Source organism: Pseudomonas syringae pv. cilantro, assembly GCF_001293775.1.
Lineage (GTDB): Bacteria > Pseudomonadota > Gammaproteobacteria > Pseudomonadales > Pseudomonadaceae > Aquipseudomonas > Aquipseudomonas syringae_P.
In genome coordinates this window covers 214,385-256,149 of the sequence record NZ_LGLN01000081.1, presented here as the reverse complement: position 1 = coordinate 256,149, position 41,765 = coordinate 214,385, and the positions used below count along the sequence as shown (strand labels likewise).

Sequence of the window (41,765 nt, the reverse complement as noted above, 5' to 3'; positions counted from 1 at the left end):
CACAAGGGATTATGCGATAGTTGAAACGTGCTTCTACCCGGAGGGCGTGGGAGCGCCGCCCCGGTCGCTCCTACGGCCTTCGGCCATAATCACAAAGCGGACTTGTGCAAAATCTTGGGCGCGGAACCTGAGTGCTGCATCAATTCAACACACCATCCAGAATCGCGTAAACAATCCCCGAACCCACGGTGATCAGTACGACGTCGGTGCCCAGGCGGCGCCATTCGTAGCCGTCGTAACGTGGCAGGTATTGCAGTGAACGGCTGTCCAGGCGTTTGCCGTAGCCGCGTGGCAGCGGTTTGCCTTTGACGATGTGTACGCTCGGTGGCAGGGGCTGGCCCCGACCGATGACGTCGCGGTGCTGCTGGAAAGTCTCGCGTACCGGGCCGAAATCCTGCGGCGGACGATTGCCGCCTCGGTTGTCCTGATGAGCCTGTTTGCCTGGGCCGTTACCTTTGTCATTACCTTGGCCACGCTCATTGCCGCGCTCGTTGTGCCCGCCACGGTTGTCGTCCGGGCCTTCACCGCGCTGATCAGGTGGTGCAGCTTGCAGCAGCGGGCTGGCGCTGATCATCAGGATACCCAGCCCGGTGATAAAACGGTTTGGCAGTTTCATGGGTGCTTCCTCGGCTTTACTCAATGCAGCAAAAAGGGGCTCATGACGCTGGTCATGAACCCCTTGTGTCTTGCTACATAGAACTGCTGCCAGCGCGTTGATTCCTCTGTATCAGAAACTTTACCCTCAACTGACGCGCGCGTTACGTACGCCTTCGGCCAAGGCGGCGCACAGCGTCAACACGCCATCGATTGCCTGATCCGGCGACTCGGCCGTCGCGATTTTGTCGACGAACGCCGAGCCCACCACAACACCATCTGCCAGGCGGGCAATGGCGGCTGCCTGCTCGGGTGTGCGGATACCGAAACCGACGCTGATCGGCAGGCTGGTGTGTCGACGCAAGCGTGCGATGGCTTCGGTGACATGCTCGGTGGTTGCCGAACCCGCACCGGTCACCCCGGCAACCGACACGTAATAGACGAACCCGGAACTGCGCTCCAGCACACGCGGCAGACGCGCGTCGTCTGTTGTCGGCGTAGTCAGGCGGATGAAGTCGATGCCGGACGCCTGTGCAGGCGTCGCCAGTTCGGCGTCATGCTCGGGTGGCAGGTCAACGATGATCAGGCCATCGACGCCTGCTTCCTTGGCCTGCGCCACGAACGCTTCAACGCCAAAACGGTGGATCGGGTTGTAGTAACCCATCAGCACAATCGGTGTGGTCTGATCGTCGACCCGAAACTCGCTGACCATCTGCAGCGTCTTCTGCAACGTCTGGCCAGCATCCAGAGCGCGCAGCGTGGCCAGTTGAATCGCCACGCCATCCGCCATCGGATCGGTAAACGGCATGCCCAGCTCGATCACGTCAGCACCTGCAGCGGGCAGACCTTTGAGCACTTTCAGCGAGGTGTCGTAGCCAGGGTCGCCAGCGGTGATGAAAGTCACCAGCGCCGCGCGGCCTTCGGTTTTCAGCTGGGCGAAACGTTGTTCGAGACGGCTCATACCAGCTTCTCCTGAGTTTTGTCGGCGGCTGCCATGTGGTTCATGACGGTTTGCATGTCTTTGTCGCCGCGCCCGGACAGGCACACGACCATCAAGTGATCGTCGCGCAGGTTGGTCGCGCGCTTCATGGCCTCGGCCAGTGCGTGAGCGGTTTCCAGGGCCGGGATGATGCCTTCCAGCAAGCAGCACTGATGGAACGCGTCCAGCGCTTCTTCATCGGTGATGCTGACATATTCGACGCGCTTCACTTCGTGCAGGAAGGCGTGCTCCGGGCCGATGCCCGGGTAGTCCAGACCGGCAGAAATCGAGTGCGCATCGGTAATCTGCCCGTCGCCATCTTGCAGCAGGTAAGTGCGGTTACCGTGCAGCACACCTGGTACGCCGCCGTTCAGGCTGGCCGCGTGCTTGTCGGTATTCACGCCATGGCCGCCGGCTTCGACGCCGATGATTTCTACGCTGGCGTCATCGAGGAACGGATGGAACAGGCCCATCGCGTTGGAGCCACCACCGACGCAGGCGACCAGGCTGTCCGGCAGGCGGCCTTCCTTCTCCTGCATCTGCTCTTTGGTTTCCTTGCCGATGATGGCTTGGAAATCACGCACCATCGCCGGATACGGGTGTGGGCCGGCCACGGTGCCGATCAGGTAGAAGGTGTCATCGACGTTGGTCACCCAGTCGCGCAGCGCTTCGTTCATCGCGTCTTTCAGGGTGCCGGTGCCGGAAGTGACCGGCACGATTTCAGCGCCCAGCAGCTTCATGCGGAACACGTTGGCCTGTTGGCGTTCGATGTCGGTCGCGCCCATGTAGATCACGCAAGGCAGGCCGAAACGCGCTGCCACGGTTGCAGTGGCAACGCCGTGCATGCCCGCGCCGGTTTCCGCGATCAGGCGTTTTTTGCCCATGCGCTTGGCCAGCAGCACCTGGCCGATGCAGTTGTTGATCTTGTGCGCGCCAGTGTGATTGAGCTCTTCACGCTTGAAGTAGATCTTCGCACCGCCACAGAACTCAGTCAGGCGCTCGGCGAAGTACAGCGGGTTGGGACGGCCGATGTAATCGCGCTGGAAGTAGGCCATTTCCTTGATGAACTCAGGATCAACCTTGGCCGCTTCGTACTCGCGGTTGAGGTCCAGCACCAGCGGCATAAGGGTTTCAGCCACGTAGCGGCCGCCGAATGAGCCGAACAGGCCGTTGGCGTCGGGGCCGCTGCGCAAGTTTGTCTGAGTCATGAAGTGCTCCAGTTGCAGTATTAAGCGAATGGATTGAGCCGGATCGGCAATGGGTCCACTTTAACCAGCGCATGCCCGAATGAAAACCGATAAGATCGCCACAAACTGTCAGGAAAACTCACAGATCATGAGCCGCGACCTCCCTCCCCTCAATGCGTTGCGCGCCTTCGAAAGCACCGCCCGGCTCGGCAGCGTCAGTCTGGCCGCCGAGCAGTTGAGCGTGACGCACGGCGCAGTCAGCCGCCAATTGAAGGTGCTTGAAGAGCACTTGGGCATCAGCCTGTTCAGCAAGGACGGGCGTGGCCTGAAACTCACAGATGCAGGCATTCGGCTCCGTGATGTCAGCGGCGAAGCGTTCGACCGGCTGCGCAGCGTTTGTGTCGAACTAAGCAAGGGCAGTGCCGATGCGCCCTTCGTGCTGGGCTGTTCCGGCAGCCTGTTGGCGCGCTGGTTCATTCCGCGTCTGAGCCGCCTGAATGCCGATCTACCGGACTTGCGCCTGCACCTGTCGGCGGGCGAAGGCGATCTTGATCCACGGCGTCCGGGGCTGGACGCCTTGCTGGTATTCGCCGAGCCGCCATGGCCTGCCGACATGCAAGTCTTCGAACTGGTCAGCGAGCGAATCGGGCCGGTTTTAAGCCCTCGTTTCGAACGATTTGAACGCCTGCGCCATGCGCCCGCCACGTCCCTGCTGACAGAACCCTTGTTGCAGACCACCTCGCGCCCGCAAGCCTGGCCAAGCTGGGCGCAGCAGAACGGCATCGACGCGCAGGCGTTGCACTACGGGCAGGGTTTCGAGCATTTGTATTATTTGCTGGAAGCGGCTGTGGCCGGCCTGGGGATTGCGATTGCACCGGAGCCACTGGTCGTCGATGACCTGAAGGCTGGACGCCTGGCTGCGCCATGGGGTTTCAGCGAAACCCCGGCGCAGCTTGCGTTGTGGGTACCCAGACGTGCGGCCGATGGTCGGGCGCAACAATTGGCTCAGTGGTTGAAAAATGAGCTTAAGCAGCCTGGGAACCCGATCAGAATCTGATCAGTTGCCGCGCTTGAACAGCATGTAGGCTGCGATCAGGCCAATGGCACCTACGGCAACGCCGGCGGTGGTCCATGGGTGTTCCTGAGCGTAGTCACGGGTAGCCAGCGCGTTTTCGCGGGTTTTTTCTTTGACGTCTTCGTAAACATCGCTCAGCAGGCTGCGCGAGTGGCTCAGCGCGCTTTCAGCGTTGGCTTTGAGATTTTTCAGGGTCTTGCGCGACTCGTCGGTAGCATCCGCTTTCAAGCCTTCGAGCGACTTCAAGAGGCTCTCGATCTCAGCTTCCATGCTCTGCAACGAGGCCTTACGTAGTGAAGTAGTAGCCATGGTGTTTCTCCTGCAATTGAGTGAGCGTGTGTTGTTTCGGACTCCGGGCTTTTTGGAAAGTGCGATGCGATTTGTACAAAGAGCTGAACTTTTGCGCGCGTTCCCCTGACAGAAGCAGGGAGCGCGCTCTATATCGCGTCTTTTTCAGACCCTCCAGGAGAACTGCCATGACCGATCACCACACGTACAAAAAAGTTGAAATCGTCGGCTCTTCCACCACCACCATCGAAGATGCCATCAACAATGCGTTGGCCGAAGCCAGCAAAAGCCTCAGCCATATGGAATGGTTTGAAGTGACCGAAACCCGTGGCCACATCGAAGACGGCAAAGTTGCGCACTTCCAGGTCACCCTGAAAGTCGGCTTCCGCATTACCAACAGCTGACACCGCTGAACCTTTCGGCTGGCCGATTGCCATAACCTGCGCTATATACCACGTGACCCGTCAACGGGCGGTATGAGCGCGGGGATGTTCAATGGGCGCCTGTTCCGATGGCGTCTGTATCTGGCCGGACGAGAGGGATTACCCATGAAGAAGTTTTTGTTGGCTGTAGGCTTGTTGAGCATTGCAGGCACTGCCCTCGCGGCAGGCAAGCCATGCGACGAGCTGAAAAGTGAACTCGACGCCAAGCTCCAGGCGAAGGGCGTAACGTCCTACACGCTGGAGGTGGTTGAAAAAGGCAGCGCGGCCGGCAAACAAGTCGTCGGCACCTGCGAAGGCGGCACCAAGGAAATCGTTTACCAGCGCGGTTGATTACCGTTGGGCCTGAATCTGACTCAGGTCAGGCCGCCGGTTAATCCCGTTTGCAGGCTTCACGAACAGAATCGCCCCGGACTGTCATCCAGTCCGGGGCGATTCTGTTTCTGGTCGCGCACTTTTTTCCGAATCGGAAAATTGCTTAGCCGTGTGCGACCTGCGCCAGGATTTCGTAGGAGCGCAGCCTGTCTTCATGCTTGTACATGTCGCAGGTGAAGATCAGCTCATCGGCATCGGTCTGCTCAAGCAACACGTCCAGTTTGGCGCGGATCTTCTCCGGACCGCCCACCATCGCCAGCCCCAGAAAGCTTGCCACTGCTTCACGTTCGTGCGGCAGCCACAGGCCATCCATGGAGTCGACCGGCGGCCGCTGCATGAGGCTGTGCCCACGCATCAACGCCAGAATGCGCTGGTAGACCGAGGTCGCCAGGTATTCGGCCTGCTCGTCGGTGTCAGCCGCAGACAGCGGGACGCCGAGCATCACGTAAGGCTTGTCGAGCACTGCCGAGGGTTGGAAATGATTGCGATAGACGCGAATCGCCTCGTGCATGTAGCGCGGTGCAAAATGCGAGGCGAAGGCATACGGCAGCCCACGCATGCCCGCTAACTGAGCACTGAACAGGCTAGAGCCCAGCAGCCAGATCGGCACATTGGTGCCCGAACCTGGTACGGCGATCACTTTTTGATCAGGCGTGCGCGGACCCAGGTACTCCATCAGCTCGGTGACATCATCCGGGAAATCCTCGGCGCTGCCAGAGCGTTCGCGGCGCAGCGCGCGGGCGGTCATCTGATCGGAGCCCGGTGCACGGCCTAGACCCAGATCGATGCGATCAGGATAAAGGCTCGCCAGCGTGCCGAACTGCTCGGCCACCACCAGCGGCGCGTGATTGGGCAGCATGATCCCGCCAGCCCCGACGCGAATGGTCGACGTACCACCGGCCAGGTAGGCCAGCAGTACCGCCGTTGCCGAACTGGCGATACCGTCCATGTTGTGGTGTTCCGCCACCCAGAAGCGGTTGTAACCCAGCTTTTCAACATGCTGGGCCAGGTTCAGGGAATTACGCAGTGATTCGGCGGGACCCTTGTCATGGCGCACGGGCACCAGATCAAGCGTAGAAATTTTTACATCTTCCAGACGTTTCATAGGCCGGGGGTAGCTCCTCGAATTGAGATGGGCTGGCTGCTGGAGCTGCCCACGATGAAACAGCAGTGCGGGCGCAAGTCGGGCTTTTCAATGGCAGTCGGGTAAAAACCTACTTAAACGGTAGGTCTTTCCGACGGTTGAACTTTCCAGAGCCCGCTATCCTCAGAACCTTGTAACGAGTAATGATCCACATTCATTCCAAAAGGAGCGACCATGAGCATCGTCAAGAAAGCATCTGCCCACTGGGAAGGTGATCTGAAAAGCGGTATCGGCAGCATCTCCACGGAAACCGGCGTGTTGCGCGAAGCACCTTACGGCTTCAAGGCACGTTTTGAAGGCGGCAAGGGCACTAACCCCGAAGAATTGATCGGCGCAGCCCACGCGGGCTGTTTCTCGATGGCACTGTCGATGATTCTGGGCGACGCAGGCCTCAAAGCTGACAGCATCGATACCAGTGCTGAGGTTTCGCTGGATAAGGTCGAAGGCGGTTTCGCTATCAGCGCTGTACACCTGATTCTCAAGGCCAAAGTGCCTGGCGCGACACAGGAACAGTTCGACGAGCTGACCAAGAAGGCAAAAGAAGGCTGCCCTGTTTCGAAAGTGTTGAACGCCAAGATCACGCTGGACGCGACATTGTTGAGCTGATCCTTGCAGGAGCGCCTTGTGCGCTCCTGTATCTACTGTATAAAGCTGGCTTGCTTCACCGGTCATGCGTCTATCGGCGCGTGGTTTGAGTTTGATCAGGAGTCGAGCATGAAACGTTTTATTCTGGCAGTGACCTGTACCGTACTGGCGACCAGCGCGCTGGCAGCTCCGAAATCCTGTGAAGAACTCAAGGATGAAATCGAAGCCAAGATCCAGGCCAACAACGTTACGTCCTACACGCTGGAAATCGTTGCCAACGAAGAAGCCACCGATCCCAATATGGTCGTCGGCACCTGCGATAACGGCACGAAAAAAATCATCTACCAGCGTAATGATCGCTGATCAGATGCAGTGCACGCCGCCCTCTTCCTCCTCTTCGGCCACTACGTTGCGTTTCTCATCGTAAAGCCAGGCATCGACACTGTTGGCCAGTGAGCGCACCTCCAGCATGTAACGCTGCCCTGCGGCGAAGTGCTCGTAACGAACACTGACGTAGCAGGTGATTTCGGTGTATTCATCGCCGATCATTCCCATTCCGCCCGACCGGTATTCGTAGTCATACCGCACCTGCAACTCGTGACGGCCCGGCGTCACCTGAAAATAGCGCCCGTCGTAGGTGTTTTCGCCATCGAGCTTGTCGGCCATGATCAACTGGCCGGTGAGTGTGCGCATGTCGATCCACGCCATGTTCGGATCAACCGCAGGCAGCGGGCCGGCGCACCCGGCGAGGGTTGCGAGGGTGAATGCGATTGTTAAAGTGAGAAAACGGCTTGGCACCTGAGTCTGTACCTCTGCTTAAAAAGGTTTAGTGGCGACTGTTGACATGACCTGTTGTTGGCCATTCATCCAATCTGCAGAAACGATGCAACGTGTTTCAGTCAGGCGTTGAATAACGGCAAAATCGCTTTTCAGGTTTCGTGAAAAGATCGGCTCATGATGAGCAATTCGATTTCGAAGCAACCGGATTTGCTCAAGATCAGCTGCGATCTTTGCTCGGTGTGCAGATACAGTGAAGCATTTTTCCAGGTTTAGAAAAAAACGGTGTAAGTAAGGTGCCCAGAGACGGCCCTCAAACCGTTTCGTGAACATTTTTTCCCTAAATACAAATTTCAGCTCCGCGATAACAGACCCGGTTGTGGAACATTTTTGTCTGGCTCTTGCAAGCTCTTGCTTTGGCTTGAAAGTCGGGCCTGTGACATCCGGCAAGCTCTGCTCGAAACCAAGGCTCCACGGCCATCGAGGGCCGTATACCGAAGCAATTGCGTCGGCAACGCCGTTACGGACAATGACCTCACACAGGTGCAAAGGTGTAAGAAATGCTCCAGAGGCGAGGGCGTTCCAGGCATATAACGTTACGGCCTCATCGAGTCCCCGGCCCACAGCAAGCGCTGCATTTTCATAGGTTGAAATCCGGGCAGAAGAAATGGACAGTCTGATTGCCTTTGCAACTTCTAGAGTCGACATTGAATTTCCTTATAGTCAGCTCACTTGCCGAGGGCCTAGCTGGCTTATGCCTCCCCCCACGGACAGATGATATAGCAATACCCAAAGCTCACCCATACGGTGGGCTTTTTGTTGTGTGCGGTAATGAGCGCAGCCCTCGCTGAGGGGCGGAATATGCGGTGTGGAAGCTCTTTTCCGCAGAGCCCCAGTCAATGGCCTGGTCCCATGGTGTGCTCCGAAGTACCTCATAAACTGGAATTCAGCTTTCGCGAGCCTCTGACGGATCGCGATTGGCGATCCGCCTTGGCTCACCAAAGCGCTACCACTCACCCATTACCAAACATCTGCCACAACGACGCCCCCACTCCGGTAATGCTTTCCCCGGCGATCAGCCCCGCTGCCGCAGTAATCGCGAAACGTTCGGTGAGGCTGGCCCAGCGACAGCTCACTAGCCACGTGATCACTGCGCCAAGGGCCATCATCAACGACACCGACGCCGGCAAGACAAACGCCAGGCCCAGCGCAGCGGCGCTTGGCAAGTAACGGGCGCGACGGGCGGGCAGCGTGCTGTCGAGTACCCCAAGCAACAGGCCCGTCAGGCCTGCAATAAAGATGGCCCAACGGATGCTCGCTGACAACGAGTCCAGCCCGTGGGTCAGGGTTTGCGCCACGGCCTTCCAGGTGGCGACCGCCGGGGCGGGCCACTCCTCGGTGAGCAACATGCTTTGCGGGTCTGGAATCAGCGCCATATAAGCCAGCACCCCGACGATACTGCCGACGAAAATCCCCAGCGTCTGCGCGACCAACTGCTTGCGTGGCGTGGCCCCGATTGCCTTGCCCACCTTGAAATCGTTCATCAGATCGGTGCATTGCCCGGCCGACCCGCCCGCCGTGTTGGCACTCATCAGATTGATCGTCACCTGCCCGGGCGCGACGATTCCAAAGCTCAATTGCGACAACTGCCCGATTGCGCCAATCGGCGGGATACCCGTGGCGCCGACCACCCGCGCAGCCACCGCCGCCAGGCAAATCGCCAGAGGAATGGTCAGCAACGCCATCCACAGATTGATGCCGAACAACAGCGTCTGCAGGCTCACCACCAGAATGATCGACAACAGCAGACCGAGTGCCGGCCCTGCTTTAGGCACAGCCCAGATCGTCCCGCTGTTCGCTTTGGTGGACCTGTGCAATCCCCATAGACGAATCGCGAGCGACGCCAGCGTCGAGCAGACCATCAAACTCACGCCCGGCCACAACAGCCACTCCACCAGCGCCGCGAACTGCGGGCCGCTGCCCCCTGCGGGTAACGTCACCAGCCCTTGCGCCAATAACCACGGTGCCAAACCGCCCCACGCCAGTAACGCACCGAGCAACAGCGTTACGCCCACACGAATGCCGATGATCGCACCGAACCCCACCAACAACAGCGAAGGGTCAGCGGTAAACGTCAGCCGCTCCAGCTGCGCACTCGGCGACCAGCGCGGGAACGCCCACACAAACGTATCAACCCACTTCGCCAACCCGGACAGCAACGCAGCACTGAGCAACACCTTCAACCGCGTAGCCGCTTCCCGGCCGTGGTTGTAGATGTGCAACAGCGTCTCCAGCGTCGCCATGCCCTCGGGGAACTTCAGCGACGAGTCATTGAGCAATGAAGGCCGCAAATACCACGCAATCCAGATCCCCAGAAAACTCACCGAAAACACCCACGCCATCATCGGAATCGCATCCAGCTGCTGCCCGGTCAACAACGTATAAGCCGGAATCGGCGCCACCAACCCGCCGGAAATAATCGACGCCGCCGCCGACGCTACCGTCTGATTGATATTGCTCTCATGCAACGTCCACGGCAGCTGATTGGGCGAACGCCTGGTCAGTCCTTGCCAGATGGCATAGCCGATCAACAGCGCAATGATCGACATGTTGAACGACCAACCGATCTTCAGGCCTGCGTAGACATTGGAGGGGGTTAGCAGGATGCCCAGAACGATGCCGGTGATGACGGCACGCAGGCTGAGTTCGCGCTGGACCGGAGGGGTTTGCGGGGTTGGGGCTGTAGGCATGCGAAGTCCTTTCGGCGGTTGGCGTTGAGGATGTTACAACTACGGCATTAGAAGGGAGTGTTGAGGTGGGGGAAGGTTCAGGAGAGGCATGGCCTCTCGGTATTGTGTAACGTTGTTTCCGTGGGGCAGGCTTTTAGCGCCCGCGAATGACAATGGGCACTCGAATGTTCTTACAGTCACCGTGCCATCCGACGCCTGCGAATCCATGCAGCCATGTGGTAACCGCCTCCTGCGGTAAACGCGATTGCGAACAGGCCCGTCAGCAGGCTCACCCCCCATAGCGCGCCCTGGTCTTGAATGATCGCGGTACTGGAGAGGGCTTCGCCAAGGTAGAGCACTGTCACCGGTAGGCTACCGAATAACCGAATATAAAGCCGCCTTGGAGGGGTAGCTGGCCGCGTTACCCGCAGCATCGGCGAAGTCAATTTGTGGGTGGCTGCCGCCCGCATTCAGGGCGCTGACATGCCCTTCAGCGCGTTGCGCCTGTGCCAGGAAGTTAATCCGGTCAACGACCAAGCAAAGAGTAAGGTAGAGCAGGCCAAGGCCCAGCGGGATGAAAATCAGCGCGCGGGGCAGTTCATCTCGCCCGCAAGTGGGTGTTTTGGTCATGGCAGGTCCTTTGCGTTGTTCGTAAGCGCCAGCTATTACAGTGAACCGGCCGGCGTCTGTCAATTAGAGGGGGTTAACAAGCAGCGCAATGCGCCGTCTCATACCCTCACAACACTTGCACACCCGCACACCCGTCCGGCATAACATCACCGTATCGACACCACCCAAGCCCTGCCCTCCATGCCCAGACCCTCAGCCTCACGCCTGCGCCATCTGTTATCGCTGATGGCACTCACGCTGCTCGCCGGCTGCTCCAGCGTTTCCTACTATGGCCAGTTGGCTCAAGGGCAGTGGCAGTTGCTGCAGGCACGTGAGCCGGTAGAGAAAATCGTGGCTGACCCGACTCGGGATGCAGGTTTGCGCGAGCATCTGGCCCGGTCGCAACTGGCGCGTACTTTTGCCAGCGAGCACTTGCATCTTCCGGATAACCAGAGCTATCGCCTGTATGCGGATCTGGGTCGGCCTTATGTGGTGTGGAATGTGTTTGCCACGGATGAGTTTTCGCTGGAGCCGGTCACGCATTGTTTTCCGATTGCCGGGTGTGTCGCGTATCGCGGTTATTACAGCCCTGGCGGAGCGCGTGGTGAGGCGGCGTTGCAGCGTCAGGCGGGCAAGGACGTTTATTTAAGTGGCGTGGAAGCCTATTCGACGCTGGGTTGGTTCAATGATCCGATTCTCAGTTCGATGCTGGGTTGGGGCGATGAGCGTTTGGCGACGCTGATTTTTCATGAGTTGGCGCATCAGCGTTTTTACGTAAAAGACGACACTGAGTTCAATGAGTCCTACGCCAGTTTTGTCGAGCAGGAAGGCACGCGGCAGTGGCGTGCTGCGCGGGGCTTGCCGCCGGAAAGTGTTTCGCAGTCGGCGCGGCGTGACCAGTTCATTCGGTTGGTGCTGGAGACTCGCGAGCGGCTCAAGGCGCTGTATCGTCAGCCGTTGTCGGCGGACGTGATGCGGGCGCGCAAGGCTGCGGAGTTTGAGCGACTGCGGCGTGATTATCGGACGCTGCGTGATGAGCAATGGGCGGGCGACAAGCGTTTTGATGGCTGGATCAACAGCCCCATGAACAATGCCAAGCTGCTGCCCTTTGGTTTGTATGATCAATGGGTGCCGGCGTTTGAAGCGTTGTTCAGGCAGGTAAATGGCGATTGGCCGGCGTTTTATCAGGCGGTAGAGAAGTTGGGCGCAATGCCGGCTGAGGCGCGCAAGGCGGCGCTGCGGGAGTTGATGCCTTGAGCTACCTCGTGGGAGCGAGCCGGGCGACGCTTCGCTTGCGCGCGAAGAGGCCAGTGTCGTGCTCATATACAGGGCGTTTGAACCGCCCTCTTCGCGAACAAGTTCGCTCCCACGGGCCTTCGGCCATAAGAAGCGGACCTATGTATAACAGGAGCGATAGTCAGGCCTTATCAAACCCCTCAGCCAGGTGCTGATCCTTGAGCTTCACGTAGTTGGTGGCGCTGTACGGAAAAAAGGCGATTTCCTTTTCGGTCAATTCACGCACCTGCCTGACCGGCCTGCCGACATACAAAAAACCGCTTTCCAGCACTTTGCCCGGTGGCACCAGGCTGCCTGCGCCGATGATCACTTCGTCCTGAACAACTGCGCCGTCCATGATGGTGGTGCCCATGCCGACCAGGATCCGGTTGCCGAGTGTGCAGCCGTGCAGCATCGATTTGTGGCCGATGGTCACTTCGTCACCGATCAGCAGCGGGAAGCCGTCCGGGTTGAAGGGGCCGGCGTGGGTGATGTGCAGCACGCTGCCGTCCTGCACGCTGGTGCGCGCGCCAATACGAATGCGGTGCATGTCGCCGCGCACAACGGTCAGCGGCCAGATGGAGCTGTCGGCGCCCATTTCGACGTCGCCGATGACGATTGCCGAATGGTCGACAAAGGCCCGTTCGCCGAGGGCTGGGGTGTGGTCCTGGAACTTGCGAATGGCCACGATAGGCTCCTTCTTTGGCAGTGATAGACATCCGGAACGGGTTTGGTTGCTGCGGTCCGCGTCGATTGTAATTAAGATGGCTGGGTGTTTCTTCCAGGCAAGGTGCAAAACCGTGAGCGCGAACAACCCTCTTCTGCAATCGTACGACCTGCCACCCTTTTCGGCGATCCGTGCCGAACATGTCAAACCTGCTATCGAACAGATCCTGGCCGACAACCGTGCCGCGATTGCCGACATCCTCGCCACGCAGGGCTCGACGCCGACCTGGGCCGGGCTGGTGCTGACCATGGACGAATTGAATGACCGCCTCGGCGCGGCATGGAGTCCGGTCAGCCACCTGAATGCCGTGTGTAACAGCGCGGAACTGCGTGAAGCCTACGAATCCTGCCTGCCGGCATTGAGCGCCTACTCCACCGAGATGGGCCAGAATCGCGAGCTGTTCCAGGCCTATGAAGCCTTGGCCAACGGCCCTGAAGCGGCCAGTTTCGATGTGGCTCAGAAGACTATTCTGGAGCAGGCGCTGCGTGACTTCCGCCTGTCCGGTATCGATCTGCCGCCCGAGCAGCAGAAGCGTTATGCCGAAGTGCAGAGCAAGCTGTCGGAGCTGGGCAGCCAGTTTTCCAATCAGTTGCTCGACGCCACTCAGGCCTGGACCAAGCTGGTTACTGACGAGTCCGCCCTCGCCGGCCTGACCGATTCTGCCAAGCAGCAGATGGCCGCCGCTGCCAAGGCCAAGGACCTTGAAGGTTATCTGATTACCCTGGAATTCCCGAGCTATTACGCGGTGATGACCTACGCCGAAGACCGCGCCCTGCGTGAAGAAGTCTATGCGGCGTACTGCACCCGTGCTTCGGACCAAGGCCCTAACGCTGGCAAGAACGACAATACGCCGGTCATGGAGCAGATTCTCGATCTGCGTCAGGAGCTGGCGCAATTGCTGGGCTATGCGAACTTTGCCGAGCTGAGCCTGGCGACCAAGATGGCCGAGTCCAGCGATCAGGTGCTGAGCTTCCTGCGTGATCTGGCCAAGCGCAGCAAACAGTTCGCCGCTCAGGACCTCGAGCAGCTCAAGGCGTATGCCGCCGAACAGGGTTGCCCGGATCTGCAAAGCTGGGACAGCGGTTTCTACGGCGAGAAGTTGCGTGAACAGCGTTACAGCGTTTCTCAGGAAATTCTGCGCGCCTACTTCCCTATCGACACGGTGCTGAACGGCCTGTTCTCCATCGTCCAGCGTCTGTATGGCATCGAGATCGCCGAGCAGAAAGGCTTCGACACCTGGCACCCGGACGTTCGTCTGTTCGAGATCAAGGAAAACGGCCAACACGTCGGGCGCTTCTTCTTCGATCTTTACGCCCGCGCCAACAAGCGTGGCGGTGCATGGATGGACGGCGCGCGTGATCGTCGTCGCACCGCAGAAGGCACGCTGCAAAGCCCGGTGGCCAATCTGGTGTGCAACTTCACCCCGGCAGTGGCGGGCAAGCCTGCGCTGCTGACCCACGACGAAGTGACTACCCTGTTCCACGAATTCGGTCACGGTCTGCATCACCTGCTGACCCGCGTCGAGCATGCCGGTGTTTCCGGTATCAACGGCGTGGCCTGGGATGCAGTCGAGTTGCCGAGCCAGTTCATGGAAAACTGGTGCTGGGAGCCTGAAGGTCTGGCGCTGATTTCCGGTCATTACGAAACCGGCGAGCCGCTGCCGCAGGACCTGCTGGAGAAAATGCTCGCGGCCAAGAACTTCCAGTCCGGTCTGATGATGGTGCGTCAGCTTGAGTTCTCGTTGTTCGACTTCGAGCTGCATGCCACGCATGGCGATGGCCGCAGTGTGCTTGACGTGCTGGAAGGCGTGCGTGACGAAGTGTCGGTAATGCGCCCGCCCGCTTACAACCGCTTCCCGAACAGCTTTGCGCACATCTTCGCAGGCGGTTACGCAGCGGGTTATTACAGTTACAAGTGGGCCGAAGTATTGTCCGCCGATGCGTTCTCCAAGTTCGAAGAAGACGGCGTGCTTAACGCAGAAACCGGACGGGCTTTCCGCGAAGCCATTCTCGCGCGTGGTGGCTCGCAGGCGCCGATGGTGCTGTTCGTCGATTTCCGCGGACGCGAGCCGTCGATTGACGCATTGTTGCGTCACAGCGGCTTGAGTGAGGATGCGGCAGCATGACCGATACACCGGCAGTCATTACCAAAAAACGCTTCATCGCCGGGGCTGTGTGCCCGGCGTGCAGCGAGCCTGACAAGCTGATGATGTGGAGCGAAGACGACGTGCCGCACCGCGAGTGCGTTGGCTGCGGCTACAGCGATACGCTCAACGCACAGGGGCTTTCGATCCCGAAAGAGCTGGGCACGCGGGTCAACAAGGCGGTGGTCAAACCGGCTGATCCGAAGGTGCAGGGTGTGCAGTTTTTTCCGAATCCGAAGTTGAAGAAACCGGTTGATCTGGATTGAGTTCAGATTCTTTCTACTGCGCTCAGGGGGCGCCCAAGCGCCCCTCTTCGCATACAGGTCAACTCGGTTTCTTCACCTTCTTTTTTTTAATCAACGTATCTATTCCAACAAATGCGTTAGCCAGCGCGATCAACAAGGTGTTGTCTCGAGCATCCAGAATTCCGTCCCCATCGGCGTCTGCCTGACTCCGCACGGTGTCGTAACCTTTACCCCGCCCAGAAGAGGTAACGAAGCTGATAAACTGCATATCGCCCTTGCCTCGGTTAAGTTTGCTATTCCAAAACTCCACCATCACTTCAGGACTGCTGTCCCCCATAAGCTCATCAAGAGACAGCCTGATTTCATAATTAGCCATTTTTAAGCCCTCGTTAATAATAAAGATGCTGTTATGCCGCGCCTTATTGGTAGCTGTGCGTATCAAGGTTCATTGCCTATATCAATCAGGCTTTACCAATCCGCTAGCTCAGCGACTTTCTTCCTGAACGCCAAGGCCAAAACCTGCAGCATTGCCTCGTCCCGGCCCAATTCGCCTTCAATGATTTCGTATCGCCCGTGAGGGTAAAGTTTTATCAGAACATGCTCTTGCAGTTCATCGTCCTCATAAAACTCAATGGCTATTACAGGATGGTTATGTCGCGCTGTATCTTCCGCCCACAACCGAATCTCGTACTTGGCCATCACCCACCTCGTTCTCAGGTAAATGCGCCAGTCCCCGGTTGCCGAGTTGGCGTTTCACTACACTAGGCCTGAACTAAAAAAGCGTCTACTGACAGAAATGGCAGGTGGTTGTTTGTACAGGGTCTTGAAGCAGGGGGGGGGCGCGCGCCGGAATGGCGCACCGAAAGGGAGTGCAGGACAAGCGACCGACGTCGCTTGTCCTGCACCTGCAAAAGTATCAGTCCGATGCCTGAACCCGGCGCTTCTCTGCCAGCAGGCTGCGCCCGTAAAGTACCGCGATGGCAATCAGAGCGATGGCCTGCGCGCTGAGCGAGTACAGATCGGCGTGAATGCCCAGCCAGTCGAACTCGAAGAACGGCACCGGCCGGGTGCCGAATATGCCTGCTTCCTGTAGCGCCTTGACGCCGTGACCGGCGAACACCACCGACAGCGCACAGAGCAGCGCGGCGTTGATGCCGAAGAACATCGACAGCGGCAGTTTCGCCGAGCCGCGCAGGATGACCCATGCCAGACCCACCAACAGCACCAGCGCCGTGGCGCCGCCCGCCAGCACCGCATCGTGGCCAGCCGGGCCAGCCTGCAACCACAGGGTTTCATAGAACAGGATCACTTCGAACAGCTCGCGATACACCGAGAAGAATGCCAGCACCGCGAACCCGAATCGGCCGCCACCGCCGACCAGGCTGCTCTTGACGTAATCCTGCCACGCGACCGCGTGACGACGGTCATGCATCCACACGCCGAGCCAGAGCACCATCACGCTGGCAAACAGAGCAGTGGCGCCTTCCAGCAACTCACGCTGCGCGCCGCTGACATCGATCACGTAAGCCGCCAGCGCCCACGTGCCCAGACCAGCCAGCAACGCCAATCCCCAGCCAACATTGACGCTTCGCACGGCAGACTGCTGGCCGGTGTTGCGCAGGAACGCCAGGATTGCTGCCAGCACCAGAATCGCTTCCAGCCCTTCGCGCAGCAGGATCAACAGGCCCGAGATGTAGCTCAGCGACAGGCTCAGGCCATCGCTGCCCAACAGGCCAGCCGACTCCTTGAGCCTGGACTTCGCTGTTTCAAGTTTTTGCGCAACCTGCGGCAACGGCAGGCCGTCCTGCAACGACTGACGGTAGGCCATCAGGCTCTTTTCAGTGTCCTTGCGGACGTTGGCGTCCACGTTGTCCAGCGAGCTTTCGACCAGCTCGAAGCCCTCCAGATAGGCTGCGACCGACAAGTCGTAGGCTTGCTCGTGATCGCCTGCCTTGTAGGCGGCGAGGCTCTTGTCCAGCGTTACACTGGTGTAATCCAGCAGTTGCGCCGGACCGCGCTGCACTTGCGGCGGCTGCGCGCGTTGAGCGCGAAACGTCGCGGCGGCGTCCTGGCCTTCGGCAACCAGAACTTCGGCGGGCGTCTGGCGAGCCAGGTCGGCGATATTGAAGGTCTTGGCGGGATTGACGACCGGCTGCGCACTGAAACTGGCGATGTAAGTAGCAACGTCCCAACGCTGGCGGTCATCCAGTTGATCGGCGAACGCAGGCATGTCGGTGCCGGCAATGCCCAGACCGGTTGCGTTGTAGAGGTCGTAAAGGCTAAGGCGATCGAGGCGCGCCGCGTCACGCAGGTTCGATGGTGGCGGTTCCAGACCGATGCCGGCCGGGCCGTCTCCCGCGCCGCTGTCACCGTGGCAGACCGAGCAATGCTGTGCATACAGCGGCGCACCACGAGCCGGGTCCGGTGTGATGGCCGGTGCCTGGCTGACTTCATAGGCCAGCGCGAGCTTCGCGCCCAATTGCCGCGCCTGACGTGCAACCTGCGCACTGTCCCTGTGGCTGGTCACGGCGCTTTTCAGCTCCGCGACGCCCTGCTCCAGCTCTGCGCGCTCGGCCCTCTGCGGCAACGTCACAATCAAGCCTTGCAGCGCGTTCAGGTTTTCAAGCTGCTGCTGATACCTGGCGTCAGCCACAACCTTGCCATCTGCTACCGCAACCGGATAATCAGCGCCGAGGTAATCCAGCAGATGCAGCGCCTGGGCTGCACCTTCAACAGGGTCGGCCAAAGTGCTGAGGCTGCACAGCATCAAGAGCGGCGTCAGCAGCCAGGCAAGGACATGAGAGCGGAGGGGCATTGCAGAATCTCAACAAGAATGCGATGCGTTGCATTGTTAACTTCGCAAGAGAGCTTCTCAATAGCAGAGGTGCATTTTTGTTACTGAATTTTACAATCAGCCCTGAGGGGGCCTGAAACAGTGCCTCATGCCCTGTTTCAGGTGATCGGCACACAGGCAAAAGCCGGTGTGCGACCGATTCAGGCCGTACCGCGATGCAGCGTAGCCAGAAAGCCGGCCGCGCCCACGAACAGGCTGGCGAAGGTACGATTCAGACGTCGCTGCTGGCGAGGTGTCTTGAGCAGGCGCAACACCCGCGATGCCAGCCCGGTGTAGCCCGCCATGACGATCAGATCGACCACCACCATGGTCGCCGCGATGATGACGTACTGGATCAACAGTGGCGCAGCCGGATCGATGAACTGCGGCAGAATGGCCAGTATGAAAATCAGCGCCTTGGGGTTGCTGATATTGACCAGAAAGCCGCGCATGACCAGCGTCATCGGTTTGCCGACAGGGCGAACGGCAGATTCGTCAGCAAGGTCGGCAGGCAGTGCGCGCCATTGCTTGATGCCCAGATAGACCAGATACGCCACGCCGAACCACTTGATCAGCGTGAACGCCATCTCGGAGGCTGCCAGTACGGCGCCAAGACCGGCAGCAACGATGGCGATCTGCGCCACCAGGGCGATTTGCAGCCCCAAGGCATTCCAGTAGCCGCGCAGGAAACCGTATTGCAGGCCGCACGACATCGAGGCAATAGCGCCTGCACCTGGGGAAACACTGATGATCCAGCAGGCCGCAAAAAAACCCAGCCACGTTTCAAGCGCCATCTCGCACCTCAAGCAAAGTCCAATGCCCGATAAATTAGTGCCTAACGCTTTGCAACGCTAACTATTTCTAGTCCTGCTCATCCGGCTGTTTTGCGACCGCCACCTGCGGGAGCAGATCGCTGCCGCGCCAGCGTCGAACCGACTTCTGGAAAAACTGGCTGTTGGGTACCTGAACCAGCGCGCCACCGGCCTCCGGCGTCTCGATCAGGGTAGTGAACATCAGATTGATGGCGATCACCCGCCCCTTCACGCCGGGCTTGTCCAGCGTGTCGACCAGCTCGACCATGTCACCGATGCGGAACGGGCCGATGGTGAAGATCAGGATGGCGCAGAGCAGGTTCGACAACACGCTCCACATGGCGAAGAAGGCTACCGCCGCGACGGCAACGAAGCCTGACAAGGCGGTCCACAGCACCGTGGCCGAAACGCCGAGCCTGCCCAGCACGAAGACGAACGCGCTGCCCATGATCAGCCAGCGCAAACCACCGCGAACCGGCACCAGCAGCTCGGGCGGCAACGGATAGCGTTCGCCCAGACCGGTCAGAAAGCCGCCGACGATTCGCTGCAACACATAGCCGGCCAGCAGGATCAGCAGAATCTGCACGCCGATCAGCAGCGGCTCAATCCAGTACGCGGAAATCGGCAAACCCAACACTTCCATCAATCCCTTGCCCCGCTCACGATAGCGCTTCCAGTTCGGCCTGCATCGACTCCAGCAGCTCCAGCGCCTGCATCCAGGCATCTTCCAGCTCGGATTCACGCACCTTCAGCTTCGCTTGCTCGGCCAGCAGATCGCGCAGTTTGTCTTTGTTGGCGGCGTCGTAATTGGTGCTGTCCGCCAGGGCTGCTTCGACTTTGGCGAGTGTTTCATTCACCAGTCCGAGATCGCGCTCCAGCTTGTCGGCTTCGCGCTTGTGCGGAGCCAGTTGCTGACGCAGCGCTGCGGCCTGCTGACGCTGGGCTTTCTTGTCGGTCTTGTCAGCGTTGACCGGCGTGTTGCTGACCGGCGCATTGCGCAGGCGGTAGTCGGCCAGCCAGCGGGTGTAGTCATCCAGATCGCCGTCGAACTCCTGCACACGGCCGTCGGCCACCAGCAGGAAGTCATCGGTGGTGCTCTTCAGCAAATGCCGATCGTGAGACACCACCAGTACCGCGCCGCCGAACTCCTGCAACGCCATGGTCAACGCCAGGCGCATTTCCAGGTCCAGGTGGTTGGTCGGTTCGTCGAGCAGCAACAGGTTGGGCTTTTCCCAGGCGATCAGCGCCAGCGCCAGACGCGCTTTTTCGCCACCGGAGAAATTCAGCACCGGTTCGTCCAGACGTGCACCGCGGAAGTCGAAGCCGCCGAGGAAGTCGCGCAGCGTCTGTTCGCGTTCGGTCGGCGCCAGGCGTTGCAAGTGCAGTAACGGCGTGGCTTTGGCGTCCAGAGAGTCGAGCTGATGCTGGGCGAAGTAGCCCACGGTCAGGTTTTCGCCACGCACCAGTCGGCCGCTTTGCGGCTCAAGTTCGCCTGCGAGGTTTTTGATCAGTGTCGACTTGCCCGCGCCGTTGGGCCCGAGCAGGCCGATGCGCGCGCCTGGGGTCAGTTGCAGCTTGACCTTCTCCAGGACGGTCTTGTCGCCATATCCCAGGCGCGCATCGGACAGGTCCAGCAACGGGCTGGAGATCTTGTCGGACTCGCGGAAGACGAAGTTGAACGGCGAATCGACGTGCGCGGCGGACAGCTCTTCCATGCGCTCCAGTGCCTTTATGCGGCTCTGTGCCTGGCGCGCCTTGGTGGCCTGGGCCTTGAAGCGCGCAATGTATTTCTCCATGTGCGCGCGTTGCACCTGCTGTTTCTCGTAGGCCTGTTGCTGCTGGGCCAGACGTTCGGCGCGAGCACGTTCGAAGGCGCTGTAACCGCCGCGATAGAGAGTGATTTTGCGCTGCTCGACGTGGGCGATGTGGTCGACCACGGCATCGAGAAAATCCCGGTCGTGGGAAATCAGCAGCAACGTGCCGGGGTAGCTCTTGAGCCAGTCTTCAAGCCACAGAATGGCATCGAGGTCCAAGTGGTTGGTGGGTTCATCGAGCAGTAGCAGGTCTGACGGACACATCAGCGCCAGCGCCAGGTTCAGACGCATCCGCCAGCCGCCGGAGAAGCTGCCGACCTGCCGTTCCATCTGCTCGTTGGTGAAGCCGAGCCCGGCCAGCAGCTTGCGCGCGCGGGCGTCGGCGGTATAGCCGTCGGCGCTGTCGAGCTCCGAATGCAGGCGCGCCTGAGCTGCACCGTCCTGCGCAATTTCGGCTTCGGCCAGCGAGCGTTGCACTTCGCGCAGGCGCTCATCGCCATCGAGCACGTAGTCTACGGCCAGGCGTTCGAGGGTATCGACCTCCTGACGCATGTGTGCGATGCGCCAGTCGGCGGGCAGCAGGCAGTCACCGGCGTCGGGCGTCAGCTCTCCGCGCAGCAACGCGAACAGGCTTGATTTACCGGCGCCATTGGCACCGATCAGACCGGCTTTATGGCCGGCGTGCAGAGTCAGCTCGGCGTCTTCTAGCAGACGTTGCGGACCACGCTGTAAGGTAAGGCTTTGAAGTCGAATCATAATGGCGGCGGAGTCTACCAGCTTCGTCCTGAACAGGTGGATCACTATGCCTTCAGCGCTCTGGAGTTTCACCCTCGATTTCTACGCCCGGCCGGGTGTGGAACGGGCTTGTCTTGCGCTACAAGCCAACGGGGCCAACGTGTGCATGGTGCTTTGCGGTGTCTGGCTCGAGTCGCGCGGCGTGGCCTGCACGGCGCAACGAATCATGCAAATCGGACAATTGGCGACGCCCTGGCACGATGAAGTGGTGCGCCCGCTGCGGGATTTGCGCACTCAGTGGCGTGATGCGGCACAGCAGGATGCTGCGCTGAGTGCATTGCGAACCAACGTAAAGGCGCTTGAACTGGAGGCCGAGCGGAGTCTGCTGCTGAGGCTTGAAGCGTTAGCCGATGGCTGGCCAGAGGGTGATGCAGGAAATGCAGGCGACTGGCTGAAAGGACTTGTAGAGGGGAGTGCCGCAGAGAACCGCGATGCGCTACAGGTGTTGCGCATCGCGGTCGATATCAGCGTTGACCGGGCTTAAGAAGCGCTGCCAGGTGTTGCGCTGTTGGTCGGTGTGGCGGGTGCAGCAGCTGGCGCGGCGGCAGGCGCTGGCGTCGCTGACTTGGCGACAGGTTTAGCTGCGGGTTTGGCTGCTGCTTTTACCGGCGACTTGGCTGGAGCTTTCGCAGCTGGCTTGGCAACCGGCGCTTTTGCGGCGGCAGGTTTGGCAGCGCTGCTTGCAGTGGTTTTGGCAGCAGGTGCTTTGGTCACGGCAGGTTTTGCAGCCGGTTTGGCGGCAGTCGATCGGGCTGCAACGGGCTTGGCCGCAGCGGTTTTCGCAGCAACCGGTTTGGCTGCGGCAGTCGACCGGGTAGCCGGTTTAGCGGCTGGCTTGGCAGGCGCTTTGCTTGCGGCCGGTGCTTTGGTCAAGGCAGGGCGAGGCGCTGCTTTAGCGCTGGCAGCCGATTTGGCCGGTGCTTTGACAGCGGGCTTGGTGGCGGCTTTCACCGGTGCTTTTGCAGCAGGCGCCTTGGCTGCGACTTTAGGCGCAGCGGGTTTGGCAGCGCGAGTGCTCAACACTTTACCAACCGCTTCTTTCACACGGCCGATACCTTGGGCCAGCTTCAGGCTCTCTTGAGCATCGCGCTTGAGGTGCAGAATGTAAGTGCGGGTTTCGGTCTGACGCTCCTTGAGCGCATCCAGCAATTCTTCCAGTTCAGACACGGCATCTTTTGCCTTGGTCTGCGCCTTGGCCTTCCCGGCGGTGGCGGCGTCTTGCAGTTTGGTACGGGACTTGTGCAGTTTTTCCTGCGCTTTGCCGCGTTGTTTCTCAAGCTTGGCGAGCAATTTCTCGGCATCAGTCAAAGCTTGGGAGCAGGCGTCTTCCAGATGTTCAAGCAAGCTGCCCGATAATTGTTGGAGCAAATGCAACGGAGTATTTACTGGCTTCTTTTTGGCCGACATGACTTACCTCCTGGGTGACGAAATTGCGGCTCATACTAGGCTTCTGCGCGCATCGCCGCTAGGGCATCTTGACACCACTAACGGGGCGCTGTTGCATACTGCAAAAAATGATTACGGCGCGACACCGCGCAGGTATCGTGAAATTCACCTTTCAAGACTGATCACTACACGCCCTGACGCTGGCATAATCGCTGACTTCCCAGGCCGGAGAGCATTAATGTCGCGCTACTTGTTAACGTCGTTGTTCCTCTTGCTACCCCTGGCCCAGGCTGCCGAAACGCCGCCTTCCAGTGACAGTCATGACCTGGCTTACAGCCTGGGCGCAAGCCTTGGCGAGCGTCTGCATCAGGAAGTCCCGGACCTTGATCTCAAGGCGTTGGTAGAAGGTTTGAGGCAGGCTTATCAAGGCAAGCCGCTGGCCCTCAAGCAAGAGCGCATCGATCAGCTTCTACGCGAGCACGACGCGGCGATCGCGCAAGCCGAGACTTCAGGTAACGATGCGCCCACCGAGGCCGCCCTCAAGGTAGAGCGCACATTTATGGACAGCGAGAAGGCCAAGCCGGGCGTCAAGGTGCTGGCCGACGGCATTCTCATGACCGAACTGACACCGGGCACCGGCCCCAAACCGGACGCCAATGGCCGAGTGGAAGTGCGCTACGTCGGGCGGCTGCCGGACGGTACGATCTTCGACCAGAGTGCGCAGCCGCAGTGGTTCAGGCTCGACAGCGTGATCAGCGGCTGGACCACTGCGCTGCAGAACATGCCGACAGGTGCGAAATGGCGGCTGGTGATTCCGTCGGATCAGGCCTACGGGGCCGAGGGGGCGGGTGATCTGATCGATCCGTTCACGCCGCTGGTATTCGAAATCGAGCTGGTCGCCGTTTCACAGTAAGCGACGACAAGCCCGCCGCAGATAAGCAAAAGGGTGCAAAAAAGCACCCTTGGCAATCATGCGTTCCAGCATCACGCCCGTGCGGCGAGTTCTTCCTTGTGCGAGGTGTGCAGCACTTCGATCAGGCAGTCTTCCAGTTCGAAGCGTTCATGCAGCAAACGACCCAGCTGGTTGAACTCCTTGGCAACGACCGCAGCGTCCGAGCAATCGCCTTTGTCGCAACGATCATTGAAGGCCAGCGCAAACTTGGTGATGACATCCAGACGCGGATAGATGGTGTCCGCCAGTTCGAGCCCGCGCTGGTCATTGAAGGCTCTGGCTTCATCGCCAAGCTGTTCGTAGACTTCGAAGTGCCCGGCGGAAACGTAATCCACCAGAATCCCGCACAGATTCTGCAAACCGTCCAGGTCGGCGGCAAGGGCTTCGGGTGTGTCGCCCAGCGCATCGTAGGCTTCGATCAGTTCAAGACGGCTTTCCAGCCAGCGATCAATCAGCTTATTGACTCCGCCCCAGCGTTCCTGAGCATTCTGACAACTTTCCAGCATGGTTTTCTCTCTTCCCTTCGGGGGCGTGCGGTCCTGTGCCAGCCTTGATGACAAACAAGGAGCAGGCTTGATGGTGCGTCAGGACAGCCTGTTTCCAGTGACGCGTGCGGCCCAGATTATGCCCGCTCGGTAAGGCCATCAAGGTACGCAGGAGATAAAGTTCATACAAGCGTTTAATACTCTCCCCGACTTTTGGCGGCCAGCCAACCAAGCAATTCGCTGAAAAGTGGATACAGCGATACGGCGGTGAACCCGGTAAAAGCCAGCAGGCTCCACTCTGGCAGGGTTATGCCAAACAAAGACCAGTTGATTTCGGCACACAGCATGGCGTCGCTGCGCAGCCGGTCGACGCACGTGTCGAGCGACAGAAGGCTCAGTAAATGTTCCAGCCTTGCAATGAACGGTATCAATTGATCGACCGAGGCAGTCTGTAGCCACACTTGAGCACCTGCCGTACCCACGCCTGCCAGCGCGACCAGTAGCAGCCCGAGGCTGTAACGACGCAAACCGGTATTGCCCGGCGCGTGGCAGGCGGCAGCCAGCGCCAGAACACCACAAGTGACAAACACCATCCGTTGCAAGATACACAGGATGCAGGGTTCGAGGTCAAAGGTGTGCTGAAGGTAAAAAGCGGTGCCGATGATCAATGCGCAGGCCAGCGATACCAGGAAATACAGGAAGCGTGTGCGAGCCAGATACATGGCAAATCCGTAACAAAGGACGAGGCGATTACGGTAGAGGAAAGGACGAGAGGCTTTCAAGGTGGTGGTGTGCGGATGCTTCGCTGTTTAACGAAGAAAACGAACACGCTGCCATGCGGTTCTTTTACACATCAGTGTAGGAGAATTCCCACATGCCTATGTTTGTTGGTTTTCAGGGAAAAAGAGCCCTTAGGCAGGGCTCTCGATGGATTCAGCCTTGGGTCAGTGCAGGCAGCGGTCGTGACAGGAAGCGTTCATCCAGCAAACCCAGGCCCTCCTGGAACAACTGATTGCTGCGATCCGTCTCGCCCATCTGCGCCAACAGCCGCGCCAGCTCTGCGCAGGTTTCGGGATTGCGTTGCAGGCGCAGACTGCTCTCGAGATAGTCGCGCGCCTTGCCCCACAACCTGCCTTGCAGACAGATGCGGCCCAGACTCAGCAGCAGGCTTGGATCGCTCGGGTGATGCTTGAGCCAGCCTTCCGCAGCCTGTAGCTGCTTCAGTGGGTCGTTGCCGCGCACCAGCCCATACAGGCGTGCAAGGTGACTGTGGTATTCGCGTTTGAGCGCTGTGCGAAGAACCTCTTCTGCCTGAGTCTCGGCGCCCAGGCGACGTAACTGATCGGCATAGGCAAGCACCAGCTGCGGTTCCTGGCGCTGCGCAGAACTCAGGCTTTGCCATGCCTGTTCCAGCGAAGGCAGGCCGGTCAGGGTCCCCTCGCTGTCATCGCGGTAACCGGCCAGCGTCAGGTTTTCACCCCAGGCGCGGCGCTCCAGTTCGGCAAGCTCTTTGGGAGGCAGGACTTTGTCCTTGCGCAGCTCGGGCAGCAGACGAATCAGCTCGGACCAGTCGCCACGCTGTTGATAAAGGCGCTGTAACTGGCGCAGCACCTGAGGGTTATGCGGATGGCGCTGTTGCATAGCCTGCAATGTGATCAGCGCACCGTCGGTGTCGCCGCGGTCCTGCTGCAATTGAGCGTGATTCAGGGCAATTGCCAGCTCGGCCTGTGGCTGACGCTCCAGAGCGCGTTCCAGCAGGCCGTCGCAATCTTCGTAGCGCCCTTGCTCATTAGCTGCGCGTGCAGCACCGATGTAATACAACAGCGGATGCGCATCGGCTTCGGCCGCGCGTTGCAAATGACGTTGCGCGCTGGCCCAGCGACCTTCGGCAAGGTCCATCTGGCCCTGCTCGATAGCCATTTGCACGCGACGATGACGGTTGCGACGCGACCATGGGTTGACCACGCCGCCCGAGGTGGACAGCAAGGTGATCACCAGCCTGACGAGGAAGATTACCAGCATGACTGCAAGCAGCAGCGCCAGGGTCGCCCACAGGCTCGATTCGTAGCGGAAGTTCTTGTAGGCGATCAGCACATAGCCGGCGTGGTCCGCTATGGCGACGCCGATCAGCGCCGCAGCGACGATGGCGATGAACAACAGCACATAAAAGCGCTTCATCGGCTGGTTCCCTGCTGCGCCTCGGCTGGCTGGCCGGCGGTATGGCGGCGCTCAAGATAAGCCTGCACGGCGCTCAGGGTCGGCGCCAGATCAGGCGTCTTGACCGATACCGGTTTGTTGGCCACAGCCTCCAGGCCCTGGCTCAGCGCTTTGCTTTGCGGGTCTTCCTGACTGAAATTGGCCTTGAGCACGCTTTGCGCCTCGGCAACGGCCTTGGCATACACCTGCGGCTCACCGTTGAGTGCGGCCCATTGCGCCTGCTCCAGGGCAAGGCTCAGCGCCAGACGCACCTGCGACAGGCTTTGTCCTGCCAGAACCGGACGGATGTCCTTGTCGGCATTGAAGTCGATGCGGAAGTAATGGGAAATCTGATCCCACCAGCGCGACCATTGGCTGTTTTCAGTCTTGTCTTCGGTCAGGCCCGGCAACAACTGACCGTTGTCTTCGTACTCGGGGGCCAGCGTGTTGAGCTGAACGGCCTGCTCGCGCAGTGCAGCCAGTTGCAGGAACAGTCCGGTGCGATCCGGCTGCTCGACGCTGCGCAGCGCGGCGAGGCTCTTGGCCAGTTGCTCACGTGCGGCATACGAACCTGGATCGTCCTGTTCGCGCAGAATCTCATCGGCACCCTGGACCAGCGCTTGCGCACTGTTGACGTCCTGCAACGCTGAGAGGCGCAGGCTGGCAAGTCGCAGCAAGTGTTCGGCCTCGGCCAGACGCCAGTCCTTGCGGCTGGCGCCCAGCACGGTTTCAAGCCGCTGGCTCAGGCGTTGCTGGTCGCCCTGCAACTGCGCCACCAGACGACGGCTGTCTTCCAGTTGATCGGCAGGCGGAAGCTGCGCAAGACGTGCGCTCAGTTGCTGGTCGTTCTGCGCCAGTACCAGCGTCTGTTCGGCGATGTCCTGAACCTGCCCGCGCTGTTGCTGGTGGCCGGCCTGCAACATGCGCAGCTGCCAGACTCCCCAGCCCGCGACAGCGACGCCGGCAATGCCGAGCAGCAAGGCGAGGGTCACCAGGCTGCTGCTGCGGGCGCCGGTACGCTCGACGCGCACAGGGTCGGGCGTGGGGGTCGACGTTTTCAACACCGATTCTTCGTCTTTAGGCAAGGCTGTTTCGCTCACGTATCCCATCCTTTGCATTTTGGCGTAATAGCGTAAACGACAAGTGTCGATCAATACGCCTTCACGGCAGGCTGAGGCTGATTCCGCAACGCTGCCAGCAATGCCACGGCGCTGGCGCCACGGCAATCAATAACGGTTCGGGCACCGGCTGCACGCGCAATGTCGGCAACTCGGGGGCTCGGTACAAATAACGGCAAACCGGCCAGATCCGGCCATGAATCACCCGCCATTTGCAGCAAATGTTCAAAACCCTGTCCACTGCTGACCACCAGCCCGTTCAAGCGTTCCAACGTCACACGCTGCAACAGGGTGTCGGGAGCGTACTGTGGCAGGTAGCGCCGGTACAACGGCAGGTAGTCGACGTCGACGCCTTGCTCGCGCAACTGATCGGCCAGCAGCTCGCGTCCTTCGTCACCGCGCATGATCAACACGCGGCTTCCCGGTGTGGCAATGGCCTGCTTCAAACGCGGCAGTTCGAGCAAGGCCTCGCTGTCATCGCCCTGCTCCGGCCAGCTCGCTTGCAGGCCGTAATCAAGCAGTATCTGCCCGGTAGCTGAACCCACACTGAACCAGGGCTGCAGGGGCGGTTGCGGCCACACTTCGTCGATCAGCTCGATGGCCAGACGCGCGGCGGGTTTGCTGACCACGATCACCGCAGAATAATCGAGCAACTCGAAAATGATCGAACGCTGCGCAGGCGTCAAGGGCAGAGGCTCGGTTTCAAGCAGGGGCAAACTGTTGCTGAAGATTCCGGCATCGGCCAGCACTGTGGCCAGCGCCGCCGACTCTTCGGCAGGACGGGTCAGCAGCAGACGCCAGCCATTCATGGGTTGTTGGCCTCGCCGTAGACGGCCTTGAGGATGTCGGCTGCACCCTGCGCCAGCAGCGCTTCGGCCACTTCCACGCCCAGCGCCTGGGCCGATGTCTGCGGTGCGCGCGCTTCGGCATGCAGCAGCAGGCTGCCGGACGGATCGCCGACCAGACCCCGCAGCCAGACGTTGTCGCCCTCCAGCACGGCATAGCAGGCGATGGGCACCTGGCAGCCGCCATTGAGGTGCTTGTTCAGCGAGCGCTCGGCAATCACGCGCACAGCGGTGTCTTCGTGATGCAGCGGCGCCAGCAAGGCGTGGATTTCGGCATCTACACTGCGGCATTCGATACCGACCGCGCCCTGTCCGCCTGCGGGCAGGCTGTCATCGACGCTGATCGAGGAGGTGATCCGGTCTTCGAAGCCCAGGCGAATCAAACCGGCAGCGGCGAGGATGATCGCGTCGTACTCACCGGCGTCCAGTTTGGCAAGCCGGGTATTGACGTTGCCGCGCAGGAAGCGGATTTGCAGGTCCGGGCGTCGCGCCAGCAGTTGCGCCTGACGACGCAGACTGGAGGTACCGACCACACTTCCGGCAGGCAGCGCTTCGAGGCTGTCGAAGGTGTTGGATACAAAGGCATCGCGCGGATCTTCACGCTCGCAGATGCAAAACAGGCCCAGCCCTGGCGGAAAGTCCATCGGCACGTCTTTCATCGAGTGCACGGCGATGTCGGCGTTGTTTTCCAGAAGTGCCGTTTCCAGCTCTTTGACGAACAGGCCTTTGCCGCCGATTTTCGACAGTGGCGAGTCCAGCAGCTTGTCGCCACGGCTGACCATGGGCACCAGCGTGACGATCAGGCCCGGGTGAGCCTGCTCCAGGCGCGCTTTTACGTATTCGGCCTGCCAGAGGGCCAACGCGCTTTTGCGGGTGGCAATGCGGATTTCGCGAGAGGACATTGAACAATCCGTACTGAATAGATGCGACGGATAATAACAGCTCAGCCGGAACGACTTCAGTGTTGCCTGAAAACTTGCATCAGCCTACTGATCCCGAGTGACGAATCGGCCAGTGGCTGAAGGGACAACAAGAAGGCTGATGATGGAAAAGCCGGAAAACACACAGTTCTGAAACGTCAGTCAGCCCTGTGACTCGGCCTTGGCGTGCAAGGCTGCGGGACGCTTAGAGTTGCTGCATCATCTTGCGAACGCCCGCCACATGGCGGCGGCTGACAATCAGTGCGTCACCGTTGAGCCCCTTGAGGAACAACTGAAAATGCCCCAGTGGCGTGCGCTGCAAGCGCTCTATTCGCTCGCGTGCCACCAGTGCATTGCGGTGGATACGCACGAACCGGTCGCCGAATTCATCCTCCAGCGCCTTCAACGGCTCGTCCAGCAGCACCTCACCACCCTCATGGCGCAGGGTGACGTATTTGTGATCAGCGATGAAATAGATCACATGATCCAGCGGAATCAGCTCGATGCCCTTGCGGGTCCGGGCGCTGATATGGCTGCGTGGGCCTGAACCGCTTTCGGCAGCAGGACGGGTCATCGCTGCCAGCTGAACACGGTTTGGGCGCTCGGCTTTGCGCAACGCCTCTACAAGATGCTCGGAGCGCACAGGCTTGACCAGATAACCGACCGCGCTGACCTGGAAAGCTTCCAAGGCAAATTCGTCGTGCGCGGTGCAGAACACGACGGCAGGCGGCGCTTCCCGCTCGCACAGTTTCGCCGCGACCTGCAGGCCATCAAGGCCTGGCATGCGGATATCGAGCAACACGATATCCGGTTTGTGGGTTTCAATCAGCGCCAAGGCTTCTTCACCATTGGAGGCGCTGGATTCCAGTACTCGGTAACCCTCGATTTCGTTGACCATGCGGCTGAGTCGCTCGCGGGCCAGGGGTTCGTCATCAACGATCAGGACATTCATATAGCTCTGGCTTCCTGCGTGAGTCTCGCACAAGGATAGCGTAGACAGGTGTAGTGACGACCGTCACGGCGCTCCACGCTCAGACTGGCGTGCGGACCAAAAAGTGCCGCAATACGTGCACCGATATTTGTCAGGGCCTGCTGAGTACCGTTGGAAGTCTGCCGAGTGGCAACTTCTTCATAGGGATTGCTGACGCTCAATATGAACTCTCCCTCTTCATAGTCTGCTTCGACTGTTACTACGCCCCCTTCGATACGCGGAGCAATGCCATAAATCAAAGCGTTTTCAAGTAATGGCTGCAAGGTTAGCTGGGGAATCGGCAAGTCATCGGGAATTGCGCTCACTCTCCAGTCCAACTGTAGACGCTCGCCGAGACGATATTGCTCAATCGATAAATATCGTTTTGCCAAAGCCAGCTCCTCGCCCCACGTTACCAGGCTTCCGGGCTTGGCCAGACTGGCGCGAAACAGGTCTGACAGATCCAGCACCGCCTGCTCCGCCTTGACCGGATCGCTGGCCACCAGGCTCGCGATGCTGTTGAGGGTGTTGAACAGAAAGTGCGGGCGGATACGCGCCTGCAACGATTCGATGCGCGCCCGCAGCTCACCCTGCTGCTGTTTGCGCCACTGACTCTGCAAGTAAAAATAGCGCAGCATCAGGGCGGACATGATCAGGGCGATGGTCGAGTAACGCAGATAACGCTCGACCATCCCGCCGACGGAAATCCGCCCGGTAAGCTGACACACGTCGGTAACGGCGGTGCAGAGCAGCGTCAGGCCGACCACCAACAGGCAGCTGAGCATACCGGCCAGCCCTGGCGTAAGGCGTGCCAGCCATGGGCGCAGCCCGCAGAGCAGCGCCGCCGATAGCAGCACGATCCATTGCACGAACAGCGACATGAGCGCCAGGCGTACCCAGTCGAAACCGCTGCGCATGGGTTCCACCAGCACCAGAATCAGCACCAGCAGCTCGGCCAGTACCACGAGCACCAGCAATGCCTGCGGCAGGCACAGTTCAGGGAGGAAAAAATCTTTGCCGGGGACGGGCCTGGCAGGGTGTTTCAACGGTTTGGTCTGCATGCGTGCAGTCTCTGCCCTGGCCTCGTCAGCAGCAAGCCATCCGGGAATAAAAAAGCATCAACCCTGTTATCATCGCTACCGCCCTTGTGCCAGGTATCGGGCACGCCACTTTCTGTAGAGCAACGAGCGAATCCATGAGCACCGACAAGACCAACCAGTCCTGGGGCGGCCGCTTCAGTGAACCCGTCGACGCGTTCGTCGCGCGCTTCACTGCCTCCGTCACCTTCGATCAACGCCTGTATCGCCACGACATCATGGGCTCCATCGCCCACGCCACGATGCTGGCCAAGGTGGGCGTGCTGACCGACGCCGAGCGCGATACCATCGTTGACGGCCTGCACACCATTCAGGCCGAGATCGAGGCCGGTAGCTTCGAGTGGCGCGTCGATCTGGAAGACGTGCACATGAACATTGAAGCACGCCTGACCGATCGCATCGGCATCACCGGCAAAAAGCTGCACACCGGTCGCAGCCGCAACGATCAGGTGGCCACCGATATTCGCCTGTGGCTGCGTGACGAAATCGACCTGATCCTGAGTGAGATCACCCGTCTGCAGCAAGGTTTGCTGGGGCAGGCCGAGCGCGAAGCGGAAACCATCATGCCCGGTTTCACGCACTTGCAGACGGCTCAGCCGGTAACATTCGGTCACCATATGCTGGCCTGGTTCGAAATGCTCAGTCGTGACTACGAGCGCCTGGTGGACTGCCGCAAGCGCCTGAACCGCATGCCGCTGGGCAGCGCTGCGCTGGCGGGCACCACCTACCCGATCGATCGCGAACTGACCTGCAAACTGCTGGGTTTCGACGTCGTGGGCGGCAACTCGCTGGATGGTGTGTCGGATCGCGATTTCGCCATCGAATTCTGCTCGGCCGCGTCCATCGCGATGATGCACTTGTCGCGTTTCTCGGAAGAGCTGGTGCTGTGGACCAGTGCGCAGTTCCAGTTCATCGATCTGCCGGACCGCTTCTGCACGGGCAGCTCGATCATGCCGCAGAAGAAAAACCCTGACGTGCCTGAGCTGGTGCGCGGCAAGAGCGGCCGTGTCTTCGGCGCCTTGATGGGGCTGCTGACGTTGATGAAGGGCCAGCCGCTGGCCTACAACAAGGACAACCAGGAAGACAAAGAGCCGCTGTTCGACGCTGCCGACACGCTGCGTGATTCGTTGCGCGCGTTTGCCGACATGATCCCTGCCATCAAGCCGAAGCACGCGATCATGCGCGAAGCGGCGCTGCGCGGGTTCTCCACGGCGACCGATCTGGCTGACTATCTGGTGCGCCGCGGCCTGCCCTTCCGTGACTGCCACGAAATCGTCGGCCATGCCGTGAAATATGGCGTGGAGACCGGCAAAGACCTCGCGGAGATGAGCCTGGAAGAGCTGCGCCAGTTCAGCAACCAGATCGAGCAGGACGTGTTCGCCGTGCTGACCCTTGAAGGCTCGGTCAACGCCCGTAACCACATCGGCGGCACCGCCCCCGAACAAGTCCGCGCCGCCGTGGTTCGTGGTCAGGAACTGCTGGCCGGGCGTTGAGCACGCCGGGCGTCGCTTCGCTTGTCCGCGAGCTGCCGATTTTTGTAGGAGCGGACTTGTCCGCGATCTGCCGGGAACCGGCAGTAAAACCAGCCGCCCCGGTGCATCAGACACAACCGAGGCGGCCTGTTTCAGGGCCGCTTCGCAGCCCATCGCAGCCGTCGTAACCTCCTGAATCTCCCACGCCCTCCGGGCAGAAGCCGCGTTGTGCCTGCTCATCGGAACTCGACTATCGTGCGACGCTCCGCGTCTGCTCTTGATTGCGCCGCGCAGCATCAGCCGATTTCCCTCCAGCGCAGCCCGCCGCTATCATCCCCGCATCTTGTGAGGGACTTTTCCGATGCTTAATGGCCTGTGGCTTGGTTTTTTTGTCGTGGCGACGATTTCCGCGCTGGTGCAATGGCTGGTGGGCGGCAACGCGGGCATTTTTGCGGCGATGGTCGAAAGCATCTTCGCCATGGCCAAGCTGTCGGTCGAGGTGATGGTGCTGCTGTTCGGTACGTTGACCCTGTGGCTGGGCTTTCTGCGTATCGCGGAAAAAGCAGGAATTGTCGACTGGCTGGCCAAGGTGCTCGGGCCGTTGTTTCTGCGCCTGATGCCGGAAGTCCCGCCGGGCCATCCGGCGCTGGGTCTGATTACCCTCAACTTTGCCGCCAATGCCTTGGGGCTGGATAACGCAGCCACGCCGATCGGCCTCAAAGCCATGCGTTCGTTGCAGGAGCTCAATCCCAGCAAAAACGCTGCCAGTAACGCGCAGATCCTGTTTCTGGTGCTCAACGCCTCATCTCTGACCCTGCTGCCGGTGACGATCTTCATGTACCGCGCCCAGCAAGGAGCGCCTGACCCGACGCTGGTGTTTCTGCCGATCCTGCTGGCGACCAGTGTTTCGACCATCGTCGGCCTGCTGTCGGTCGCGTTCATGCAGCGTCTGCGCCTGTGGGACCCGGTGGTGCTGGCCTATCTGATCCCCGGCGCCTTGCTGCTCGGCACGTTCATGGCCTTTCTCGGCACACTGTCGGCGGCTGCGCTGGCGGGCCTGTCATCGATCCTCGGCAACCTGACCCTGTTCGGCCTGATCATGATGTTTCTGCTCATCGGCACGCTGCGCAAAGTGCTGGTTTACGAGGCCTTTGTCGAAGGTGCCAAAGAAGGTTTCGATGTCGCCAAGAGCCTGCTGCCCTATCTGGTCGCCATGCTCTGTGCGGTGGGTGTGCTACGGGCCTCCGGTGCGCTGGACTTCGGCCTGGAAGGCATTCGGCATGTGGTGCAGTGGTTGGGGCTGGACACGCGTTTTGTCGATGCGCTGCCCACCGCGATGGTCAAACCGTTCTCCGGCAGCGCTGCTCGCGCCTTGCTGATCGAAACCATGCAGACCCAAGGCGTGGACAGCTTCGCCGCACTGGCTGCCGCCACGATTCAGGGCAGCACCGAAACCACCTTCTACGTGCTGGCAGTGTACTTCGGTGCGGTGGGCATTCAGCGCGCCCGCCATGCGGTGGGTTGCGCGCTGCTGGCAGAGTTTTCCGGCGTTGTGGCCGCGATCTTCGTCTGCTACTGGTTCTTCGGCGCCACTGCCAGCTAACGCACTATGGCGCTGGCGCGGCGGGCGCCGATTCAGGCGGTGCTGCCTCAGCCGGTGCAGGCGCAGCACTCTGCTTGGGCTCGCTCGCCTGAGGCTGTGCAGGCACTGCTTCAGGCGCTGCTTCTTCGCTCGAATCGCCGCCCGGCTTGAGCTTGATCAGTCTGCCGGTAGGTCGCTTGACTGCCGGTTGATCGTTATCGGTGACCACAAAGCGCAATACACCGATCATTTGTCCGTCCTCAGTCAGCACCCTCACCTGCCAGCGACCCGTGACGTCCTGCGGGAAGTTTTGCTTGCGCGTCCAGGCGCGGTAGCCTTCCGTACGCCCGCCGTGGATGTCCAGGGCGATTCGGTCCATATCCTGACCTTCGTGCCACCACACATGATAAATGCGCTCATCCAGGCCGCGTGGGGCGTTGATGGCGGTGTAGGCGTACAAGCCGCCGTTGCGTAATTGCTTGGCGCTGATCAGCGAGATGCTGTCGCCCGGCGTGCGATTCTTGTTATCGAAATCCGTGCTGACGGCGACTTCGGTCAGCCAGAGCGTCGCCGGCGGCACCCAGAAGCGCAGCAGCCAGCCGGCGGTGCCGATGGCCAGAAGCACCGTGATGACGGTCAGCGCGCTGCGCCAGGTGTTGAGCGGAAAGTTAGCCATCAGGCTGGGTGCCGACAACAGCATCGCCACGCCCAGTGCCAGCTTGTAGCTCTCGGCGGTGGTCAGGTGCAGGATGATCGGCAGCGCGGTGAGCAGCGCAGCGAACAGCGTCAGGGTGTGCAGCGTCATGAACAGCCAGCGTCGCGGTGCCAGCCATTTGTAGTAAAGCGGGTCGATGATCGAGATCAGCCCGGCGGCCCCGAGCACAGCGGTAAAAACGGCCTGGCCGCTGTTCCAGGTGGTGGTAATGAAAAAGAACGGCAAGACAAAAAACAGACTTTCCTGATGGATCATCTGCGTGCCGTAACGCAGCAGGCCCTGCGGGATTTCGCGGCCCAGTGCCTTGTTGAGCAGCCCGACCATGGTGTTCTCGATCATCAGCCACAGCCAGCTGATCAGCATCACCACCGCGATCCAGGTGGCCAGGCTCTCTTGGCGGTCGACCAGAATGAAACTGGCGATCCCGGAAACGAAACCAAACGCCGCAATGAGCCCCGGATAACGCTGCATCAAGTCGAGCACGGGTGTCACATAGCGATTCAGATCAAGCATTTGGGTCGTTCACTCAGGTGGATTCATACAAAAAACCGCGCAGCATACCAACACTGCGCGATGCCTGCGTCGGAGGTGCAATCCGGCGTCAGCCTTCTATTTTTTTCGTACCCGCCAACGCCACAAGGCCAGCAGTACGATCAATCCCAGCATTCCTGCAAGCAACCCGTACAGGCCGTCGTAGCTGAACAGCGGTTTTTCGATTCGCATATAGCCAGGCTGAGCGAGTAGCTGGCGCATAGCCTGATTGGCCTGCTCCAGACTCACCGCTTTTATGCGCTTTGCAGGATCGCCAAAACGCCCGTTTTCGTAATCGTTGAGCGCGCTCCAATAGTAGTCGGCCAGCGCACTGTTGCCCTGCGTGGCCCACGATTGCCGGTCGATGGCGAGTTGTTGCAGCCGTGCAAACGTGGCGGGCTGGATGCCTTCCTTCTGCAACCGCTCGACCATGGCCCGGATATCCTGCTCGGCTTCGGTGACATCTTCACGCTCGACATCGGCGTTCAGGCTCATAAATCCGACGTCGCCAAACACTTCGCGCTCTGCCGAGGGACCATAGGACAGGCCGTGCTTCAGGCGCAGCTCAGTGTAGAGCGCCCAGTCGAGATACGCCTTGACCAGATCCCACGTTTCATCGTGTTGATCGTCGAGCTGAGGCTCAGGATAGATCAAATGCAGTTTGGCGTTGGCGCCCAGCCCACCCCTTTGCAGCTCGCGACGCGGTTCGGCAGCGCCATTGCTTTGCGCCAGTGGCGGGTGATCGATCGGGTCAGTGGGTGCCAGCTTGCCGAACGTGCGTTCCAGATAGGCTGGCAGCAGCTTGTCCAGGTCGCCCACTACGATCAGCGTCATGTTGTTGGGGGCGTACCAGGTGGCAAAAACGTCCTCGACGTGCTCCAGCCGGATAGTGTCGACCTCGGGGCGTTCAGCGCATTTCAAACCCAGCTCCACGGCCAGCCGGCTGCTGGCGCTGCGTCCGGAGTCGCGTTGCTCGAGCAGGTGCTGCAGATGCGAGAAGTGCCCGCCGTCTTCACGCTCGACCACACGTTTGACGCCGTCCAGCCGCGCCTGGCTCAGCTCGGTACGGGTCATGATTTCCAGCAGCAGGTCCAGCACCTTGCGCTGATTGCGCGCAGGGGCCTCGATCACAAAGGTCGTGTCGGCATTGCTGGTAAACGCATTCCACTCGCCGCCGAGTGCCTGCATGCGCTCTTCGAGCCCGCCTTCGCCGCTGTCATCCACCCCGCTGAACAACAGGTGTTCGAGCAGGTGCGGCAGTTCTTTGTCCGCACAGGGAAAATCATCGAAACCGATGCCGACGACCAGCCGAATCGCGACATGGCCTTTTTCGTACCCGGGCTTGAGGAGTATTTGCAAACCATTGGGCAGCAGATAGCCCTCGACCTGAAGACGGTCAAGGGCAAACGAAGGGAGTGAACCGAGGAGCAGACAAGCGAACAGCAGGCAACGCATAAAACAGCTTTCCTGGCGGGCCGGTATGTTTAACAGACTTCGCTCATGGCCTTACGTTCACAGTGATCCCTGTCGCCCGCAGGCGACAGGTCGATTGGCGTGTCAGTCCATCGCGAAAGCGACGTTGGGGTCGAGTTTCATCCCGACTGCTTTGGCGACCTTGGTGCCTTTCTCGTACGAAAACGATTTGTCTGCAGTGGGCTGGAAGAACTCCACGAAATCCAGACTGCGACGGCTGAAGACAAACCCGCCTATCAGCGGCTGATTGACTGCATACAAGTGCGGACACAACGCCATCATCGATGACGCAGGCACGCCGATCAGATGCTCCTCAAGATCACCTTCCTGCTGAGTGTCCTGTGGGTAGAACCACAGCGGAGTGCTGATGAACAGATAGGAATCCGGCCCCAGACTTGAGAGCAGCGTGCGCACGAGCCATCTCGCCGTGTCGGCCGTCAAGTGCTCGACCACGTCAAGCAGGCAGATAATCCGGTACTGAGCGAGTCGTTCGGATGACAACTCCTGAGCCAGTCCATGCCAGATGTTGCGGTAAGTTGCATTTTCATACAGCAGCGAATTCTGGCAGTTGGCCTCCCAGCCATCGATGCCATCCACCGACCAGTGCGCAGTGTCCGGGTTCCCCTTGATCAGGGTGCCCAGTGTTCCGGAACCGAACCCGATATCCAGCACTTCTACGTCGGCACTGAGGTCTTTCAGGATATGGAAAATCATCGCCTTGGGAGAGACCGAATCACCTTCTACATAACCCGTTGCAGGCAGGAAGCCCTCGGTAGGCTGATAGTTTTCAACATATTGCTTCATGGTCGAGGTCCTTGACGGGTTAGATGAGGCGGGACGTGCCAGAGATCGTGCCTGAACAGCCGCGTCGTATTTTGCAGTCAGTCGATAACAGTGTAGCTTCCGGATATCTGGCAGCGGGTCCTACGAAATGAACGGAAAAGTTTGCTGACACGGTGGGCTATCGGCCGACATCCCCATTTTCTGAAAGACCCCAACCTGAGTCCAGGTTAAATACATCTGGCGCAAATCTGCTTCTACATCCAAGGTGTATCGATCAGGGCCGTATAGTCAGGTTATCGAGCACCGAACTGCGTGCCAATGCTTCACATTGGCACGTTATTCAACTGGCAAGATCAGCGTTAAGAACGCTCAACGAAACCGGTCAACCTCATTGCGCAATTCGGTTGCCAGGCCGTTCAGCTCCTGGGCGGTTATTGCGAGGTTGGACATGACCTGGCGTTGTTCGCTGTTGGCCATGGCGATGCTTTGCAGGTTGCTGCTGAGCATGGTCGCGGTGCTGCTTTGTTCCTGAGTCGCCGTGGTGATGGCTGCGAACTGATGCCCGGCCGAGCGGCTCTGTTCGTCGATCTGCGCCAGTGCTGAAGCCACTTTGGCGTTCAGCGACAGGCCTTCCTGCATCAGGGTGTTGCCCTGCTGCATGGTGCTGATGGCGTTGCCGGTTTCCTGCTGGATGCTGGCGATCATGCCGGAAATTTCGTCGGTGGCTTCGCGGGTGCGTGATGCCAGGCTGCGCACTTCATCCGCCACTACGGCAAAGCCGCGGCCCTGTTCACCGGCACGTGCCGCTTCGATGGCGGCGTTGAGGGCAAGCAGGTTGGTCTGGTCGGCAATTGAGGTGATCACCCCGACGATGCTGCCGATTTCCTGCGAGCGCTGGCCCAGTGTGTCGATGACTTTTGCGGTGCTGCTCAACGAGGTTGCGATCTGTTGCAGCGAGGAAGACGCTTCTTCCATGGAGGTGCGACCGATGCGGGTCTGTTGCGCGTTTTCTTGCGCCAGACGCTCGGTATTGCCCATGTTGTCAGCGATGTTCATCGACGTGGCGCTGAACTCTTCAACCGCGCCAGCCATGCTGGTGATCTCGCCGGACTGTTGTTCCATGCCCTCGTAGGCACCGCCGGACAGGCCGGACAACGCATTGGCGCGGCTGCTGACTTCCTGCGCGGCAGTACGGATGTGCGAGACCATGGACGACAGCGCTTCGCTCATCTTGTTGAAGCTGCCGGACAACTGACCGATTTCATCGTTGCTGGTCACGTTGAGGCGAACGCTCAGGTCGCCTGCGCCCAGCGCATCGGCCTGACGAACCAGTTCGGAAAGCGGACGCAGCTTGCTGCGCAGCAGCCAGATGGCGCTGACCACCGCGATAATCATGGCCAGCAGACTGCCGATGGCCAACTGGGTGCCGACATTCCAGGTCACTTCGCTGATTTCATCGCGCGGCATGCTGGCAATGACCGTCCAGGGGCCGCCGGCGAACGGCTGGCCGACGCTGTAATAGTTCTCGTCGCCTTCACTCCAGAACTGCGCCTTGCCGGGTTTGCTGGCGAGGTCGGCGACTGCTTTCGCAGCACCTTCCTGGGATTTGATGCCCGCAGGTGGAACCAGCCAAGTGCCTTTTTCGTCCAGCAGGGCCAGCGAACCAGTGGAGCCGATGCGGAAATTTCTCAGGTTATCGAACTGGGTTTTCTGCGCGTCGGTGTAATCGAATCCTACGAACAGTGCCGCAATGATCTTGCCGCTGCTGTCGCGAACAGGGCTGTATTGGGTCATGTAATAGCGATCGAACAGGACCGCTTTGCCGACATAGCTCTGACCCGCCATCAAACGCTCGTAAGCTGCGCCTTTGCGGTCCAGCACGGTGCCGATGGCGCGTGTGCCGTCCTGCTTGCTCAGCGAGGTGCTGATACGGATCAGGTCATCACCGCTGCGCACGAAAATCGTCGCCACGCCTGCGGTCATCAAGCGGAATTCATCCACTTCGGTAAAGTCGTTGTTCAGTGCGGCATCACGCAGGTACAGGCCGGGCGTCGGCGTGCCTGCCACGGTCACCGGCTTGTCGGCTTGCAGATTCAGGCCTTCGGCGAAGCGCTTTTCGAACAAGCCGCTCAGGCGCTGGGTGCTGTCGCGCAACGTGCTGTGAAACGTGTTGAGCTGGTCGGCGAGCAGTCTGGCCTCGCTCGACATGTGTTCTTCGCGAATGACCAGGTTGGACGCGTCCAGGGATCTCAAGGCGAACAGCGTACTGCCGCTGATAACGACGGCAAGGATCACCGCCAGAGCAATACCGAGTTGCGAGGCTATTCTGGTACGGGGCTTGGACATAGGCACTCCACGCCAAATGAGTGGAGTTGCCGGTTCCCTGGCTTACCATTCAGCGAATTCAGGTTGAGTTTTCACGCCACCGGACAGGCGGTCGTCAGACAATTATTCGGCCAGCAACTTCGTTACTTGAGGGCGTAGCGAGACATTAATCAGTAGTGGCAGTTCAATACTAAACTAATTTTTAGTGCAGGACTTCAACGAGTGGCAATTCCATAGCCTTCACTTCCCCCTGAAGAAAGTCGCTGAGACGCTTCAAGCGCTCTGCGCCGGGCCTGGTACGTGGCCAGACCAGATAATAGTTTTCTCCGCTGAACACCGCTGTGCGCCACGGCAGGCTCAAGCGGGCCTGCGCGACATCCTCGGCAACCATCAGCAAGTCGCCCATCGACAGCCCATAACCGCGTGCTGCGGCAATCATCCCCAACTCAAGTGTGTCAAATACCTGCCCGCCTTTCAGAGAGACTTTGTCAGCCAGGCCCATGCGGTTGAGCCAGGTGCGCCAGTCACGACGATCCGGCGTCGGGTGCAGCAGTTCGGCCCTGGCCAGTCGCTCGACATTCCACGGCGGGTCCTGCAATAACGTGGGCGCACCCACGGGTATCAGTAACTCCGGGAACAGCAGCGTCGCTTCCCAGTCCGCCGGAAAGTGGCCCTGACTAAGCAAAATTGCGCAGTCGAAAGGCTCCTGAGTGAAGTCCACAGCGTCGATGTCCATCCAGGCGCTGGTCAGTTGCACTTCATTGCCCGGTTGCAGATGACGGAAACGGCTGAGCCGCGCCAGCAACCAGCGCATGGTCAGGGTGGAGGGCGCTTTCATGCGCAGGATGCCTTCTTCAGTCTGCAAGGTGCTGCATGCCCGTTCCAGCGCCAGAAAGCCATCGCGCACGCCGGGCAACAGGGCGCGTGCCGACTCGGTCAGTTGCAGGTTGCGTCCGTTGCGCTGAAACAGACGACAGGCGAAGTACTCTTCCAGCGTGCGGATATGTCGACTGACGGCACTTTGGGTAATCGACAATTCTGCTGCTGCGCGGGTGAACGAGGTATGCCGGGCGGCGGCTTCAAATGCCCGAAGTGCATAAAGTGGCGGAAGACTGCGAGGCATGCGGCGCGTCCTGCTGGCGATGAAGCGCTACTTTACTGCAAATTGCTTCAGATGAGTTTTAGTCATGCTGAGCATCGGATTTATCGTTTTGTGCTCCAGCGTTTAAATCCCCAGAATACGCGGCTCATTCGTCCTTCGCCGTAGAGCACCGCCAACATGCAGCAGCCCGCCCTCAAAGAACTCTGGATTATCCTGCGTCTGGCCGGGCCGCTGATCGCTTCACAAATGGCGCACATGCTGATGGTCTTCACCGACACCGTCATGATGGGCAAGATCGGCCCCGAAGCGCTGGCTGGCGGTGGTCTGGGCGCGGCGACCTACAGCTTTATCTCGTTTTTCTGTGTCGGTGTGATGGCGGCGGTCGGT

42 protein-coding genes and 2 pseudogenes (1 of these 44 cut by a window edge) are annotated in these 41,765 nt (G+C 59.9%); 13 read left to right on the top strand and 31 right to left on the bottom strand.

Annotation, left to right across the window (positions count from 1 at the left end; translation table 11 throughout):
* Positions 1-139 precede the first annotated feature (139 nt).
* The 3 genes from ABJ99_RS23690 to trpB all read right to left on the bottom strand — a co-directional run bounded on the left by ABJ99_RS23690 (position 140) and on the right by trpB (position 2,781).
* Complete coding sequence (locus ABJ99_RS23690) at positions 140-616, bottom strand: anti-virulence regulator CigR family protein (RefSeq protein ID WP_054087869.1); 477 nt, start codon at positions 614-616, stop codon at positions 140-142.
* Between the two features lie 126 nt (positions 617-742).
* Positions 743-1,555: a tryptophan synthase subunit alpha gene (trpA, locus tag ABJ99_RS23685; protein WP_054087868.1), complete on the bottom strand. Its 813-nt coding sequence runs from the start codon at positions 1,553-1,555 to the stop codon at positions 743-745.
* Positions 1,552-2,781 carry a tryptophan synthase subunit beta gene (gene trpB / locus ABJ99_RS23680; RefSeq protein ID WP_054087867.1) on the bottom strand — a complete coding sequence of 410 codons (1,230 nt, stop codon included), beginning with the start codon at positions 2,779-2,781 and terminating at the stop codon, positions 1,552-1,554. The genes trpA and trpB overlap by 4 nt, the downstream gene beginning before the upstream one ends.
* Before the next feature lie 79 nt (positions 2,782-2,860).
* Here trpB and ABJ99_RS23675 point away from each other — a divergent pair, with 79 nt between their 5' ends.
* Entirely contained in the window at positions 2,861-3,817 is a 957-nt protein-coding gene (locus tag ABJ99_RS23675; protein WP_054087866.1) for a LysR family transcriptional regulator, read from the top strand.
* On the opposite strand, the gene ABJ99_RS23670 is transcribed toward ABJ99_RS23675, so the two are convergent.
* Positions 3,818-4,144 (bottom strand): ElaB/YgaM/YqjD family protein, encoded by a 327-nt coding sequence (locus ABJ99_RS23670; protein ID WP_003318456.1) that lies wholly within the window; start codon positions 4,142-4,144, stop codon positions 3,818-3,820.
* Positions 4,145-4,311: 167 nt separating this feature from the next.
* On the opposite strand from ABJ99_RS23670, the gene ABJ99_RS23665 reads away from it, so the two are divergent.
* Positions 4,312-4,527, top strand: a complete 216-nt coding sequence (locus tag ABJ99_RS23665) for a dodecin (RefSeq protein ID WP_007248366.1) — start codon at positions 4,312-4,314, stop codon at positions 4,525-4,527.
* A gap of 144 nt (positions 4,528-4,671) precedes the next feature.
* Positions 4,672-4,896: a DUF1161 domain-containing protein gene (locus ABJ99_RS23660; RefSeq protein ID WP_007248365.1), complete on the top strand. Its 225-nt coding sequence runs from the start codon at positions 4,672-4,674 to the stop codon at positions 4,894-4,896.
* A 145-nt stretch (positions 4,897-5,041) separates the two neighbouring features.
* Here the strand turns inward: ABJ99_RS23660 and ABJ99_RS23655 are convergent, their stop codons facing one another.
* On the bottom strand, positions 5,042-6,043 hold the full coding sequence (locus ABJ99_RS23655) for an LLM class flavin-dependent oxidoreductase (RefSeq protein WP_054087865.1): 1,002 nt from the start codon (positions 6,041-6,043) through the stop codon (positions 5,042-5,044).
* A gap of 213 nt (positions 6,044-6,256) precedes the next feature.
* Between ABJ99_RS23655 and ABJ99_RS23650 the strand changes: the two genes are divergently transcribed.
* Positions 6,257-6,688 carry an OsmC family protein gene (locus ABJ99_RS23650; RefSeq protein ID WP_054087864.1) on the top strand — a complete coding sequence of 144 codons (432 nt, stop codon included), beginning with the start codon at positions 6,257-6,259 and terminating at the stop codon, positions 6,686-6,688.
* Between the two features lie 108 nt (positions 6,689-6,796).
* Positions 6,797-7,030, top strand: a complete 234-nt coding sequence (locus ABJ99_RS23645; protein ID WP_005894724.1) for a DUF1161 domain-containing protein — start codon at positions 6,797-6,799, stop codon at positions 7,028-7,030.
* Here the strand turns inward: ABJ99_RS23645 and ABJ99_RS23640 are convergent, their stop codons facing one another.
* The 4 genes and pseudogenes from ABJ99_RS23640 to ABJ99_RS23625 form a co-directional block, all read right to left on the bottom strand.
* Complete coding sequence (locus ABJ99_RS23640) at positions 7,031-7,465, bottom strand: PA0061/PA0062 family lipoprotein (RefSeq protein ID WP_080378286.1); 435 nt, start codon at positions 7,463-7,465, stop codon at positions 7,031-7,033.
* Between the two features lie 18 nt (positions 7,466-7,483).
* Positions 7,484-8,152 (bottom strand): hypothetical protein, encoded by a 669-nt coding sequence (locus ABJ99_RS23635; RefSeq protein ID WP_054087862.1) that lies wholly within the window; start codon positions 8,150-8,152, stop codon positions 7,484-7,486.
* A gap of 305 nt (positions 8,153-8,457) precedes the next feature.
* Complete coding sequence (locus tag ABJ99_RS23630) at positions 8,458-10,194, bottom strand: OPT family oligopeptide transporter (protein WP_054087861.1); 1,737 nt, start codon at positions 10,192-10,194, stop codon at positions 8,458-8,460.
* Positions 10,195-10,370: 176 nt separating this feature from the next.
* Positions 10,371-10,803 (bottom strand): annotated as a pseudogene (locus ABJ99_RS23625) (DUF3592 domain-containing protein).
* A gap of 180 nt (positions 10,804-10,983) precedes the next feature.
* On the opposite strand from ABJ99_RS23625, the gene ABJ99_RS23620 reads away from it, so the two are divergent.
* Entirely contained in the window at positions 10,984-12,039 is a 1,056-nt protein-coding gene (locus tag ABJ99_RS23620) for an aminopeptidase (protein WP_054087860.1), read from the top strand.
* 160 nt (positions 12,040-12,199) lie between these two features.
* Here the strand turns inward: ABJ99_RS23620 and ABJ99_RS23615 are convergent, their stop codons facing one another.
* Positions 12,200-12,745, bottom strand: coding sequence for a gamma carbonic anhydrase family protein (locus tag ABJ99_RS23615; RefSeq protein ID WP_054087859.1), 546 nt, complete (start codon positions 12,743-12,745; stop codon positions 12,200-12,202).
* A 112-nt stretch (positions 12,746-12,857) separates the two neighbouring features.
* Here ABJ99_RS23615 and prlC point away from each other — a divergent pair, with 112 nt between their 5' ends.
* Entirely contained in the window at positions 12,858-14,909 is a 2,052-nt protein-coding gene (gene prlC, locus ABJ99_RS23610; protein ID WP_054087858.1) for an oligopeptidase A, read from the top strand.
* Positions 14,906-15,193, top strand: coding sequence for a YheV family putative zinc ribbon protein (locus tag ABJ99_RS23605; protein ID WP_054087857.1), 288 nt, complete (start codon positions 14,906-14,908; stop codon positions 15,191-15,193). Before prlC ends, ABJ99_RS23605 begins: the two co-directional genes overlap by 4 nt.
* Positions 15,194-15,251: 58 nt before the next feature.
* Here the strand turns inward: ABJ99_RS23605 and ABJ99_RS23600 are convergent, their stop codons facing one another.
* From ABJ99_RS23600 to ABJ99_RS23575, 6 genes are all read right to left on the bottom strand, one after another.
* Positions 15,252-15,548, bottom strand: coding sequence for a hypothetical protein (locus ABJ99_RS23600; protein ID WP_054087902.1), 297 nt, complete (start codon positions 15,546-15,548; stop codon positions 15,252-15,254).
* 92 nt (positions 15,549-15,640) lie between these two features.
* Positions 15,641-15,871: a hypothetical protein gene (locus ABJ99_RS23595; protein WP_054087856.1), complete on the bottom strand. Its 231-nt coding sequence runs from the start codon at positions 15,869-15,871 to the stop codon at positions 15,641-15,643.
* A 217-nt stretch (positions 15,872-16,088) separates the two neighbouring features.
* Positions 16,089-17,987, bottom strand: a complete 1,899-nt coding sequence (locus ABJ99_RS23590) for a cytochrome c/FTR1 family iron permease (protein WP_054087855.1) — start codon at positions 17,985-17,987, stop codon at positions 16,089-16,091.
* Positions 17,988-18,166: 179 nt separating this feature from the next.
* Entirely contained in the window at positions 18,167-18,799 is a 633-nt protein-coding gene (locus ABJ99_RS23585; protein WP_054087854.1) for a LysE family transporter, read from the bottom strand.
* A 67-nt stretch (positions 18,800-18,866) separates the two neighbouring features.
* On the bottom strand, positions 18,867-19,460 hold the full coding sequence (locus tag ABJ99_RS23580) for a mechanosensitive ion channel family protein (RefSeq protein WP_007248350.1): 594 nt from the start codon (positions 19,458-19,460) through the stop codon (positions 18,867-18,869).
* 16 nt (positions 19,461-19,476) lie between these two features.
* A complete protein-coding gene (locus ABJ99_RS23575) occupies positions 19,477-21,387 on the bottom strand; it encodes an ATP-binding cassette domain-containing protein (RefSeq protein WP_054087853.1) in 1,911 nt (636 codons plus the stop codon).
* Positions 21,388-21,433: 46 nt separating this feature from the next.
* On the opposite strand from ABJ99_RS23575, the gene ABJ99_RS23570 reads away from it, so the two are divergent.
* Positions 21,434-21,910 (top strand): TIGR02444 family protein, encoded by a 477-nt coding sequence (locus ABJ99_RS23570; RefSeq protein ID WP_054087901.1) that lies wholly within the window; start codon positions 21,434-21,436, stop codon positions 21,908-21,910.
* Here ABJ99_RS23570 and ABJ99_RS23565 read toward each other — a convergent pair.
* Complete coding sequence (locus tag ABJ99_RS23565; RefSeq protein WP_054087852.1) at positions 21,907-22,833, bottom strand: AlgP family protein; 927 nt, start codon at positions 22,831-22,833, stop codon at positions 21,907-21,909. The genes ABJ99_RS23570 and ABJ99_RS23565 overlap by 4 nt on opposite strands.
* Positions 22,834-23,050: 217 nt before the next feature.
* On the opposite strand from ABJ99_RS23565, the gene ABJ99_RS23560 reads away from it, so the two are divergent.
* The gene (locus ABJ99_RS23560) at positions 23,051-23,725 is read left to right on the top strand and encodes an FKBP-type peptidyl-prolyl cis-trans isomerase (RefSeq protein ID WP_054087851.1); all 675 of its coding nucleotides are present in this window, start codon (positions 23,051-23,053) and stop codon (positions 23,723-23,725) included.
* Positions 23,726-23,796: 71 nt separating this feature from the next.
* Here ABJ99_RS23560 and ABJ99_RS23555 read toward each other — a convergent pair whose 3' ends face one another.
* From ABJ99_RS23555 to ABJ99_RS23520, 8 genes are all read right to left on the bottom strand, one after another.
* Positions 23,797-24,270 carry an Rsd/AlgQ family anti-sigma factor gene (locus tag ABJ99_RS23555; RefSeq protein WP_054087850.1) on the bottom strand — a complete coding sequence of 158 codons (474 nt, stop codon included), beginning with the start codon at positions 24,268-24,270 and terminating at the stop codon, positions 23,797-23,799.
* A gap of 173 nt (positions 24,271-24,443) precedes the next feature.
* Positions 24,444-24,971: a disulfide bond formation protein B gene (locus ABJ99_RS23550; protein WP_054087849.1), complete on the bottom strand. Its 528-nt coding sequence runs from the start codon at positions 24,969-24,971 to the stop codon at positions 24,444-24,446.
* Positions 24,972-25,182: 211 nt separating this feature from the next.
* Complete coding sequence (locus ABJ99_RS23545) at positions 25,183-26,427, bottom strand: heme biosynthesis protein HemY (RefSeq protein ID WP_054087848.1); 1,245 nt, start codon at positions 26,425-26,427, stop codon at positions 25,183-25,185.
* Positions 26,424-27,545: a uroporphyrinogen-III C-methyltransferase gene (locus tag ABJ99_RS23540; protein WP_054087847.1), complete on the bottom strand. Its 1,122-nt coding sequence runs from the start codon at positions 27,543-27,545 to the stop codon at positions 26,424-26,426. The genes ABJ99_RS23545 and ABJ99_RS23540 overlap by 4 nt, the downstream gene beginning before the upstream one ends.
* A gap of 50 nt (positions 27,546-27,595) precedes the next feature.
* Positions 27,596-28,372, bottom strand: coding sequence for a uroporphyrinogen-III synthase (locus ABJ99_RS23535; protein ID WP_054087846.1), 777 nt, complete (start codon positions 28,370-28,372; stop codon positions 27,596-27,598).
* The gene (hemC, locus tag ABJ99_RS23530; RefSeq protein WP_054087845.1) at positions 28,369-29,310 is read right to left on the bottom strand and encodes a hydroxymethylbilane synthase; all 942 of its coding nucleotides are present in this window, start codon (positions 29,308-29,310) and stop codon (positions 28,369-28,371) included. The genes ABJ99_RS23535 and hemC overlap by 4 nt, the downstream gene beginning before the upstream one ends.
* Before the next feature lie 223 nt (positions 29,311-29,533).
* A complete protein-coding gene (locus ABJ99_RS23525; protein ID WP_054087844.1) occupies positions 29,534-30,280 on the bottom strand; it encodes a LytR/AlgR family response regulator transcription factor in 747 nt (248 codons plus the stop codon).
* Positions 30,277-31,359 carry a sensor histidine kinase gene (locus ABJ99_RS23520; RefSeq protein ID WP_054087843.1) on the bottom strand — a complete coding sequence of 361 codons (1,083 nt, stop codon included), beginning with the start codon at positions 31,357-31,359 and terminating at the stop codon, positions 30,277-30,279. Before ABJ99_RS23520 ends, ABJ99_RS23525 begins: the two co-directional genes overlap by 4 nt.
* Before the next feature lie 134 nt (positions 31,360-31,493).
* Between ABJ99_RS23520 and argH the strand changes: the two genes are divergently transcribed.
* Together argH and ABJ99_RS23510 are read left to right on the top strand one after the other, a co-directional pair.
* On the top strand, positions 31,494-32,888 hold the full coding sequence (gene argH, locus ABJ99_RS23515) for an argininosuccinate lyase (protein ID WP_054087842.1): 1,395 nt from the start codon (positions 31,494-31,496) through the stop codon (positions 32,886-32,888).
* A 340-nt stretch (positions 32,889-33,228) separates the two neighbouring features.
* Positions 33,229-34,470: a nucleoside recognition domain-containing protein gene (locus ABJ99_RS23510; RefSeq protein ID WP_054087841.1), complete on the top strand. Its 1,242-nt coding sequence runs from the start codon at positions 33,229-33,231 to the stop codon at positions 34,468-34,470.
* A gap of 4 nt (positions 34,471-34,474) precedes the next feature.
* Here ABJ99_RS23510 and ABJ99_RS23505 read toward each other — a convergent pair whose 3' ends face one another.
* From ABJ99_RS23505 to ABJ99_RS23485, 6 genes and pseudogenes are all read right to left on the bottom strand, one after another.
* The gene (locus tag ABJ99_RS23505; RefSeq protein ID WP_054087840.1) at positions 34,475-35,677 is read right to left on the bottom strand and encodes a DUF5924 family protein; all 1,203 of its coding nucleotides are present in this window, start codon (positions 35,675-35,677) and stop codon (positions 34,475-34,477) included.
* A gap of 96 nt (positions 35,678-35,773) precedes the next feature.
* Positions 35,774-37,150, bottom strand: coding sequence for a M16 family metallopeptidase (locus ABJ99_RS23500; protein ID WP_054087839.1), 1,377 nt, complete (start codon positions 37,148-37,150; stop codon positions 35,774-35,776).
* A gap of 102 nt (positions 37,151-37,252) precedes the next feature.
* Positions 37,253-37,972: a class I SAM-dependent methyltransferase gene (locus ABJ99_RS23495; protein ID WP_007248333.1), complete on the bottom strand. Its 720-nt coding sequence runs from the start codon at positions 37,970-37,972 to the stop codon at positions 37,253-37,255.
* A gap of 348 nt (positions 37,973-38,320) precedes the next feature.
* Positions 38,321-39,043, bottom strand: coding sequence for a methyl-accepting chemotaxis protein (locus ABJ99_RS29980; protein ID WP_412032788.1), 723 nt, complete (start codon positions 39,041-39,043; stop codon positions 38,321-38,323).
* Positions 39,044-39,175: 132 nt separating this feature from the next.
* Positions 39,176-40,297: pseudogene (locus ABJ99_RS29975) on the bottom strand (Cache 3/Cache 2 fusion domain-containing protein); the annotation flags it as partial.
* A 181-nt stretch (positions 40,298-40,478) separates the two neighbouring features.
* Positions 40,479-41,399, bottom strand: a complete 921-nt coding sequence (locus ABJ99_RS23485) for a LysR substrate-binding domain-containing protein (RefSeq protein WP_054087837.1) — start codon at positions 41,397-41,399, stop codon at positions 40,479-40,481.
* A gap of 156 nt (positions 41,400-41,555) precedes the next feature.
* On the opposite strand from ABJ99_RS23485, the gene ABJ99_RS23480 reads away from it, so the two are divergent.
* A protein-coding gene (locus ABJ99_RS23480; RefSeq protein ID WP_054087836.1) for a NorM family multidrug efflux MATE transporter crosses the window boundary here: on the top strand, positions 41,556-41,765 show its 5' end (the start). 1,173 nt of this gene lie beyond the right edge of the window; only the first 210 of its 1,383 coding nucleotides appear in the window; the start codon lies at positions 41,556-41,558; the stop codon falls past the right edge of the window.

Bases quoted from the DNA above. Each gene is read 5' to 3' on its own strand.
- ABJ99_RS23690 (WP_054087869.1), bottom strand. From the start codon at position 616: ATGAAACTGCCAAACCGTTTTATCACCGGGCTGGGTATCCTGATGATC.
- trpA (WP_054087868.1), bottom strand. From the start codon at position 1,555: ATGAGCCGTCTCGAACAACGTTTCGCCCAGCTGAAAACCGAAGGCCGC.
- trpB (WP_054087867.1), bottom strand. From the start codon at position 2,781: ATGACTCAGACAAACTTGCGCAGCGGCCCCGACGCCAACGGCCTGTTC.
- ABJ99_RS23675 (WP_054087866.1), top strand. From the start codon at position 2,861: ATGAAAACCGATAAGATCGCCACAAACTGTCAGGAAAACTCACAGATC.
- ABJ99_RS23670 (WP_003318456.1), bottom strand. From the start codon at position 4,144: ATGGCTACTACTTCACTACGTAAGGCCTCGTTGCAGAGCATGGAAGCT.
- ABJ99_RS23665 (WP_007248366.1), top strand. From the start codon at position 4,312: ATGACCGATCACCACACGTACAAAAAAGTTGAAATCGTCGGCTCTTCC.
- ABJ99_RS23660 (WP_007248365.1), top strand. From the start codon at position 4,672: ATGAAGAAGTTTTTGTTGGCTGTAGGCTTGTTGAGCATTGCAGGCACT.
- ABJ99_RS23655 (WP_054087865.1), bottom strand. From the start codon at position 6,043: ATGAAACGTCTGGAAGATGTAAAAATTTCTACGCTTGATCTGGTGCCC.
- ABJ99_RS23650 (WP_054087864.1), top strand. From the start codon at position 6,257: ATGAGCATCGTCAAGAAAGCATCTGCCCACTGGGAAGGTGATCTGAAA.
- ABJ99_RS23645 (WP_005894724.1), top strand. From the start codon at position 6,797: ATGAAACGTTTTATTCTGGCAGTGACCTGTACCGTACTGGCGACCAGC.
- ABJ99_RS23635 (WP_054087862.1), bottom strand. From the start codon at position 8,152: ATGTCGACTCTAGAAGTTGCAAAGGCAATCAGACTGTCCATTTCTTCT.
- ABJ99_RS23630 (WP_054087861.1), bottom strand. From the start codon at position 10,194: ATGCCTACAGCCCCAACCCCGCAAACCCCTCCGGTCCAGCGCGAACTC.
- ABJ99_RS23620 (WP_054087860.1), top strand. From the start codon at position 10,984: ATGCCCAGACCCTCAGCCTCACGCCTGCGCCATCTGTTATCGCTGATG.
- ABJ99_RS23605 (WP_054087857.1), top strand. From the start codon at position 14,906: ATGACCGATACACCGGCAGTCATTACCAAAAAACGCTTCATCGCCGGG.
- ABJ99_RS23600 (WP_054087902.1), bottom strand. From the start codon at position 15,548: ATGGCTAATTATGAAATCAGGCTGTCTCTTGATGAGCTTATGGGGGAC.
- ABJ99_RS23595 (WP_054087856.1), bottom strand. From the start codon at position 15,871: ATGGCCAAGTACGAGATTCGGTTGTGGGCGGAAGATACAGCGCGACAT.
- ABJ99_RS23590 (WP_054087855.1), bottom strand. From the start codon at position 17,987: ATGCCCCTCCGCTCTCATGTCCTTGCCTGGCTGCTGACGCCGCTCTTG.
- ABJ99_RS23585 (WP_054087854.1), bottom strand. From the start codon at position 18,799: ATGGCGCTTGAAACGTGGCTGGGTTTTTTTGCGGCCTGCTGGATCATC.
- ABJ99_RS23580 (WP_007248350.1), bottom strand. From the start codon at position 19,460: ATGGAAGTGTTGGGTTTGCCGATTTCCGCGTACTGGATTGAGCCGCTG.
- ABJ99_RS23575 (WP_054087853.1), bottom strand. From the start codon at position 21,387: ATGATTCGACTTCAAAGCCTTACCTTACAGCGTGGTCCGCAACGTCTG.
- ABJ99_RS23570 (WP_054087901.1), top strand. From the start codon at position 21,434: ATGCCTTCAGCGCTCTGGAGTTTCACCCTCGATTTCTACGCCCGGCCG.
- ABJ99_RS23565 (WP_054087852.1), bottom strand. From the start codon at position 22,833: ATGTCGGCCAAAAAGAAGCCAGTAAATACTCCGTTGCATTTGCTCCAA.
- ABJ99_RS23560 (WP_054087851.1), top strand. From the start codon at position 23,051: ATGTCGCGCTACTTGTTAACGTCGTTGTTCCTCTTGCTACCCCTGGCC.
- ABJ99_RS23555 (WP_054087850.1), bottom strand. From the start codon at position 24,270: ATGCTGGAAAGTTGTCAGAATGCTCAGGAACGCTGGGGCGGAGTCAAT.
- ABJ99_RS23550 (WP_054087849.1), bottom strand. From the start codon at position 24,971: ATGTATCTGGCTCGCACACGCTTCCTGTATTTCCTGGTATCGCTGGCC.
- ABJ99_RS23545 (WP_054087848.1), bottom strand. From the start codon at position 26,427: ATGAAGCGCTTTTATGTGCTGTTGTTCATCGCCATCGTCGCTGCGGCG.
- ABJ99_RS23535 (WP_054087846.1), bottom strand. From the start codon at position 28,372: ATGAATGGCTGGCGTCTGCTGCTGACCCGTCCTGCCGAAGAGTCGGCG.
- hemC (WP_054087845.1), bottom strand. From the start codon at position 29,310: ATGTCCTCTCGCGAAATCCGCATTGCCACCCGCAAAAGCGCGTTGGCC.
- ABJ99_RS23525 (WP_054087844.1), bottom strand. From the start codon at position 30,280: ATGAATGTCCTGATCGTTGATGACGAACCCCTGGCCCGCGAGCGACTC.
- ABJ99_RS23520 (WP_054087843.1), bottom strand. From the start codon at position 31,359: ATGCAGACCAAACCGTTGAAACACCCTGCCAGGCCCGTCCCCGGCAAA.
- argH (WP_054087842.1), top strand. From the start codon at position 31,494: ATGAGCACCGACAAGACCAACCAGTCCTGGGGCGGCCGCTTCAGTGAA.
- ABJ99_RS23510 (WP_054087841.1), top strand. From the start codon at position 33,229: ATGCTTAATGGCCTGTGGCTTGGTTTTTTTGTCGTGGCGACGATTTCC.
- ABJ99_RS23505 (WP_054087840.1), bottom strand. From the start codon at position 35,677: ATGCTTGATCTGAATCGCTATGTGACACCCGTGCTCGACTTGATGCAG.
- ABJ99_RS23500 (WP_054087839.1), bottom strand. From the start codon at position 37,150: ATGCGTTGCCTGCTGTTCGCTTGTCTGCTCCTCGGTTCACTCCCTTCG.
- ABJ99_RS23495 (WP_007248333.1), bottom strand. From the start codon at position 37,972: ATGAAGCAATATGTTGAAAACTATCAGCCTACCGAGGGCTTCCTGCCT.
- ABJ99_RS29980 (WP_412032788.1), bottom strand. From the start codon at position 39,043: ATGGCTGGCGCGGTTGAAGAGTTCAGCGCCACGTCGATGAACATCGCT.
- ABJ99_RS23485 (WP_054087837.1), bottom strand. From the start codon at position 41,399: ATGCCTCGCAGTCTTCCGCCACTTTATGCACTTCGGGCATTTGAAGCC.